This window comes from Mesorhizobium sp. M1295, from assembly GCF_040318135.1.
Lineage (GTDB): Bacteria > Pseudomonadota > Alphaproteobacteria > Rhizobiales > Rhizobiaceae > Mesorhizobium.
In genome coordinates this window covers 508,525-565,288 of record NZ_JAMYLU010000001.1, presented here as the reverse complement: position 1 = coordinate 565,288, position 56,764 = coordinate 508,525, and the positions used below count along the sequence as shown (strand labels likewise).

Annotated in this window: 53 protein-coding genes, 2 tRNA genes and 1 riboswitch (2 of these 56 running past the window's edge); of the genes, 30 read left to right on the top strand and 25 right to left on the bottom strand. The window is 62.1% G+C overall.

Annotation, left to right across the window (positions count from 1 at the left end):
• The 4 genes from NKH29_RS02680 to NKH29_RS02665 all read left to right on the top strand — a co-directional run.
• A protein-coding gene (locus NKH29_RS02680) for a DUF1345 domain-containing protein (protein ID WP_352482182.1) crosses the window boundary here: on the top strand, positions 1–264 show its end. It extends 414 nt beyond the left edge of the window; the window shows 264 of its 678 coding nt (coding positions 415–678); the start codon falls outside the window, past its left edge; its stop codon occupies positions 262–264.
• 101 nt (positions 265–365) lie between these two features.
• Positions 366–1,244, top strand: coding sequence for a cytochrome b/b6 domain-containing protein (locus tag NKH29_RS02675; RefSeq protein ID WP_352814563.1), 879 nt, complete (start codon positions 366–368; stop codon positions 1,242–1,244).
• A 1-nt stretch (position 1,245) separates the two neighbouring features.
• Positions 1,246–2,055: a molybdopterin-binding protein gene (locus NKH29_RS02670; RefSeq protein WP_352482180.1), complete on the top strand. Its 810-nt coding sequence runs from the start codon at positions 1,246–1,248 to the stop codon at positions 2,053–2,055.
• A 106-nt stretch (positions 2,056–2,161) separates the two neighbouring features.
• The gene (locus tag NKH29_RS02665; RefSeq protein ID WP_352998951.1) at positions 2,162–2,980 is read left to right on the top strand and encodes a transporter substrate-binding domain-containing protein; all 819 of its coding nucleotides are present in this window, start codon (positions 2,162–2,164) and stop codon (positions 2,978–2,980) included.
• 12 nt (positions 2,981–2,992) lie between these two features.
• Here the strand turns inward: NKH29_RS02665 and NKH29_RS02660 are convergent, their stop codons facing one another.
• Positions 2,993–3,991, bottom strand: coding sequence for a hypothetical protein (locus NKH29_RS02660; protein WP_352547341.1), 999 nt, complete (start codon positions 3,989–3,991; stop codon positions 2,993–2,995).
• 203 nt (positions 3,992–4,194) lie between these two features.
• A riboswitch (glycine riboswitch) is annotated at positions 4,195–4,281 on the top strand.
• A gap of 148 nt (positions 4,282–4,429) precedes the next feature.
• Here NKH29_RS02660 and gcvT point away from each other — a divergent pair.
• The 3 genes from gcvT to gcvP are packed head-to-tail and all read left to right on the top strand — an operon-like array spanning position 4,430 to position 8,731.
• Positions 4,430–5,530, top strand: a complete 1,101-nt coding sequence (gene gcvT, locus NKH29_RS02655; protein WP_023720130.1) for a glycine cleavage system aminomethyltransferase GcvT — start codon at positions 4,430–4,432, stop codon at positions 5,528–5,530.
• Between the two features lie 5 nt (positions 5,531–5,535).
• Positions 5,536–5,904: a glycine cleavage system protein GcvH gene (gene gcvH, locus NKH29_RS02650; protein ID WP_352482176.1), complete on the top strand. Its 369-nt coding sequence runs from the start codon at positions 5,536–5,538 to the stop codon at positions 5,902–5,904.
• A gap of 16 nt (positions 5,905–5,920) precedes the next feature.
• On the top strand, positions 5,921–8,731 hold the full coding sequence (gene gcvP, locus NKH29_RS02645) for an aminomethyl-transferring glycine dehydrogenase (RefSeq protein ID WP_352998949.1): 2,811 nt from the start codon (positions 5,921–5,923) through the stop codon (positions 8,729–8,731).
• A gap of 71 nt (positions 8,732–8,802) precedes the next feature.
• Here the strand turns inward: gcvP and NKH29_RS02640 are convergent, their stop codons facing one another.
• Positions 8,803–9,972: a GGDEF domain-containing protein gene (locus NKH29_RS02640; protein ID WP_352482174.1), complete on the bottom strand. Its 1,170-nt coding sequence runs from the start codon at positions 9,970–9,972 to the stop codon at positions 8,803–8,805.
• Between the two features lie 273 nt (positions 9,973–10,245).
• Here NKH29_RS02640 and parE point away from each other — a divergent pair, with 273 nt between their 5' ends.
• Positions 10,246–12,294: a DNA topoisomerase IV subunit B gene (gene parE / locus NKH29_RS02635; protein WP_352998947.1), complete on the top strand. Its 2,049-nt coding sequence runs from the start codon at positions 10,246–10,248 to the stop codon at positions 12,292–12,294.
• A gap of 175 nt (positions 12,295–12,469) precedes the next feature.
• On the opposite strand, the gene NKH29_RS02630 is transcribed toward parE, so the two are convergent.
• Complete coding sequence (locus tag NKH29_RS02630; RefSeq protein WP_352998945.1) at positions 12,470–13,591, bottom strand: DUF2336 domain-containing protein; 1,122 nt, start codon at positions 13,589–13,591, stop codon at positions 12,470–12,472.
• A 153-nt stretch (positions 13,592–13,744) separates the two neighbouring features.
• Here NKH29_RS02630 and NKH29_RS02625 point away from each other — a divergent pair, with 153 nt between their 5' ends.
• Positions 13,745–14,194, top strand: a complete 450-nt coding sequence (locus NKH29_RS02625; RefSeq protein ID WP_352482171.1) for a MaoC family dehydratase — start codon at positions 13,745–13,747, stop codon at positions 14,192–14,194.
• Positions 14,195–14,197: 3 nt separating this feature from the next.
• Positions 14,198–15,079, top strand: a complete 882-nt coding sequence (locus tag NKH29_RS02620; RefSeq protein ID WP_352790505.1) for an HpcH/HpaI aldolase/citrate lyase family protein — start codon at positions 14,198–14,200, stop codon at positions 15,077–15,079.
• A 21-nt stretch (positions 15,080–15,100) separates the two neighbouring features.
• Here the strand turns inward: NKH29_RS02620 and NKH29_RS02615 are convergent, their stop codons facing one another.
• Positions 15,101–15,685 carry a nitroreductase family protein gene (locus NKH29_RS02615; protein WP_352790507.1) on the bottom strand — a complete coding sequence of 195 codons (585 nt, stop codon included), beginning with the start codon at positions 15,683–15,685 and terminating at the stop codon, positions 15,101–15,103.
• A 157-nt stretch (positions 15,686–15,842) separates the two neighbouring features.
• Here NKH29_RS02615 and NKH29_RS02610 point away from each other — a divergent pair, with 157 nt between their 5' ends.
• On the top strand, positions 15,843–16,808 hold the full coding sequence (locus tag NKH29_RS02610; RefSeq protein WP_023720140.1) for an RgsD C-terminal domain-containing protein: 966 nt from the start codon (positions 15,843–15,845) through the stop codon (positions 16,806–16,808).
• 12 nt (positions 16,809–16,820) lie between these two features.
• Here the strand turns inward: NKH29_RS02610 and NKH29_RS02605 are convergent, their stop codons facing one another.
• The 5 genes from NKH29_RS02605 to NKH29_RS02585 all read right to left on the bottom strand — a co-directional run bounded on the left by NKH29_RS02605 (position 16,821) and on the right by NKH29_RS02585 (position 21,569).
• Positions 16,821–17,759: a lysophospholipid acyltransferase family protein gene (locus NKH29_RS02605; protein ID WP_352640623.1), complete on the bottom strand. Its 939-nt coding sequence runs from the start codon at positions 17,757–17,759 to the stop codon at positions 16,821–16,823.
• Positions 17,760–17,843: 84 nt separating this feature from the next.
• Positions 17,844–19,817, bottom strand: coding sequence for a threonine--tRNA ligase (gene thrS, locus NKH29_RS02600; RefSeq protein ID WP_023720142.1), 1,974 nt, complete (start codon positions 19,815–19,817; stop codon positions 17,844–17,846).
• A 168-nt stretch (positions 19,818–19,985) separates the two neighbouring features.
• Positions 19,986–20,801, bottom strand: coding sequence for a class D beta-lactamase (gene blaOXA / locus NKH29_RS02595; protein WP_352998942.1), 816 nt, complete (start codon positions 20,799–20,801; stop codon positions 19,986–19,988).
• A gap of 146 nt (positions 20,802–20,947) precedes the next feature.
• On the bottom strand, positions 20,948–21,322 hold the full coding sequence (gene yidD / locus NKH29_RS02590) for a membrane protein insertion efficiency factor YidD (protein ID WP_031194332.1): 375 nt from the start codon (positions 21,320–21,322) through the stop codon (positions 20,948–20,950).
• A gap of 79 nt (positions 21,323–21,401) precedes the next feature.
• Positions 21,402–21,569: a hypothetical protein gene (locus tag NKH29_RS02585; protein WP_198030511.1), complete on the bottom strand. Its 168-nt coding sequence runs from the start codon at positions 21,567–21,569 to the stop codon at positions 21,402–21,404.
• A 92-nt stretch (positions 21,570–21,661) separates the two neighbouring features.
• On the opposite strand from NKH29_RS02585, the gene NKH29_RS02580 reads away from it, so the two are divergent.
• Positions 21,662–22,576: a LysR substrate-binding domain-containing protein gene (locus NKH29_RS02580; protein WP_352998940.1), complete on the top strand. Its 915-nt coding sequence runs from the start codon at positions 21,662–21,664 to the stop codon at positions 22,574–22,576.
• Here NKH29_RS02580 and NKH29_RS02575 read toward each other — a convergent pair.
• Positions 22,573–23,019: an iron-sulfur cluster assembly scaffold protein gene (locus tag NKH29_RS02575; protein WP_352998938.1), complete on the bottom strand. Its 447-nt coding sequence runs from the start codon at positions 23,017–23,019 to the stop codon at positions 22,573–22,575. The genes NKH29_RS02580 and NKH29_RS02575 overlap by 4 nt on opposite strands.
• A 240-nt stretch (positions 23,020–23,259) precedes the next feature.
• Between NKH29_RS02575 and folE the strand changes: the two genes are divergently transcribed.
• From folE to NKH29_RS02560, 3 genes are all read left to right on the top strand, one after another.
• Positions 23,260–23,922: a GTP cyclohydrolase I FolE gene (folE, locus tag NKH29_RS02570; RefSeq protein WP_352998936.1), complete on the top strand. Its 663-nt coding sequence runs from the start codon at positions 23,260–23,262 to the stop codon at positions 23,920–23,922.
• A gap of 10 nt (positions 23,923–23,932) precedes the next feature.
• A complete protein-coding gene (hisI, locus tag NKH29_RS02565) occupies positions 23,933–24,403 on the top strand; it encodes a phosphoribosyl-AMP cyclohydrolase (protein ID WP_352998934.1) in 471 nt (156 codons plus the stop codon).
• 84 nt (positions 24,404–24,487) lie between these two features.
• The gene (locus NKH29_RS02560; RefSeq protein ID WP_352482159.1) at positions 24,488–25,459 is read left to right on the top strand and encodes a patatin family protein; all 972 of its coding nucleotides are present in this window, start codon (positions 24,488–24,490) and stop codon (positions 25,457–25,459) included.
• A gap of 20 nt (positions 25,460–25,479) precedes the next feature.
• On the opposite strand, the gene recJ is transcribed toward NKH29_RS02560, so the two are convergent.
• The 5 genes from recJ to NKH29_RS02535 all read right to left on the bottom strand — a co-directional run bounded on the left by recJ (position 25,480) and on the right by NKH29_RS02535 (position 31,507).
• On the bottom strand, positions 25,480–27,264 hold the full coding sequence (gene recJ, locus NKH29_RS02555) for a single-stranded-DNA-specific exonuclease RecJ (RefSeq protein WP_352998932.1): 1,785 nt from the start codon (positions 27,262–27,264) through the stop codon (positions 25,480–25,482).
• Between the two features lie 60 nt (positions 27,265–27,324).
• On the bottom strand, positions 27,325–28,308 hold the full coding sequence (glpX, locus tag NKH29_RS02550) for a class II fructose-bisphosphatase (RefSeq protein WP_352586956.1): 984 nt from the start codon (positions 28,306–28,308) through the stop codon (positions 27,325–27,327).
• Between the two features lie 199 nt (positions 28,309–28,507).
• Complete coding sequence (locus tag NKH29_RS02545; protein ID WP_352586954.1) at positions 28,508–29,821, bottom strand: homoserine dehydrogenase; 1,314 nt, start codon at positions 29,819–29,821, stop codon at positions 28,508–28,510.
• A gap of 41 nt (positions 29,822–29,862) precedes the next feature.
• Positions 29,863–31,080, bottom strand: a complete 1,218-nt coding sequence (locus tag NKH29_RS02540) for an LL-diaminopimelate aminotransferase (RefSeq protein WP_352998931.1) — start codon at positions 31,078–31,080, stop codon at positions 29,863–29,865.
• Positions 31,081–31,120: 40 nt separating this feature from the next.
• Positions 31,121–31,507 (bottom strand): hypothetical protein, encoded by a 387-nt coding sequence (locus NKH29_RS02535; protein ID WP_352998929.1) that lies wholly within the window; start codon positions 31,505–31,507, stop codon positions 31,121–31,123.
• 97 nt (positions 31,508–31,604) lie between these two features.
• Here NKH29_RS02535 and NKH29_RS02530 point away from each other — a divergent pair, with 97 nt between their 5' ends.
• From NKH29_RS02530 to NKH29_RS02520, 3 genes are all read left to right on the top strand, one after another.
• Complete coding sequence (locus NKH29_RS02530; RefSeq protein ID WP_352998927.1) at positions 31,605–33,440, top strand: PHA/PHB synthase family protein; 1,836 nt, start codon at positions 31,605–31,607, stop codon at positions 33,438–33,440.
• Positions 33,441–33,767: 327 nt separating this feature from the next.
• Entirely contained in the window at positions 33,768–34,898 is a 1,131-nt protein-coding gene (locus NKH29_RS02525; RefSeq protein ID WP_352998982.1) for a YcbK family protein, read from the top strand.
• Between the two features lie 173 nt (positions 34,899–35,071).
• Positions 35,072–35,146: transfer RNA gene (locus tag NKH29_RS02520), tRNA-Glu, on the top strand.
• Between the two features lie 121 nt (positions 35,147–35,267).
• Here the strand turns inward: NKH29_RS02520 and NKH29_RS02515 are convergent.
• Entirely contained in the window at positions 35,268–35,564 is a 297-nt protein-coding gene (locus NKH29_RS02515; protein ID WP_023678889.1) for a DUF982 domain-containing protein, read from the bottom strand.
• A 299-nt stretch (positions 35,565–35,863) separates the two neighbouring features.
• On the opposite strand from NKH29_RS02515, the gene map reads away from it, so the two are divergent.
• Positions 35,864–36,691 carry a type I methionyl aminopeptidase gene (gene map, locus NKH29_RS02510; protein WP_352998925.1) on the top strand — a complete coding sequence of 276 codons (828 nt, stop codon included), beginning with the start codon at positions 35,864–35,866 and terminating at the stop codon, positions 36,689–36,691.
• A 52-nt stretch (positions 36,692–36,743) separates the two neighbouring features.
• On the top strand, positions 36,744–37,490 hold the full coding sequence (radC, locus tag NKH29_RS02505; RefSeq protein WP_352998923.1) for a RadC family protein: 747 nt from the start codon (positions 36,744–36,746) through the stop codon (positions 37,488–37,490).
• Between the two features lie 86 nt (positions 37,491–37,576).
• On the opposite strand, the gene NKH29_RS02500 is transcribed toward radC, so the two are convergent.
• Positions 37,577–40,156, bottom strand: a complete 2,580-nt coding sequence (locus NKH29_RS02500) for a bifunctional diguanylate cyclase/phosphodiesterase (RefSeq protein ID WP_352482301.1) — start codon at positions 40,154–40,156, stop codon at positions 37,577–37,579.
• Between the two features lie 361 nt (positions 40,157–40,517).
• Positions 40,518–41,384: a class I SAM-dependent methyltransferase gene (locus NKH29_RS02495; protein ID WP_352482151.1), complete on the bottom strand. Its 867-nt coding sequence runs from the start codon at positions 41,382–41,384 to the stop codon at positions 40,518–40,520.
• 472 nt (positions 41,385–41,856) lie between these two features.
• On the opposite strand from NKH29_RS02495, the gene NKH29_RS02490 reads away from it, so the two are divergent.
• The 9 genes from NKH29_RS02490 to NKH29_RS02450 all read left to right on the top strand — a co-directional run bounded on the left by NKH29_RS02490 (position 41,857) and on the right by NKH29_RS02450 (position 49,603).
• Positions 41,857–42,213: an SPW repeat protein gene (locus NKH29_RS02490; RefSeq protein WP_051409696.1), complete on the top strand. Its 357-nt coding sequence runs from the start codon at positions 41,857–41,859 to the stop codon at positions 42,211–42,213.
• Between the two features lie 128 nt (positions 42,214–42,341).
• Positions 42,342–42,791: a DUF2231 domain-containing protein gene (locus NKH29_RS02485; protein ID WP_023720160.1), complete on the top strand. Its 450-nt coding sequence runs from the start codon at positions 42,342–42,344 to the stop codon at positions 42,789–42,791.
• Complete coding sequence (locus NKH29_RS02480; protein ID WP_352998980.1) at positions 42,791–44,137, top strand: PQQ-dependent sugar dehydrogenase; 1,347 nt, start codon at positions 42,791–42,793, stop codon at positions 44,135–44,137. Before NKH29_RS02485 ends, NKH29_RS02480 begins: the two co-directional genes overlap by 1 nt.
• Positions 44,138–44,456: 319 nt before the next feature.
• On the top strand, positions 44,457–45,272 hold the full coding sequence (gene coxB / locus NKH29_RS02475) for a cytochrome c oxidase subunit II (RefSeq protein WP_023720162.1): 816 nt from the start codon (positions 44,457–44,459) through the stop codon (positions 45,270–45,272).
• Between the two features lie 91 nt (positions 45,273–45,363).
• Complete coding sequence (gene ctaD, locus NKH29_RS02470; RefSeq protein ID WP_023720163.1) at positions 45,364–47,133, top strand: cytochrome c oxidase subunit I; 1,770 nt, start codon at positions 45,364–45,366, stop codon at positions 47,131–47,133.
• Positions 47,130–47,834, top strand: a complete 705-nt coding sequence (locus NKH29_RS02465) for a cytochrome c oxidase subunit 3 (RefSeq protein WP_352482148.1) — start codon at positions 47,130–47,132, stop codon at positions 47,832–47,834. The genes ctaD and NKH29_RS02465 overlap by 4 nt, the downstream gene beginning before the upstream one ends.
• Before the next feature lie 13 nt (positions 47,835–47,847).
• The gene (locus NKH29_RS02460) at positions 47,848–48,570 is read left to right on the top strand and encodes a heme-copper oxidase subunit III family protein (RefSeq protein ID WP_352482147.1); all 723 of its coding nucleotides are present in this window, start codon (positions 47,848–47,850) and stop codon (positions 48,568–48,570) included.
• A 10-nt stretch (positions 48,571–48,580) separates the two neighbouring features.
• The gene (locus NKH29_RS02455) at positions 48,581–48,985 is read left to right on the top strand and encodes a cytochrome C oxidase subunit IV family protein (RefSeq protein ID WP_023720165.1); all 405 of its coding nucleotides are present in this window, start codon (positions 48,581–48,583) and stop codon (positions 48,983–48,985) included.
• A 144-nt stretch (positions 48,986–49,129) separates the two neighbouring features.
• Positions 49,130–49,603 (top strand): aminoacyl-tRNA deacylase, encoded by a 474-nt coding sequence (locus NKH29_RS02450; RefSeq protein WP_023720166.1) that lies wholly within the window; start codon positions 49,130–49,132, stop codon positions 49,601–49,603.
• 57 nt (positions 49,604–49,660) lie between these two features.
• On the opposite strand, the gene NKH29_RS02445 is transcribed toward NKH29_RS02450, so the two are convergent.
• From NKH29_RS02445 to tig, 5 genes are all read right to left on the bottom strand, one after another.
• A complete protein-coding gene (locus NKH29_RS02445) occupies positions 49,661–50,473 on the bottom strand; it encodes a DUF2189 domain-containing protein (RefSeq protein ID WP_352482145.1) in 813 nt (270 codons plus the stop codon).
• Between the two features lie 317 nt (positions 50,474–50,790).
• Positions 50,791–51,723, bottom strand: coding sequence for a heme o synthase (gene cyoE, locus NKH29_RS02440; RefSeq protein WP_352998922.1), 933 nt, complete (start codon positions 51,721–51,723; stop codon positions 50,791–50,793).
• A gap of 147 nt (positions 51,724–51,870) precedes the next feature.
• Complete coding sequence (locus NKH29_RS02435; protein WP_502896297.1) at positions 51,871–52,224, bottom strand: c-type cytochrome; 354 nt, start codon at positions 52,222–52,224, stop codon at positions 51,871–51,873.
• A gap of 212 nt (positions 52,225–52,436) precedes the next feature.
• Positions 52,437–52,961 (bottom strand): hypothetical protein, encoded by a 525-nt coding sequence (locus NKH29_RS02430; RefSeq protein WP_352482143.1) that lies wholly within the window; start codon positions 52,959–52,961, stop codon positions 52,437–52,439.
• 160 nt (positions 52,962–53,121) lie between these two features.
• The gene (gene tig / locus NKH29_RS02425) at positions 53,122–54,597 is read right to left on the bottom strand and encodes a trigger factor (protein WP_352998978.1); all 1,476 of its coding nucleotides are present in this window, start codon (positions 54,595–54,597) and stop codon (positions 53,122–53,124) included.
• Between the two features lie 343 nt (positions 54,598–54,940).
• Between tig and NKH29_RS02420 the strand changes: the two genes are divergently transcribed.
• A tRNA-Leu gene (locus NKH29_RS02420) sits at positions 54,941–55,025 on the top strand.
• 148 nt (positions 55,026–55,173) lie between these two features.
• Here NKH29_RS02420 and NKH29_RS02415 read toward each other — a convergent pair.
• Both NKH29_RS02415 and NKH29_RS02410 read right to left on the bottom strand, forming a co-directional pair.
• Complete coding sequence (locus tag NKH29_RS02415; RefSeq protein ID WP_352998920.1) at positions 55,174–55,755, bottom strand: GDYXXLXY domain-containing protein; 582 nt, start codon at positions 55,753–55,755, stop codon at positions 55,174–55,176.
• Positions 55,752–56,764 carry the 3' portion of a DUF2157 domain-containing protein gene (locus tag NKH29_RS02410; RefSeq protein WP_352998918.1) on the bottom strand. The gene runs 100 nt beyond the window's last position, so only the last 1,013 of its 1,113 coding nucleotides appear in the window; its start codon lies beyond the right edge, outside the window; it ends in the stop codon at positions 55,752–55,754. Before NKH29_RS02410 ends, NKH29_RS02415 begins: the two co-directional genes overlap by 4 nt.

Here is a 56,764-nt window from a genome sequence, read left to right as displayed (position 1 = left end):
TTGGACGGCGATGCGATGGATGGCGACACCAAAAAGAAAATCCCGGTCGGCGGCCTCGACTTCCCGGGCGGCAAACGGCCGGAAGGCTCGGATTTCCTCTACTTCGCCACGGTGATCGGCATGACGGCGCAAACCGCCGACACCAACATCACGACCTCGCAAATGCGCCGTGTCGTGCTTGTGCATTCGATCCTGTCGTTCTTCTTCAACACGGTCATTGTGGCAGCCGCAGTCAACCTCGCGGTCAGCCTCGGCAGTCCGTAATAAATCCGTGATCGGGTGAAACATCGCTTAAGCTGACGACGTATTGGGAGGAGAAGAGATCTGACAGGCCGCGGCGAACACGCGGCCGGAGGGAACACCAGATGGAGTCGCTTGCCAGAAACCAAGCCGCCGGAGCAGATACCGCCGCGCCGAGCGATGCGACGCTGATCTATCGGCAGTCGCGCTGGACGCGGCTGACGCATTGGCTATGGGCGATCGCGCTGTTCTTCATGCTGCTTTCCGGTCTGCAAATATTTAACGCCCGCCCACAGCTCTACATCGGCAAGGAGTCGGGCTTTGGCTATAACAACACCATCTTCGCCATCGGCGCCGAGAACACGGTGACCGGCCCGCGCGGCTACACCGAGATCTTCGGCAAGCGCTTCGACACCACCGGCGTGCTCGGCTGGTCGGGTCCGGCCGGCCAGGAGACCTCCCGCGCCTTCCCGTCCTGGGCGACGATCCCTTCCTACTACGATCTCGGCACCGCGCGCGTCGTTCATTTCTTCTTCGCCTGGGTGCTGACCACCACGCTGCTGGTCTGGCTGGTCGCCAGTCTGATCAACGGCCATTTGCGGCGCGATCTTGCCCCGCGCCTCGATGATTTCAGGCGGCTGCCGCGAGACATTGTCGACCATGCCAGGTTCAGGTTCCACCACAGGCGCGAATACAACACCTTGCAGAAGATGGCCTATGGCGGCGTGCTGTTCGTGCTGCTGCCGCTGATGATCATCACCGGCCTGGCCATGTCGCCGAGCATGAACTCGGTGCTGCCATTCCTGAACGACCTGCTCGGCGGCCGGCAGACGGCGCGCACCATTCACTTCACGGTGATGCTGCTGCTCGTCGCCTTCTTCGTCATCCACATCCTGATGATCCTGGCCGCCGGCCCGATCAACGAGCTGCGTTCGATTATCACCGGCTGGTATCGAACCGACCCGCCGGCGAATGGCGACAAAGCACCCGAGAGGAGCGCCTGACATGGCGAAATTCGAGATCAGCCCCAAGCTACAGATAAGCCGAAGAAAGTTCCTGACCTCGGCCAGCCTCGGCCTTTCCGGCATCATGCTTTCGGGCTGCGACGCCTTCGACAGCCAGCTTGGCGTCGGCGACGGCCTGCGCAGCTTCCTCGAAAGCGCCAATGGGCTGACCTGGCGGGCGCAGCGGCTGCTTGCCGGCCGTGACGCGCTGGCGCCGGAGTTCACCGAGGCCGACATTCGCCAGCCGCAGCGGCCGAACGGCGTCACCGCGCCCGACGACGATTTCTACAAGGGCCTGCTCGCCAACGATTTCGCCGACTGGCGGCTGGAGGTTTCCGGCCTCGTCGAAAAACCGCTGTCGCTGAGCCGCGAGCAGCTGATGAACATGCCGAGCCGCACCCAGATCACCCGCCACGACTGCGTCGAGGGCTGGAGCTGCATTGCCAAATGGACCGGCACGCCACTGTCGCTGGTGCTCGACCAGGCGGTGGTCAAGCCGCAGGCGCGCTACGTCATGTTCCACTGCCTCGATACGATCGACCGCAGCCTTGCCGGCGATATCAAATATTACGGCTCGATCGACCTGATCGATGCCCGTCATCCGCAAACGATCCTTGCCTATGGGGTCAACGGCAAGCCGTTGCCGGTCGAGAACGGCGCGCCGCTACGCGTCCGCGTCGAGCGCCAGCTCGGCTACAAAATGCCGAAATATCTCACCAAGATCGAGCTGGTCGACGGCTTTGCCAATCTCGGCGGCGGCAGAGGCGGCTATTGGGAGGACAATGGCTACGACTGGTACGGCGGCATCTGACCGAAACCTGACCTAAGCCTCAGCTAACTGTCGTCGTCGCTGTCGTCGCCGTCGCTGCGCAGTGCCGGATTCAGGTCAGGATTGTCGTCAGGGGTAACAAGCTTTGATGATCGGCCCAACTATACTTGCCCTTTCTGCCTGGTTGGCTTTGTCGCTGCTGCCAGCCCGGGCGGACGACAGCCTCAAACGCATCATCGACCAGAAGACACTGACGGTCGGCGTGGCGCTCAACCCGCCATGGATCCTCAAGAAGGCCGACGGGAAGTTCGCCGGCTATGATGTCGACCTTACCAGTGCGCTGGCGTCTGATCTCGGCGTCGACCTGAAGCTGGTCGAGGTGCCCTGGAACGACCTCAAGACACGACTGCTCAAGGGTGATTTCGACTTGATCGCGGCGGGCTACGCCAGCACGCCGGAACGCGCACGCGAGGTGGTGTTCTCCAACCAGACCGGTACCGCCGATATCCGCATGGTTGCGACGATCGCCAGCCTTGGGAAAAGGCCGGGAAAGGCAGTAGCGGCGCCGGGATACAAGATCGCCGTGTTGTCCAATTCCACCGATGAAGCCGCCGCGAAGGAAGCTTTTCCCAAGGCGACCATCCTGTCTTTCAACAATACCTCAGATGTTTTCGCCGCGATCATCGGCGGCGACGCACAGGCGATGGTCGCCACATCGCCAACGCCGCAAATGGCCGCCAGGCTCTATGACGCGAAATTGAAAATGGTGGGCGGTCCGCTGTTGCGGACGCCGGAGGCGTTTGCCATGCGGCCGGACGATGTCCGCCTCATCCAATACGTCAACAACTGGATCGGCGCGCGTACCGCTGACGGCACCATAGGCGGCGTGCGCCGCTACTGGTTCGGCAGCTTCAAATGGATGTCGCGGTTCGACACCGGCGCCAAGCCGGAACCTGCCAAGCAATAGGTTGGCGACCTGTTATGCGACCTTGTCGATCAGCGGCTTGAGCGCCGGGTGGATTTCCGGCGAGGCGTGCTTGATCAGCGTCAGCAACGCACGCTCGTTCTCCTGCAGCGGCCGGTCGCCGATGTGTTCAGCTAGCCATTTCGCCTCGCCGGCATCGACCGTCTCGGCGCGGCGGGCCAGAGCCTCGGCTGCGTTGTTCCTCGATTCCCATTCGGCCTCGACGTCGCCCGGTGAACGATAGGCCTCCATAATGCCGGACAGGCCACCCGACACCATGCGGCTGAAGAAACCGCCGATCTCCGGATCGGCCTGCTCGAAAAAAGCATCCCGGCGCAGCGCCACATCGCGCACCGGCGCTTCGTAGCCGGCCGAACACATGACGAAATTGGCGATCGCCTTGACGAACAGATCGTTCCACGACGGATCATTGTCGCCCGCCACTGTCCGCTCGTTGATCTTGAACAGCACCTCGGCCTCGGCGCGGCTGATGGCGATGTTGCCATCGCCGCCATAGGCGTAAAGGATGCGGCGCAACAGCTCGACCTCAGCCTTGGCTATCGACCCAGGGATAAGCCTGCCGCCGGTCGTCAGCGGCCCCTTGCCATCCACGACCGCATGAGCGACCTGCTCCAGCGCATAGCCGGAAAGCGTGCTCGGCGATGATTTGGCAACTTCCAGCACGTGCACTAGCAGCTCGAGTTCGGTTCGGCTGTCAACCATGCCGTCGCGCGAAATCGCCCGGATCAGCCAGTCGGCATTGTCCTGGGAAACATAGCCGGCCGGCTGTTCCTGGTGGACGATGAAGTCGGTGACGGCCTCGACGAAAAACTCGAGCCATTCCGCGCATTTGTCCCTCGCCGTCGCGTCGAGCGCAAACAGCGCCTCGGCCTCGCCGCGCGTTACCACGCCGTCGCCGAACACTTCGCCGCGCAGCATGACCACGTCTTCCGCCGTGATCCGATTTTTCGAGGTCAGCCCGGCCACTGGCGCGCTCATGATCAATTCGCCCATTTTGTTCCCCGCCCGCCGCCGGCAATTGCCGGCCCTTATCCGGCATATCAGCAAGGTCTTGAGAAACCGGCAAGCGGCGTGGTTAGCGAAGGCTTGCCTGTAAAGAAGGCCCGCAGAAGACTGCCAGTAAAAATGTCGCTGGCAGGTGACAAGGTGTCGTCCACGGGCTATGGATGACGAGTCGAGGGCTCTTAACCGAGTCCTACCTGTTTGCGGGAGAGAGCAGCGAGAGCTGCCGCCGAAGGGGAAATCGCCCGAAATCTCTCAGGCAAAAGAACCGTAGACGGGAAAGACACTCTGGAAAGTCGGGGCTTGCCCCCGCGCCGAAGGTGTAAGCGCTGCCGACAGAGTTACGGGGCGCGAGTCTCTCAGGCTTCAGACAGAGGGGCACGGACTGGTCGCCATTCGCGACCGCTTGCGTGCGACTCTGGAGATGACATGACGGGCGACGACACCAAACACCTTCCCCTCGAAGATCTGCACATGGCAGCCGGTGCGCGCTTCGGCGCCTTCGCCGGCTGGTCGATGCCGCTGACCTATCCGGCCGGCGTGATGAAGGAGCATCTTCACAGCCGCGAGCATGCCGGCCTGTTCGACATCTCGCACATGAAGCTGTTCGAAATCAGCGGCCCGGGCGCAGCAGCGCTTCTGAACCGCGCCTGCCCGTTCGATGCCGGCGCGCTTCAGGTTTCCCAGTCCAAATACACGTTCTTCCTCAATGAGGCCGCCGGAATACTCGACGATCTGATCGTCACCAGGCTCGGCGTCGAGCGCTTCATGATGGTCGCCAATGCCGGCAACGCCGCCGCCGACGAAAAGCATCTGCGTGAACTTGCCGAGGATTTCGACGTGAAGGTGGACGCGCTCGACCGCGTCTTCCTGGCCATCCAGGGCCCCGAGGCATGGGCTGCCCTTTCCCGCGCCGGCATCGAGACCGGTTCGCTGGTGTTCATGCACGGCATCGAGCCGCGCGAAAACTGGTTCATGAGCCGGTCGGGCTATACCGGCGAAGACGGTTTCGAGATCGGCCTGCCGGAAGCGGACGCGCGAACCCTCGTCACCAGGTTGCTCGAGGACGAGCGAGTGATGTGGATCGGCCTTGCCGCCCGCGACAGCCTGCGGCTCGAAGCAGGACTGTGCCTGCACGGGCTGGACGTCACGCCGGAGATCGATCCGGCCAGCGCCGGGCTGATGTGGGCCATCCCCAAGGAGGTTCGCGCCTCTGGCGCGTTCATCGGCGCCGATGCATTGCGCGCCATCCTGGAGCGCGGCCCGGCGCAAAAACGCGTCGGCCTGAAGCCGGACGGCCGCCAGCCGGTGCGCGCCGGTGCTGCCCTTTTCGACGCCGACGGCAACCCTGCCGGCCATGTCACCTCAGGCGGCTTCGGCCCCTCGGCCGGTCATCCGGTGGCAATGGGCTACGTCCGGACGCCGCTTGCCAAGCCCGGCACAAGACTGTTCGCCGATGTCCGCGGGACGAAAATCCCGGTCGACATCCACCCCTTGCCCTTCACGCCCCATCGCTACCGCAAAGGATGATTTCAATGGCAAAGACCTATTTCACCGAAGATCACGAATGGCTTCGCGTCGAGGGCGGCATCGCCACCGTCGGCATCACCGATTACGCGCAGCAGCAGCTCGGTGACCTCGTCTTCGTCGAACTGCCTGAGCCAGGGAAAAAGCTGGCCAAGGGCGATACGGCCGTGGTGGTCGAATCGGTCAAGGCGGCATCGGACGTCTACGCACCGGTCGACGGCGAGATCACCGAAGCCAACACCGCGCTGTCGGCCGATCCTTCGCTCGTCAATTCGGCGGCAACCGGCGACGGCTGGCTGTGGAAGATGAAGCTGGCCAATGAGAGCCAGCTCGACGGCCTCCTCGATGAAGCCGCTTACAAAGCCCATATTGGTTGATAGCAGGACCAGCAAGATGACCGCAGCACCCTACCCCTTCTCGGCTCGCCATATCGGCCCGGGCCTCCAAGACGTCAGAGCCATGCTGGCCACGATCGGCGTTCCCTCGGTCGAGACGCTGATCAGCCAGGCAGTGCCGAAGTCGATCCGGCTCGACCGTCCATTGGCCTTGCCCGCCGCTGCAAGCGAAGCGGAAGCGCTGACCGAGCTCGCGGCGACGATGGCAAAGAACACGGTGCTGAAGAGCTTCATCGGTACCGGCTATCATGGCGTCCACGTGCCGCCGGTGATCCAGCGCAACCTATTCGAGAACCCGGCCTGGTATACGGCTTACACGCCTTACCAAGCCGAGATCAGCCAGGGCCGGCTGGAAATGCTGTTCAACTTCCAGACGCTGGTCACCGAGCTGACCGGCTTGCCGGTGGCGTCGGCCTCGCTGCTCGACGAGGCGACGGCGGTGGCCGAAGCGGTCGGCATTGCGCTGCGCCATCATCGCGACAAGCGCACCAAGGTGGCACTGGCCGGCACGCCGCACCCGCAGACGCTGGACGTCGTTCGCACCCGCGCCGAACCGCTCGGCATCGAGGTCGACGGCGAGGTGATCGACGACAACACCGCCGCCCTGCTGGTCTCCTGGCCCGATACATTCGGCGTCTATGGCAATCACAAGGCAGCGATCGACAAGGCCCGCGCTGCCGGCGCGCTGGTGGTCTTCATTGCCGATCCGTTGGGCCTGACGCTGACCGACGCGCCAGCCAGGCTTGGCGCCGACATCGCCGTCGGCCCGATGCAGCGTTTTGGCGTGCCGATGGGCTTTGGCGGGCCGCACGCCGCCTATTGCGCCGTGTCCGACAGGCTGACGCGGCTGATGCCCGGCCGGCTCGTTGGCCAGTCGACGGACAGCAAGGGCCGTCCCGGATATCGCCTGGCCTTGCAGACACGCGAGCAGCATATCCGCCGCGACAAGGCGACCTCCAACATCTGCACCGCACAGGCGCTGCTCGCCAACATGGCGACGGCCTATGCGATCTGGCATGGCCCTGCCGGGCTGCAGGCGATTGCCGGCCGCGTCCACACGGTGGCCAACCGCCTGGCTGCCGGCCTCAAGGCAGCAGGCGTTTCGGTGCTCGGCGGAAGCCGCTTCGACACGGTGACCGTGGAAGTGAAGGGCAGAGCCGCCGCACTTGCCGCCGCCGCCGAGAAGACCGGCCGGCTGCTGCGTGTCATCGACGCCGACCATGTCGGCATCAGCTTTGACGAGACCTCCACCGAGGCCGATCTGGAGGCGATCGCAGCACTTTTCGGCGCCAAGGCCGGCGTTGCCGCCGGCAGTTCCATGCCAGGAAAACCGCGCGGCAAGGAGTTCCTCACCCAGCCCGTCTTCCGCGAAAACCACTCGGAAACCGACATGATGCGCTTCTTGCGCCGGCTGTCCGACAAGGACCTGGCGCTCGACCGCGCCATGATCCCGCTCGGCTCCTGCACCATGAAGCTCAACGCCGCCGCCGAAATGATGCCGGTAAGCTGGCCCGATGTCGCCAACCTGCATCCCTTTGCCCCGGCGAGCCATTCGGTAGGCTATCGCGCCATGATCGACGAGTTGGAAGGCTGGCTGGCGGAGATCACCGGCTTCGACGCGGTGACCCTGCAGCCCAATGCCGGCAGCCAGGGCGAATATGCCGGGCTGCTCGCCATTCGCGGCTATCATTTGTCGCGTGGCGAAGGCCATCGCACCGTCTGCCTGATCCCGTCCTCGGCGCATGGCACCAATCCGGCAAGTGCGGCCATGGCCGGCATGAGTGTCGTCGTCGTGCGCTGCACCGAGGACGGCAATATCGACATGGAAGACTTGCAGGCCAAGGCGGCCGAGCATGCAAAAGACCTCGCGGCGCTGATGTTCACCTATCCTTCGACGCATGGTGTTTTCGAGGAAGGCGCGCGCGACCTCTGTGCGCTCGTCCACAGCCATGGCGGCCAGGTCTATTTCGACGGCGCCAATCTCAACGCTCTGGTCGGCCTCGCCCGTCCCGGCGATATCGGTGCCGATGTGTGCCACATGAACCTGCACAAGACCTTCTGCATTCCACATGGCGGCGGCGGCCCCGGCGTCGGCCCGATCGGCGTCAAGGCGCATCTGAAGCCATATCTGCCCGGCCACGTCACCGAAGGCTCGGCCCATGCCGTGGCGGCGGCACCGTTCGGCAGCGCCTCGATCCTGCCGATCACCTGGATGTATATCCGCATGATGGGCGCTTCCGGCCTGAAGCAGGCGACCGAGACGGCGATCATCTCCGCCAACTACGTGGCGACGCGGCTTGGCGAGCATTTCCCCCTGCTTTACAAGGGGCGCAACGGACGCGTTGCGCATGAATGCATCCTCGACACCCGCGTGCTCAAGGACAGCGCCGGCATCAGCGTCGACGATATCGCCAAGCGGCTGATCGACTATGGCTTCCACGCGCCGACCATGTCGTTCCCGGTGGCCGGCACGCTGATGGTCGAGCCGACCGAATCCGAGCCCAAGCGCGAGCTGGATCGTTTCTGCGAAGCCATGATCGCCATAGCCGGCGAGGCAGCCAAGGTGGCGAAGGGCGAATGGCCCTTGGCCGACAATCCTCTGGTCAATGCGCCACATACCGCCGCCGAGGCGTTGGCCGGCCAGTGGACCCATCCCTATTCGCGCCTGGAAGCGGCCTACCCCGCCGGCGATGCCGATACGGCGGCAAAATACTGGCCACCGGTGTCACGCATCGACAACGTCGCTGGCGACCGCAACCTGGTCTGCTCCTGCCCGCCGCTGTCGGAATATCTGGGTGCGGCGGAGTAGACCATGATCCCGAAGAGTGGAATCCGGTTTTCGGACAAGATCATGGTCTAACAAGAAGATAGAAGCCTCAATCAGGCAGAACGCAAGGCCGGCCCGTCGGCCTTGCTCGCCCTGTCCCGGGCGATGACGCGATTTCGCCCGGCGCGCTTTGCCGCATAGAGCGCGGCGTCGGCTTCGGCCAGCACATCATCGAGACCGGTGCCGCTCGTCCCACCAAAGCCGATGCCGCCGCTGACTGTGCTTCGCAACGGACCAAGCTGGGTGGCCACGACTTCCGTACCGAAGGCGACGCTGATCTTGCTCGCAATGTCATAGGCTTTTTCTTCCGTCATCCGCGACATGACGAGCACGAATTCCTCGCCGCCCAGCCGGAAGGCGTCGACGCCGGTTCTGGCGTATTTCCTGATGACGGCGGCAAAGCGGCGCAGGACCTGGTCGCCGACCGGATGACCGAATACGTCGTTCGTCCTTTTGAAATGGTCGAGGTCGAACATGGTGACGGACATGAACGGACCGAAGACCCGCTCGCCGTAGAGTGCCGTTAACGCCCGCCGGTTCATCAGCCCGGTCAATGGATCGGTCATCGTCTCGGCCTTCAATTCGATCTGCGCCTGCAAATGGTGCAGGGAGAGCGTTAATGCGCCAAGCCCGGTCATGCAGGCGACGGCTACGACGGAATTCACCCGCTCGGCCCAATTGTCCGGTGCTACGCCGAGCACCCACTGGCCCTTGACCAGCAGGACCGCGCCGCAAAGTCCGAACGACAGCGCACAGACGCCGCTCAGGAACGATACGACCAGCAATATCCGGCGATCATGACCACCCTCAATCCAGAACATCGCCCCGATAAGCGAGAGTAGCGCCGTTACCGTCGCATAGGTGACAATGAAGCCGACACCATCAAACCCGAGATACGTCGCGCCCGCGCAAACAGCCATCGCAGCCAAGGTTGGCAAGATGGCGCGCCTATAGTCGCGCATGCTGAGATATTGCATGGCCGACAGGCAGATAATCAGGAAGCCGAGGCTGAGAAGAGCAAGCACGATCTGGCAAAGCCAGGGGCTTGGATCTCTTGTGTAATGCCAAAACAAGACCACATGTGCGACGAGCACGAGAATGCCGCACGCCACCGTCAGCACAAAGCGTGCCTGTGGCGCGGTGAACCAGATCGCAAACATGGTGATGCTGAGGCACGTGCCCGACAGCGCCGCTGCGAGCAGGAGCGAACTGTAATCCAACATGCTTAAGCGACAGCCTCTTGAGGGTTTCGCTGCATTCTAGGTCAGCGACAGTCCGCGGATATCGTTTTTCAGCCAACCTTTCGGCGTAACCTTCGGACAAGGTTTACAAAGCGTCGATGCTCCAAGCTTCGACCCCATTTCCGCCGCTTGGTTGTCGAATGGTTTTGCAGTAAGAGGCTCTATCCTCGAACGTAACAGGAACCTCCGTCGCCTGCCCGCAAAAAGCGTGGCAGTATCGGGTGGTGATTCGCAGCATCGGAATCCAGGACCGGCATGGAAGACAATAACGATCTTTTCGGCAATTTGGGCAAGCAGCCGCAACCGGCTCGCGCCGCGCGCCCGGCCGACCCGCTGGTGCAGGCGGCGAAGCGGCCGGCGCCCCGCGATGCCAGCGAGAGCTATAGTGCCGCCGATATCGAGGTGCTGGAGGGGCTGGAGCCGGTGCGCCGCCGCCCGGGCATGTACATTGGCGGCACCGACGACAAGGCGATGCACCATCTGTTCGCCGAGGTCATCGACAATTCGATGGACGAGGCGGTCGCCGGCCATGCTACCTTCATCGATGTCGAGCTTTCCGCCGACGGATACCTGTCTGTAACCGACAACGGCCGCGGCATTCCGGTCGATCCGCACCCGAAGTTCAAGAAGCCGGCGCTCGAACTCATCATGACCACGCTGCATTCAGGCGGCAAGTTCGACAGCAAGGTCTACGAGACCTCGGGAGGCCTGCACGGTGTCGGCGTTTCCGTGGTCAACGCGCTGTCCGACCATCTCGAGGTCGAGGTTGCGATTGGGCGCAAGCTCTATCGCCAGCGCTTCTCGCGAGGCGTTCCGGTGACCGGCCTGGAGCAGCTCGGCGAGGTGCACAACCGGCGCGGCACGAAGATCCGCTTCCATCCAGACGAGCAGATTTTCGGCAAGGGTGCTGCGTTCGAGCCGGCGCGGCTCTACCGCATGGCGCGGTCAAAAGCCTATCTGTTCGGCGGTGTCGAAATCCGCTGGACCTGCGATCCCTCGCTGATCAAGGAAAAGGACACGACGCCGGCCAAGGCAGAATTCCATTTTCCGGGCGGCCTCAAGGACTATCTGAAAGCCTCGCTCGGCGACGAATTCCAGGTGACCCGTGAAATGTTCGCCGGCAAGAGTGAGAAGCAGGGCGGTCACGGCTCGCTCGAATGGGCGGTGACCTGGTTCGGCGGCGACGGTTTTATAAATTCCTATTGCAACACCATTCCGACAGCTGAAGGCGGCACGCACGAGGCCGGCTTCCGCAACGTTCTGACGCGCGGCTTGCGCGCTTATGCCGATCTGGTCGGCAACAAGCGCGCTTCGATCGTCACATCCGAGGATGTGATGATCTCGGCGGCGGGCATGCTGTCGGTGTTCATCCGCGAACCGGAATTCGTCGGCCAGACCAAGGACAGGCTGGCGACGATCGAGGCGATCCGCATCGTCGAAAGCGCCATCCGCGACCCGTTCGACCATTGGCTGGCCGACAATCCGCAGGAAGCTTCGAAACTGCTCGAATGGGTGATCGCGCGTGCCGACGAGCGGGTGCGCCGCCGCCAGGAAAAGGAAGTGTCGCGCAAGAGCGCCGTGCGCAAGCTGCGCCTGCCCGGCAAGCTCGCCGATTGCACGCAGAATGCAGCGGCCGGCGCCGAGCTCTTCATCGTCGAGGGCGATTCGGCCGGCGGTTCGGCAAAGCAGGCGCGCGACCGCGCCAGTCAGGCGGTGCTGCCGCTCCGCGGCAAGATCCTCAACGTCGCCAGCGCCGGTAACGACAAGCTGGCCGGCAACCAGCAGATATCCGACCTGATCCAGGCCTTGGGCTGCGGCACGCGCTCGAGATACCGCGACGAGGACCTGCGTTACGACCGGGTCATTATCATGACCGATGCCGACGTCGACGGCGCCCATATCGCCTCGCTGCTGATCACCTTTTTCTACCAGGAGATGCCAAGCCTGGTCCGCGGCGGCCATCTCTATCTGGCGGTGCCGCCGCTTTATTCGATCCGGCAAGGCGGCAAGGTCGCCTATGCCCGCAACGATGCGCACAAGGACGAACTCCTGCGCACCGAATTCACCGGGCGCGGCAAGGTCGAAATCGGCCGCTTCAAGGGGCTGGGCGAAATGATGGCCGCCCAGCTCAAGGAAACCACCATGGACCCGAAGAAGCGCACGCTGCTCAGGGTGGACGTCATCGACGCCGAGGCGGCGACCAAGGATGCGGTCGACGCACTTATGGGCACCAAGCCCGAGGCCCGCTTCCGCTTCATCCAGGAACGCGCGGAATTCGCCGAGACGGAAGTGCTGGATATCTGAGCGTCTTCTGCTAGGCGAGCCGCGGACGGCGGCTGTCACTGTGCGCAAGACTTTTCCGGATTTTTCGCGAAGGATGAGGCCTGGAACGGTTCCGTTTTCACGGAAACGCCGAACCGCTCAGTTTTTTATTCTGACGCAAGTCGGAAAACCGTTTCACACTTTTCCTGGAATTGCTTTAGGCAGCCGCGATCGCCAGCGCGTGCCCGCGTGCGTTCTCGCGCAGCGCGTCGAGATGGATCGATCTGACCAGCCCGGCGAGATCGCCTTCGGCGGACTGTCCGCCCAATTCCTTCAGCATCAGCCAACTGACTTCCTGGACGCCGGCGAGGCGTTTGCCATTGGCGACCTCACGCCAGACCTTCAGCGCGCGCAGGATGATGGCGTGGGTGGCAGCGGCAAGCCCGGCGCTGCGGAACAGTGCCTGCAACGCTATGTCATGCCCGCTGGCCAGCAGTGCCCTCACCCGTTGCTCGGGCTGCTGGCTGAGCGCGACCAGCGCCGAACCAAAGAAGTCGACCTTGCCGTGCGCGATGGTGCGGATGACGAAGCTTGCAGTCAGGTCGCCGCGCAGGCGCAGATGTTCGACAAGTGCGGTATGTTCCTCCGCCCGCGTGCCTTCGATCAGTGTCACCGAAGCCTTGACGCAAGCATCGCGCGTGATGCGCTCGGCCCTGGCGGCGCCCATCAGCGCCAGCACCAATGGCGACCCCTTGAGCATCTCCCCTAGCTTGACCAGCAGCATATGCCGGCAGTCGGCGGGCAGCCGGATGTCGGCGATCAGCGCCTCGCGCACCAGAGGCAGATGGCCGTGACGCTCGGCCATGCGGCGAAAGCTGACGGATGCGATGTCGGCGCCGCTATTGGCGAGCAGCGTGGTGCAGGCTTCCGGCTCACCGACCTCGGCGATCGCTGCCGCAACCGACATCGAGACGCGCGGCCGGTCGGCGATCACCTTCTGCGTCGCTTTCTGGCCGCCGGCAACCCGATCAATCAGGTCGGAATCGGTAAGCAGCGGCGAGCGCGCCAGTACCAAAGCGGCCACCTCGGGCTGGTCCGAAGCCAGCGCGCTGACGATCTGCGGCGGCGCATGATGGCTCATGGAAAGCGCGTCGGCGATCGCCAGCCGCACCTTTGACGATGCGTCATCGAGCAGCAACGTCAGCGCCGCCTCGGCAGCGCAGCGGTCCTCGAAAGGCAGGTCCGAATCGACATAGGCGCGAGCCAGCGCGCTTGCCGCCGCAGCACGCTCCGACACCTTTGCCGTGTGGATCCATTTCAGGAAATGCGAAACGACCATGTCGCCTGCTTACGCCCCTTTGCCAGAACGCTTCTGGCGCCTGTCGGGACCGTAGGCACAAATGGTTTACGAACGGTTCACCATGTTCGTTAACTGGCTTGCGAGCCCGGTATGCAACGCCTATCAACCCTTAAGCAGTGGAGGAGACAGACCATGGCCGGCCTTTACCTTGAGGAGTTCGTTGTCGGCCATGTGTTCAAGCACACGCTGCGCAAGACCGTGACCGAAAGCGACAACATGCTGTTTTCGGTGATGACGCTGAACCCGCAACCGCTGCACATCGATTTCGACTTCGCCGCCAAGAGCGAATGGGGCAAGCCCCTGGTCAATTCGCTGTTCACGCTTGGCCTGATGATCGGCATCTCGGTCAACGACATCACCGTCGGCACCACCATCGCTAATCTCGGCATGAAGGAGACGGTGTTTCCGCACCCCGTCTTCCATGGCGACACGATTCGCGTCGAGACCACGGTGGTTTCGGTGCGCGATTCCAGGTCGAAACAGGACCGCGGTATCGTCGAGTTCGAGCACCGCGCTTATAACCAGAACGACGTGCTGGTTGCCAGATGCACGAGGCAAGCCATGATGATGAAAAAGGCATAGCCGATGCGTTCCCTGCTCTTCGTTCCCGGCGATTCGGAAAAGAAGCTGGAGAAGGGCTTTGGCGCGGGCGCCGACGTGGTCATCGTCGATCTCGAGGATTCGATTGCCGCGCAGAACAAAGGTCTGGCGCGCGACACAGCGGCGCATTTCATCTCCGAGCACAGGCACCGAACCAGCTCCGCGATCTATGTGCGCGTCAACGATCTTTCGACCGGACTGACCGACGACGATCTGGCGGCGCTCGTGCCAGTGAAGCCCGACGGCATCATGCTGCCTAAGTCGAACAGCGGACTGGATGTCCAGCATCTCTCGGCCAAGCTCAGGGTGCACGAAGCTGAAAGCGGCCTGCCGGATGGCGCGATAAAAATCCTGCCGATCATCACAGAAACGGCCGCCGGCGTTCTGGCCGCCGTGACCTACGCCAAGGCAAGCGCGCGGCTTGTCGGCGTCACCTGGGGCGCGGAAGATCTGTCGGCGGCAATCGGCGCGCGCTCGACGCGCGACGCGAATGGCCGCTACACGGATGTATTCCGCTTCGCCCGCACCATGACCCTGCTTGCGGCGAATGCCGCGGAAGTCGCGGCGATCGACACCGTCTTTCCGGATTTTCGCGACATGGCCGGCTTCGAGGCCGAATGCGCCGAGGCCGAGAGCGACGGCTTCACCGGCAAGATGGCGATCCATCCGGCGCAGGTGCCGGTCATCAACGCCGCCTTCACGCCTTCGGCGCAAGCGGTGAAAAATTCGCTGGCGATCGTCGAGGCATTCAAGGCGGCGGGAAACCCCGGCGTCGTCGGCATCGACGGCAAGATGTACGACCGGCCGCATCTCAAGCTCGCCGAGCGGCTCCTGGCGCGAGCCAGGGCAGCGGGGCTTGACGCTTAGGGTCTGGTTCCGGGTCGAAAATTATCCCACCCACGGCCCCGAATAGTCGGCGTAGAGCTTTGCCGGATCGGGCCGTGGCCGCTCCGGCGCTGGCCCCTGATAGGAGCCGATATGGACAAAACCGACGACCCGCTCATGCGGCGCCAGACCGAGGATCGCCCTGCCCTCTGGCACGTCGGAATACCAGTTGCTGATCATGTTGGTACCGTAGCCCAGCGCATTGGCGGCAAGCAGCAGGTTCATCGCAGCCATGCCGCCGGACAAGAACATCTCCCATTGCGGGATCTTTGGATTTTCCCTGGGGATCGAGATCACGCCGATGACCAGAGGCGCCCGCGAAAAGCGTGCCAATTCCTGGTTGCGGCGGCCTTCCGGCAACGGCCCTTCGCGCTGTTCGGCAAGTGCTGCCAACTCCTTGCCGATCTCGACGCGAGCCTCGCCGCGATAGAGGATGAAACGCCAGGGCTCCAGCCGGCCATGATCCGGCACCCGCGAGGCGGCGGCGATCATGATCGCGATCTCCGCATCGCCCGGTGCCGGCTCTTTCAAATCCGGGATCGGCGCGGAATTTCGGGTCAGCAGAAAATCGATGATCGGCGACGCCATGGGCGCAAGTCTCCTGGAATTTGAGCTGAAGCGCGCCATCGGGATATCGGGCGGCTCGGGGCATTGGCGCGACGCGCCGGACAAAGAGCCCTCTAGCAGAAGCCGACCGGACTCTTAAGCCTTGAAATTGCCACCGCATTGGGCTTCAACGCAAGGCATGTTTGAGGGGACATTGCGTCTTTTCCTGATATGGCTCGCTGCCGCACTGTTGATGGTGCCGGTTTCGCTTGCCGCCGCCCAGAATGTAGACGGCCTCAGTGATCTGAAACTTCCCGGAATTTCGGGCTATGCGCCTCCGAAAAGCGAGACATCGCTGGCATTGGGCAGCAGCGGGGCGATCACGCTGTCGGCGCAATTGACCGACAAGGGTGCCGACATCACGCGCGGCATCGTCTGGCGCGTCTTCAAGCCCGAATCGGCCAGCGACGGCAAGCTGCCGATGGTCGCCTCCGCTCATGGCGGCACCGCCGTATTCCAGCTCGAGCCGGGTTCCTATCTGGTCCATGCCTCCTACGGGCGGGCCGGCGCCACCAAGCGCATCACCGTCGGCAAGGAAGCCAAGCGTGAGAGCCTCGTGCTCGATGCCGGCGGCCTCAAGCTTGATGCCGTGCTGTCGGGAGGGGTGCGCATACCGCCGAAGAAGCTGCGCTTCTCGATTTATGAGAGCCACGCCGCGGCCGATGGCGATCGCGCGCTGATCATACCCGATGTCGAGCCGAACAGCGTCGTGCGGCTCAATGCCGGCACCTACCACGTTGTTTCGACCTATGGCGCTGTGAACGCGGTCATCCGCTCCGACATCCGCGTCGAGGCCGGCAAGCTGACCGAAGCGACGGTCGAGCATCGTGCCGCCGAGATGACCATGAAGCTGGTGCGCGAGCCGGGCGGCGAGGCGATCGCCGACACCTCCTGGTCGCTGCTGAACGAGTCCGGCGACCCGATCAAGGAGACCGTCGGCGCCTTTGCCTCGATGGTGCTGGCCGAGGGCGACTACACCATCATCGCCAAAAACCGCGACCGCATCTACCAGAAGGATTTTACGGTGGTGGCCGGACACAATCAGGACATCGAAGTCCTGGCAACCGAAGCTTCGGCCATCGATTCCGAGGAAGGCGCCGACTAAGCCGCGCCCCCTCTAGGCTGCTTTGCGCATGCGTCGCGCCAGCAACGGCACGCGGCCAGTCGTCTCGGCCGGCGCCAGATCGAAGACGCCGCGCTGAAGGCGGTCGAGCAAGGCCTTGCGGTCTCGCAGCGGCTCCAGTTCGTCCCACCCCAGCACGTCGCCGACGCGCACGTCGATCGATTTGCCGGAGAGCCGCGCAAATTCACGGATGAGCAGCGATGTGCGCAGTGTCAGCGAGGCCTTGCCGACGAATTTCGCCACACGCCCGTCGCGTTCGGCCATGTTCATCGGTCCGCTGACCAGATGGAACAGCCGGCCGTTCTGGCCCGAAAAATGCAATGGGATGACCGACGCCTTTGCGTCCTGAACGAGACGGGCCGGAAACACCTTCCACGGCAGATCGCGTGCCCGGCCAAACCCCTTCGGCGCGGTGGCGACACCTCCCGCCGGAAAGACGACGATGGTGACGCCCTCCTTGAGCAGCCGCACCGCTTCATGGCGGACCGCCATGTTGTTCTTCAGCGCGTCCTTGGTCTCGGAAAAGTCGATCGGCAGCGAATAGGGCTCCATCTCGCGGATCTTGAGCAGATCCTTGTGGATCATGACGCGGAACGGTCGGCCGAGCTGCTCCGCCAGCGACAACACGGCAATACCGTCGCCGATGCCGAACGGATGGTTGGCAACAATCACCAGCGGCGTGTCGGGCAGGTTTGCCGGCGGCCATTGACCGGCGGTCCGCACCCGGACGTCGATCAGCTCCAGCATGCGGCCGAACACGCGCTCGCCGTTCGGCACCACTTGCCGGCGCCAGAAATCATAGAGTGCGGCGAAGCGATCACGTCCCGACAGGCCTTCGACCGAGTGGATGAACCAGCGCGTCAGCGCCGGCTGATGCGGACCGGCATAGGAGAGCTCGGGAAACGGTCTTTCGCGCATCTTCAGCTTGAGCATGGGGCTCGCTACACAATTGGCGTGACAAGCATATGAAAATGGCGGTGGAGCGATCCACCGCCATTTCGTTGCTAATTGGCCGGCTCAGGCCGCGCGGCGCTTGCGGTCGGGTGTCACCGCCTCGTCGGAAAGCAGTTTCACGGCGGCCGCGAGGCCAAGCGATTCCTGGTCGCGCGACCCGAGACGGCGGACATTGACCGTTTCTTCCTCAGCCTCACGCTTGCCGCAAACGACGATGACCGGCACCTTGGCAAGGCTGTGCTCGCGGACCTTGTAGTTGATCTTCTCGTTGCGCAGGTCGGTTTCGGCGATCAGCCCGGCCGCCTTCAGCTGCGCAACGACTTTTCGCGCGTAATCGTCGGCATCGGAAGTGATCGTCGCCACCACCACCTGCAGCGGCGCGAACCAGAGCGGGAAATGGCCGGAATAATTCTCGATCAGGATGCCGAGAAAACGCTCCATCGAACCGCAGATGGCGCGATGCACCATCACCGGCTGCTTCTTTTCCGAATCGGAGCCGATGTAGAAGGCGCCGAACCGTTCCGGCAGGTTGAAGTCGACCTGCGTGGTGCCGCATTGCCAGTCGCGGCCGATGGCGTCCTTCAGCACATATTCGAACTTCGGCCCGTAGAACGTGCCCTCGCCCGGATTTACGCCCGTCTTGATCCGGTTGCCCGACCGCGCCGCGATCTTGTCGAGCACGTCCTGCAGCACGCCCTCGGCGTGATCCCACATCGCGTCGGTGCCGACCCGTTTTTCGGGGCGGGTCGCCAGCTTGACCGTGATTTCGTCGAAGCCGAAATCGGCATAGGTCGACAGGATCAGGTCGTTGATCTTGATGCACTCGTCGGCGAGCTGTTCCTCGGTGCAGAAGATGTGGGCATCGTCCTGGGTAAAGCCGCGCACCCGCATCAGCCCGTGCAGTGCGCCGGACGGCTCATAGCGATGCACATTGCCGAATTCCGCAAGTTTTACCGGCAGATCGCGGTAGGACTTCAGCCCGTGTTTGAAGATTTGGACGTGGCCGGGGCAGTTCATCGGCTTCAGCGCAAACACCCGGTCGTCGTCGGTGTCGTCGCCGGCGACCGTCACCTTGAACATGTTGTCCCGGTACCAGCCCCAGTGGCCTGAGGTCTCCCACAGGCTCTTGTCGAGCACCTGCGGCGCGTTGACCTCCTGGTAGCCCTGCTCGTCCAGGCGGCGGCGCATGTAATTGACCAGGTTCTGGAACATCCTCCAGCCCTTGGCGTGCCAGAACACGACCCCGGGGCCCTCCTCCTGGAAATGGAACAGGTCCATCTCACGGCCGAGCTTCCTGTGGTCGCGCTTCTCGGCTTCCTCCAGCATCGTCTGATAGGCTTCGAGCTGCGCCTGGTCGGCCCAGGCCGTGCCGTAGATGCGCGTCAGCATCGGGTTGTTGCTATCGCCGCGCCAATAGGCGCCGGCGACCTTCATCAGCTTGAAGGCGTTGCCGATCTGGCCGGTCGAGGCCATGTGCGGACCGCGGCAAAGGTCGAACCAGTCGCCCTGCGCATAGATCTTGAGATCCTGATCCTCGGCGATGGCGTCGATCAGCTCGAGCTTGTAGCGCTCGCCCTTGTCGGCAAAGATCCTTTTCGCCTTTTCACGCGACCACACCTCTTTGGTGAACGGCTTGTTGCGCGCAATGATCTCGCGCATCTTCTTCTCGATCACCGGGAAATCGTCGGGCGTGAACGGCTCGTTGCGGGCGAAGTCGTAGTAGAATCCGTTCTCGATCACCGGCCCGATGGTCACCTGCGTTCCCGGCCAAAGTTCCTGCACGGCTTCGGCCAGCACGTGCGCGGCATCATGGCGGATGAGCTCCAGCGCACGCGGATCCTCGCGGGTGATGATTTCGAGCTTGCCTGATTTGCCGATCGGGTCGGAAAGGTCGCGCAACGTGCCGTCGATGCTGTAGGCAACGGCCTTCTTGGCCAGCGACTTCGAGATCGATTCCGCCAGGCCGGCGCCGGTCATCGCCGCGTCGTAGTCGCGGACGGAGCCATCGGGAAATGTCAGGGAAACGGAATTCAGCATTAAATTCTCCTATCCAGTCCCGCAAACGAGCGCGGGTGGTAAAATGCACGTCGCCCAAAACTGCGTAGCGATTTTGGGGTTGCGACTTACATCAAGTAAGAGCCGGATGCGTCCGGCGGCGAGCGGTCTTTTATGGGCAGTTTTCGGCGCCGTAAAGCCGGATTTAGGTCACCCGAGGAGATTCGGCAGCTCTTTCAGGAACATCGCCCGCGTCTTGAGCCCCTTCGGCGTGTCGGAACGTTTCGTATCGACTACGAGGCGGGCAAAGACGATCTTGCGAGCATCCTTCTGCGCCCAGCCAACAAACCAGCCAAGCGAGCGCTTGTCGGCATCGTCGCCAAGCCTGGTCGTCCCGGTCTTGCCCTGCACCGTCCAGCGGCCCGCCCGGAAGGTCGGGACAATCGCATTGGTCATCGCATGGGCCTTGTCCGAGACCGGCAGATTCCGCGCCAGCAGCTTGCGCAGGAAATCGACCTGCTCGACCGGCGATATCTCGAGCGAAGAATTCACCCAGGAATGGGTGAGGCCGTCATTCTTGCCGGAATTGCCGGAGACGTCGGTGTTGCCATAGTCCAATCTGGACACATAGCCGGCAAACTGTTTGCTGCCGAGCCGGCGCGTGATCTCGCGTGAGAACCAAAGGACCGAATCCCTTTCCCAGATCGTCGGGTCGACGGTCTTGCGGTCCCGTTTCGGCGCGTTGAACTCCGCTTTGTACTCCCAATTCGGTGTATGCTCGTCGCTCAGGATTCCGGCGTCATAGCCGATCAGCGCCAGCGGAACCTTGAATGTCGAGGCGGGACTGACGCGCTGGTCGCAAACCCCTTGCCGGTACAGCGTCTCGCCGCTCGCGGCGTCGACGATCAGCGTGCATTCGACGTCCCCGAGAGGCGCCGATTGCGCACGGATCGGAAAACCCAACAGCCACGCCAGGACATAGAGAACCACGGCGAAAACGAAGGGAAGACGATCTATCCGGCGCATTTGGTAATCTCTCCTGAAGGGTGTCAGGAGCGGCTTAGCGAGGCGTCTTGTCTCGATTTTGTCTTAAATGCGCTATGTCCGCGCAAGCTGCGGTTAACCCTACCAGATCGTAAACAGCGGTGCGGTTGTGTAACGAACAGTTGCGGTCAACTGTCTAGGTCGCCACGTTTTTTCCCGATCCGCCAGTACCGCCACGGCGCAAACCAGACATAGCGCTCAGCCAGGGTTTCGGGCACGCGGTCGATGCCATGCGTCCCTAACGGCCCGCAGCGCAGCACGCGAAAGAACCCCATCCAGCCGCCGGCCCAAAGTCCATGCCGGGCGATCGCTTCGTGCGCGTATTCGGAACAGGTCGGCAGATGTCGGCAGGAATTGCCCACAAAGCCGGACAGCGTCAGCTGGTAGAGCCGGACGAGCGACGTGCCGAAGACGCGGCCCGGCGTCTTGCGCCACGGGCCGGGCCAGTTGCGTCCTTGTCGAATCGGCCTGGCGCCGTGCGCATGCCGATGTTGGCCGACCACCACAGTCTCCGCGTCGCGTTTCCCTTCAGGATAGATGTGCGCATCGGGCCGGGAACGCAATGCCGTTCCGGCAATCCCGTCACTGCCTCGAACGGCGAACCGGGTACCGGTCGGGCGTCGGCTTCCGACATGCGGCGACGCTGGTCGGCGGCCTCCCCTCGCACCAGTCGCCATGCGGTTTCTCGTCATGCCATTGAAATGTCGCGATCCGCACGACATCGCCCAGGATGTTGAGAAACTGGATCATGGCAGCACTCCTTTGAGCACCGATTAGAGCGCCGCTGGCCTTGCTCTTCAAACGAGTATAACGTCGACGTCAGATAACTCTGAGTTATGCGAATGAAGCGCGGACGCCTCCCCCTGACGGCTCTTAGAAGCTTCGAAGCAGCCGGTCGTCACCTGAGCTTCAGCCGTGCGGCCGAGGAGCTTTATGTTTCGCAGGCAGCGATCAGCCGCCAGATCCGCGAGCTCGAAACATTCCTGCGCCAACCTTTGTTCTTCCGCCATCATCGCCGCGTCGAATTGACCGACACCGGCCGGCGGCTGCTCGAGCAGTTGGTCAGAAGTTTCGGGGGCATCGACAGGCTGCTTTCGGAATTGACGGCGGCCCCGACGCAGTCCGTGGTCCGTGTCAGCGTCGAGCCGTCGCTTGCATCCGTATGGCTGGTGCCGCGGCTCAACCGATTTCGCGAGTTGCGACCCGATATCGACGTTTCCCTTGAGGTCGACCCGAGGTTGATAGAGTTCCGCAGCGATCAGCCTGAACTTGCTCTACGCTTCAGTGCACACGCCACTTCATGGCCACGCAGCGAAGCCGAACAGCTTGCCTCGGTCGTCGATTCACCGGTTCTGTCGCCGGCGCTTCTTGCGTCCGGGCCAGCTCTGGAAAAACCGATCGACCTTGGTCGCTATACATTGCTGCACGAAGAAAACCGTCAGGCTTGGACGCGCTGGTTCGAAGCGGCCGGCGTGACCCCTGAAGCCGTGCCTGCGCGTGGACCGATGCTGGCGGATGCCTCGCTTTCGAAACAGGCAGCCTTGCTTGGACATGGTGTCGCACTGGGCGATCTTTTGCAGATCGGCGAAGAACTTGCGTCCGGCGCGCTGGTCAAGCCTTTCGACATCGACGTTGCGTCCGGCGCCTATTGGCTGGTGGCCAGAAGACTGAATGACCTTTCCGAGCCTGCCAGGGCTTTTGCCGACTGGGTCCGGGCGGAATTCGCCGAAAGCCGGCGTTTTCTTGCCGAGGTTTAGGCCGCCTGTTCCGCCCGCTTCTTCTCGATCTGGCCGATCGCATCGACCACCGCGTCGAAGGTCAGCATGGTCGAGGCGTGGCGCGCCTTGTAGTCGCGCACCGGTTCCAGGTATTTCAGGTCGGCGAAGCGGCCTTCGGGCGGCGGGCCATTTTCCTTCAGCATCTTCAGCATCGTCTCGCGCACGCTGCGCAGTTCTTCGGCGCTGGCGCCGACGATATGCTGCGCCATGATCGAAGACGACGCCTGACCAAGCGCACAGGCCTTCACGTCATGCGCGAAATCGCTGACGACGCCGTCATCCATCTTCAGATCGACGGTCACTGTCGAGCCGCACAGCTTGGAATGTGCTCGTGCGGTTGCGTCGGGCCGGTCGAGCCGGCCGATCCGTGCGATGTTTCCGGCAAAACCCAGAATTTTCGCATTGTAGACGTCGTCGATCATATTTTTCCAATCCGTCGCCACCCAGCGAACAGCGATTGCCGCTCTGGCGTCTTCCTTTCGCCCGGCACGAACATATATAATGGTCGTAGTCGGGTATCGACAAGGCGACCGCAAGTCTCGTCCTGCCCAAATCTGTTCACGCCACTTACGGGCTGGAAACCGGGCGAGTTTCTAACACCCGAAAGGTCGTGGTCCGTTCAACTCGTTCCTCCTGAGAGAGGAACTACGGGAGACGCCTTTATGGACGCCGTTATCAAGAAACTCATGCCGCAGTCGGCCTATATGGAAAAGCCGGTCACCGACCGGCCGAGTGAGGCCGAAGTCGAAGCCGCGGTGCGCACCTTGTTGCGCTGGACCGGCGACAATCCTGACCGCGAGGGCCTGATCGACACGCCGAAGCGCGTCACCAAGGCGTTCCGCGAAATGTTCAACGGCTACGATATGTGCCCGGCCGAGGAGCTTGGCCGCACGTTCGAGGAAGTCGCCGGCTATGACGATCTCGTCATAGTCAAGGACATCACGTTCCACTCGCATTGCGAGCATCACATGGTGCCGATCATCGGCAAGGCGCATGTCGGCTATCTGCCTGACGGCAAGGTTGTCGGCCTGTCCAAGATCGCCCGCGTCGTCGACATCTTTGCCCACCGCCTGCAGACCCAGGAAGCGATGACCGCGCAGATTGCCGGCGTCATCCAGGACGTGCTCAATCCGCGCGGCGTCGCCGTCATGCTCGAGGCCCAGCATATGTGCATGGCCATGCGCGGCATCCGCAAACAGGGCTCCACCACGCTGACCTCGACCTTCACCGGCGTCTTCAAGGATACACCTGAAGAGCAGGTCCGCTTCGTCACCATGGTGCGCGGCGGCGGAACTGATCAGACCCGCGCCGCCTTCGCTAAATAGGGACCGGCGAATGTCGGCATTGGAATTTCCGAAAGCTCCATCTGACAAGAAGGCACTCGAGGAAGGCATCGTCCTTTCACCGCGCTTCGATGCCGGCGGCCTCGTCACTGTCGTCGTCACCGATGCCGAAGACGGCATGCTGCTGATGGTCGCGCATATGAATGCCGAGGCGCTGGCGCTGACACTCGAGACCGGCATCGCGCACTACTGGTCGCGTTCGCGCGACACGCTGTGGAAGAAGGGCGAAACCTCGAGCAATGTCCAGCAGGTCGTCGAGATGCTCACGGATTGTGACCAGGACGCGATATGGTTGCGCGTCAAAGTGCTGGGTCACGAAGCAACTTGTCACACCGGCCGACGTTCATGCTTTTATCGGACGGTGGGGCTGAGCGATGGCAAAGGGACGCTTGCCAACGACGGCAGCAAGCCGTTGTTCGATGCGGAAAAAACGTATCGAAAGCCCAAAACACCATCAGTATGAACCATTCGCAGCACTTCAGCCACGTATATTCATGATTTCGATACGGCCCGCCTGTAGGATGACCGTGGGACAAGGGAGATTGTGATGCTCGACTGGGCGTCATTGCGCAACAGACCTGACGTTCGGGAGGCCAATGGCCTCTCCTCGGCCGCAGGCGCATCCGAAACCAAATCTCCAGGTAAAACAGGGATCTCGCTGGCATTGGGCGGCGGCTGCGCGCGCGGCTGGGCGCATATCGGCGTGCTGCGCGCGCTTGACGAAGCCGGCATCGAAGTGTCGATGATCGCCGGCACCTCGATCGGCGCGCTGGTCGGCGGCTGCTATGTTGCCGGCAAACTTGACGAGCTGGAAGAATTCGCGCGCAGCCTGACCAGGCGGCGCATTTTTGGCCTTCTCGACCTCAATCTACGCGGCAGCGGCCTGTTCGGTGGCATGAAGCTCGACGCACGGCTGCGCGAGCACATAGCCGGCATCCGCTTCGAGGACCTACCAAAACCGTTCGTCTGCGTCGCTGCCGAAATCCGCACCGGCCATGAAATCTGGCTGTCGAGCGGCTCGTTGAGTACCGCCATGCGCGCCTCCTACGCGCTGCCCGGCGTGTTCGAGCCGGTCGCCTGCAATGGGCGCGTGCTGGTCGACGGCGCACTGGTCAATCCGGTGCCGGTCTCGGTCTGCCGTGCCTACGAGCAGCCGCTCGTGGTTGCGGTGAACCTTCACTACGATCTGTTCGGCCGCGCCGCGGTGATCAAGCACAGCGCAGGCGAGCTGATCGTCGAGAGAGACGCGCCAAGGGGTGGCCACGCCGATCCCGAACGTCAGTCGCGCGAGACGCGGCTCGGCATCACCGGCGTCATGGTCGAAGCCTTCAACATCATCCAGGACCGCATTTCGCGCGCCAGGCTGGCCGGCGACCCGCCGGACATGTCGCTGCAGCCGAAGCTCAGCCATATCGGCCTGACCGAATTCCACCGCGCCGACGAAGCGATCCGTATCGGCTACCAGGCAACGATGGCGCAAATCGGCGAACTGACCCGGCTGCAGACCGTCCTCGCTTAGGCCGAGCGGTCAGCGAGCTCTCAGGCAAGCGCCGCGTCGACGATACGAAACTGCACCGTGCGGTTGCCGTTCCAGTGATTGCCCGACAATGAGCCGGCGACGTGCACCGGTTTGCCCCTGTTCTTGAACAGGAATTCGCCAAGCGCAGTATCGACGGCGCGAAAGGCGATCGCCTGGATGCGGCCGCCGCTTTCCGACTGCAGGTCGGCGCGGATATGGTTGGTGCCGACCGCCCGCGCATCAACCAGCCGGTGACGCGGCAGCGCGAACACCGGCGCGACATGCCCGGCGCCGAACGGCCCTGCCCGCTCAAGCGCATCGAGCAGCGCAAGCGTCGCGCCCTCGGCGGCAAGCGCGCCGTCGATCGCCAGGCTCTCCTCGCCTTGCAGCCGGAACACATCCACCGCAGCGCGCTCTTCGAAAAAAGCCCGGAGCGCGCCGAGCTTCGCCCGCTCGACGGTGATGCCTGCCGCCATTCCGTGGCCGCCGCCCTTGACGATCAGCCCGGCATCGGCAGCCTCGCGCACCAGCCGGCCGAGGTCGAAGCCCGACACCGAACGGCCTGACCCCGTACCGACGCCATTGGCGTTGAAGGCGATGGCAAAAGCCGGCCGTCTTGCATGGTCCTTGAGCCGCGAGGCAAGCAGGCCGACAATGCCCGGATGCCAGTTGCTGCTGGCTGTGACCACGATGGCCGGACCATTGCCGCCGGCAAGCTCGGCGTCGGCCTCTGAGCGCGCCGCGGCCAGCATCTCCTGCTCCATCGACTGCCGCTCCTGGTTGAGCCGGTCGAGCGTCTCGGCGATGGTGCGGGCCTCGACCGGGTCGTCGGTTGCAAGCAGGCGGCTGCCAAGTGCTGCGTCGCCGATGCGCCCGCCGGCGTTGATGCGCGGACCGATCAGAAAGGCCAGATGGAAAGTGCTGATCGGCTCGCCGATACGCGAGACCCGCGCCAGTGCCGCCAGCCCTTCGTTCCTCTGCTGCCGCGCCACCTGTAGCCCCTTGACCACGAAGGCCCGGTTGATGCCGGTGAGCGGCACCACGTCGCAGACGGTGCCCAGCGCCACCAGATCGAGCAGGCCAAGCAGGTCCGGCGCTGCGGCGTCCGGCAGCCGGCTGCGCAGGATCTTCGCCGTCTGTACCAGGCACAGGAAGACGACGCCGGCGGCGCAAAGATGGCCTTGCCCGGAAAGATCGTCCTCGCGATTAGGATTGACGACCGCAGCCGGCGCCGGCAATGGCCCGCCGACCTGATGGTGATCGAGCACCACGATGTCGGCGCCGGCGGCCTTCGCCGCGTCGATGGAAGCGGCACTGTTGGTGCCGCAATCGACGGTGACGATCAGCGTCGCGCCGCGCGAGACGAGTTCGCGCATCGCTTCCGGATTGGGGCCGTAACCCTCGAAGATGCGGTCCGGTATGTAGATCTCCGACGGCACCGAGAAATGTGCGAGAAAGCGCTTGAGCAGCGCCGATGAGGCGGCGCCGTCGACATCGTAGTCGCCAAAGATCGCCACCTTTTCCCTGGCCATCACCGCCTGGGCGATGCGAGAGGCCGCCTTGTCCATGTCGGTCAGCGATGCCGGGTCGGGCAGCAGGTTGCGGATGGTCGGATCCAGGAACCGCTCGGTCTGCTCGGCGGTGACGCCGCGCCCGGCCAGCACGCGTGCCACGATGTCGGGCACGCCATAGCCTTGCGCGATGGCGAGCGCAGCCATGTCCTGACGCTCGGTCAGCCGGTGTTCCCAGGAAACGCCGGTGGCCGACTGCCTGACATCTAGGAAAAAGCGTCTTTCCCCCGTCACGTGACGCGCCGTCTGCAATTTGTCATTGCGCACAATATGCAACGGCTAACTGAGTCGAAATCAAAACTTTTCCAGATCCTGGTGCCTGGCCTTGATTTCGCGCACGGTTCGCGACGACGAGCGCAGCACGATCGTGTGCGTGGTAATGAAATTGCGGCCGAACTTGACGCCGGCCAGCATATTGCCGTCGGTGACGCCGGTCGCGGCAAACAGCACGTCGCCGCGTGCCATGTCTTGCGTGTGGTAGATCCGTTTCGGGTTGGAGATCCCCATGTTCGCCGCGCGCGCCAGCTTTTCCGGCGTGTCAAGGATCAGCCTGCCCTGCATCTGGCCGCCGGTGCAGCGCAAGGCCGCCGCCGCCAGCACGCCCTCCGGCGCACCGCCGGTGCCGAGATAGATGTCGATGCCGGTTTCGTCCGGGTCGGTGGTGTGGATGACGCCGGCGACATCACCGTCGCCGATCAGCCGGATCGCGGCGCCTGTCGCCCGCACGGCTTCGATCAACGCGCCATGGCGCGGCCGGTCGAGGATGCAGGCGGTGATCTCTGCCACCGGAACGCCCTTGGCCCTGGCCAGGCTGGCAATATTTTCGGCCGGCGAGGCATCGATGTCGATGATGCCATCGGCATAGCCCGGGCCGATGGCGATCTTGTCCATATAGACGTCCGGCGCGAACAGAAGGCTGCCTTTTTCGGCAATGGCGATGACGGCCAACGCATTGGGCAGGTTCTTGGCGCAGATCGTCGTGCCTTCGAGCGGATCGAGCGCGATGTCGACAGCCGGGCCTTTGCCTGTACCGACCTCCTCGCCGATATAGAGCATCGGCGCCTCGTCGCGCTCGCCCTCGCCGATCACCACCGTGCCGTTGATGGCGAGACGATTAAGCTCCTGGCGCATGGCGTCGACCGCGACCTGATCGGCGGCTTTCTCGTCGCCGCGTCCGCGCAATCTGGCGGCCGCGACCGCGGCGCGTTCGGTGACGCGCACCAATTCCATGGTCAGTATCCGGTCGAGGCCGGCGACAATGTTCTGGGCCACATTCATCGATGGATAATCCTCGTTGGCACTTTGTTTTTATGCATGTCGTTGTCCCAAAACCGCCGCACACTTTTGGGCGACATGCATTAGCCTCCCGCCAGAGACGCGCTTCTTGTGTCAAAGCCTCGTGACAACAGCAAGACCTGCGCTGGACCTTTTTGAAAGCGCAGCAATATCAATCGATTAAAGGGAAAACTTGAGACTGCTATCCGGCCCGCTCGATGCGGATGACTTGCGGCTTGTCGGTCAGAAGGCTGTCCCTGGTGATGCCGTCGACGGCCTTGCGCACCGCCGCCTCGGTCGTCTCGTGGGTGACCAGGATGACTGTCTTCTGTGCCTCGGTTTCCGGCCCTGCGGCATGTTGCACGATCGATTCCAGCGAAATGTCGTTGTCGGCCATGCGTTTGGCGATCGCGGCGAAAACGCCGAGGCGGTCGTGCACGGTCAGCCGGATGAAATAACCGCCGGCATGGCTGCGCATCTGCGCCTTTTTGTAGGGCTTCAATTCCTTCGCCGGCCGGCCGAAGACCGGGCCATGCTGGAAGCCAGGCCGGCTCTTGGCAATGTCGGCAATGTCGCCGATCACCGCCGAAGCGGTGGCGTTGCCGCCGGCACCGGGGCCGGAAAGCAGCAATTCGCCGAGGATGTCGGTTTCGATCGCGACCGCATTGGTGACACCGTGCACCTGCGCGATGACCGAGGCCGTCGGCACCATGGTCGGGTGAACGCGCTGCTCGATACCGCTTTCGGTGCGTTGGGCGACGCCAAGCAGCTTGATCCGGTAGCCGAGATCGCCGGCCGCGCGGATATCGGCCTGGCTGATGTTGGAGATGCCCTCCATGTAGATGTCATTGGCCGCAATCCTCGTGCCGAAGGCAAGGCTGGTCAGGATCGACAGCTTGTGCGCGGTGTCGTGGCCCTCGATGTCGAAGGTCGGGTCGGCTTCGGCATAGCCCAGCCGCTGGGCGTCCTTCAGGCAGGCATCAAAGGACAGGCCCTCGGCTTCCATGCGCGTCAAAATATAATTGCAGGTGCCGTTGAGGATGCCGAAGACGCGGGTCACCGAATTGCCGGCCATCGCCTCGCGCATCGTCTTGATGACCGGAATGCCGCCGGCCACCGCCGCTTCGTAGTTGAGCAGCACACCCCTCTTTTCCGCGATCTCGGCCAACGACACGCCGTGCTTGGCAAGCAGTGCCTTGTTGGCGGTGACGACATGGCGGCCGGCCTCGAGCGCTGCCTTCACCGAGGACCGTGCCGCGCCCTCGTCGCCGCCGATCAGCTCGACGAATACATCGATCTCGGCGGTCTGCGCCATCTTGACGGCGTCGTCGAACCACTGTGCTGTGCCAAGATCAACGCCGCGGTCGCGTTTGGGATCGCGGGCCGAAACCGCCGACACGACGATGTCGCGTCCGCACTGCCGCGTCAGTTCCGCCGCTTTGTCGCGCAGCACGCGAGCCACCGACGCACCGACGGTGCCGAGGCCGGCAATTCCAACACGCAACGCTTCAGCCATGTCCGGCGACGCCCCATTCGGTCGATTGATGTGTAGAAAACTCAGCGATGCGCGGCGAGCGGTACGACGTTATTCGGCTGCTTGGCGCTGGATGCGAGGAAGCGTTTGATGTTGCGCGCTGCCTGACGGATCCGGTGCTCGTTTTCGACCAGCGCGATGCGCACGTGATCGTCGCCATGCTCGCCGAAGCCGACGCCCGGCGCCACCGCGACGTCGGCGTGCTCGATCAGGAGCTTGGAGAATTCAAGCGAGCCGAGGTGCTTGAACGGCTCCGGGATCGGCGCCCAGGCGAACATCGACGCCGCCGGTGCGGGAATGGTCCAGCCGGCACGGCTGAAGGCGTCGACCATGACATCGCGGCGTTTGCGGTAGACCTCGCGCACTTCGGCGATATCGGCACCGTCGCCGTTGAGTGCATGCGCGGCCGCCACCTGGATCGGTGTGAAGGCGCCGTAGTCGAGATAGGATTTCACCCGCGTCAGCGCCGAGATCAGCCTTTCATTGCCGACCGCAAAACCCATGCGCCAGCCCGGCATCGAAAAGGTCTTCGACATCGAGGTGAACTCGACCGCGACGTCGATCGCGCCCGGCACCTGCAGCACCGAAGGCGGCGGATTGCCGTCGAAATAAATCTCCGAATAGGCAAGGTCCGACAGGATGATGATGTCGTTCTTCCTGGCGAAAGCCACCACCTCCTTGTAGAAATCGAGCGAGGCGACCAGTGCCGTCGGGTTGGACGGATAATTGAGGATCAGCGCCAGCGGCTTCGGGATCGAATGGCGGATGCCGCGCTCCAGCGCCGGGATGAAACCGTCGTCCGGTTCGACCTGCAGCGAGCGGATGACGCCGCCCGACATGATGAAGCCGAAGGCGTGGATCGGATAGGTCGGATTGGGGCACAGGATCACATCGCCGGGGGCGGTGATCGCCTGCGCCATATTGGCAAAGCCCTCCTTTGACCCGAGCGTCGCCACCACCTGGCTGTCCGGGTCGAGCTTCACGCCGAAACGGCGGGCATAATAATTGGCCTGGGCACGGCGCAGGCCCGGAATGCCGCGCGACGACGAATAGCGGTGCGTGCGCGGATCACGCACTACCTCGCAGAGTTTGTCGACGATGGCCTTGGGCGTCGGCAGGTCCGGATTGCCCATGCCAAGGTCGATGATGTCGGCGCCACGCGAGCGGGCACTGGCCTTCAGCCGGTTGACCTGTTCGAAGACATAGGGCGGAAGCCGGCGGACCTTGTGAAATTCTTCCATGGCAGTTCCAGACAGTTAGGTTGCGGTCGCGCGTATAAGCTTATTTGCAACTAGGGTCGAGAGCGGGGTCGCATTTGCCTTCGATCTGCTTCAGCGCCTCGGCGCCGTGTTTTTTTGCCAGCTGGTCCAGCGCTGCCTGGTCCGCGACCTTGACGCCGCCGCCCTTCGCGGACTGGCCCTGCTCCTCGGCCTTCAGCTGGGCGAGCTTGGCGTTCTTTTCCTCGTCGGTGAATTGCTCGGCCGCCACCTGCGGCGGGATGTTCAGGTTTGGATACGAACCGGTGTCCTTCGCGCCGGCGACGCCAGTGGCGGGCGCTGCACCTTCTATGTTGCTGCTCGTGCAACCGGCCATCGCCAGCAGGACGACTGCCATGCGGCAAAAACGACCAGTGCCGGAAAAAACGTTCTTGCCAATATTAATCGTCATATTGTTTTCCTGGCGGCCGGGTTAGAGCACGTTGGACCCTGTCAGATATCCCATGGTAATATGTCAACAAAACGCTTCGGGAGGAACCCCGCGAACCATGTGCAAAACACCCGATTCGGGCAAAGCGGAAGATGACCAACCTTCGACGGTCGAGCAATATCTGGTTAAGGACCCGGAACGCTTTGCTCTGAACATGGCCCGCATGATCGAGCAGGCCGGCAAGGCCGCCTCGGCATGGGCCGAGCCGCGGGAAAAGGGCGAGGTGCGCGATCATGTCGCCGAGCCGGTCGTCGACATGGTGAAGACGTTCTCCAAACTCACCGAATACTGGCTCTCCGACCCGCAGCGCGCGCTGGAGGCGCAGACACGATTGTTTTCCGGCTATATGACCGTCTGGGCCAATGCCGTTCAGCGCATCGGCGCCGGTGCCGAGGAGACCGAGGATGCGGTCAAGCCCGAGCGCGGCGACAAGCGTTTCCAGGACCCGGAATGGGGCCGCAACGCCTTTTTCGATTTCCTCAAACAGGCGTATCTCGTCACCTCGCGCTGGGCGGCCGAACTGGTCGAGCACGCCGACGGTCTGGACGAGCACACCCGCCACAAGGCCAGCTTTTATGTCAGGCAGGTGTCCAACGCCATCTCGCCGTCGAATTTCATCCTGACCAATCCGGAATTGTTTCGCGAGACCGTCGCCTCGAACGGCGAAAACCTGGTGCGCGGCATGAAAATGCTGGCCGAGGACATTGCCGCAGGCAAGGGTGACCTGAAGCTGCGGCAGGCGGATTATTCACCCTTCGAGATCGGCAAGAATCTCGCCACCACGCCCGGCAAGGTGGTCGGCCGCAGCGACGTCGCCGAAATCCTGCAATACGAGCCGGCGACCGAGACCGTGCTCAAGCGGCCGCTGCTGATCTGCCCGCCATGGATCAACAAATACTACATCCTCGACCTCAACCCGCAAAAATCCTTCATCCGCTGGGCGGTCGAGCAAGGCCACACGGTCTTCGTCATCTCCTGGATCAATCCGGACGAGCGGCACGGCGCCAAGAGCTGGGAGGCCTATATCAGGGAGGGCCTGCAATACGGCCTCGACACGATTGAAAAGGCCACCGGCGAAAAGGACGTCAATGCCATCGGATATTGCGTCGGCGGCACGCTGTTGGCGGCAGCGCTGGCCTTGATGGCGCAGGAAGGCGACCACCGCATCAAATCGGCGACCTTCTTCACCACGCAGGTCGATTTCACCTATGCCGGCGACTTGAAAGTGTTCGTCGACGAGGAGCAAGTCGCGGCCGTTGAAAAGGCAATGAGCGAAAAAGGCTATCTCGACGGCACCAAGATGGCGACTGCTTTCAACATGCTGCGCTCGGGCGACCTGATCTGGCCCTATGTCGTCAACAATTACATGCGCGGCAAGGATCCCCTGCCCTTCGACCTGCTCTACTGGAACGCCGATTCGACCCGCATGGGCGCTGCCAACCATTCCTTCTACCTGCGCAATTGCTATCTCGAGAACAGGCTTTCGCAAGGCATGATGGAGTTGGCGGGCCGCACGGTTTCGCTGAAGGATGTCACCATCCCGGTCTACAACCTCGCCTCGAAGGAGGATCACATCGCGCCGGCTCTGTCGGTGTTCCTCGGCTCGAAATATTTCGGCGGCGAGGTCGACTACGTCGTGGCCGGCTCCGGCCACATCGCCGGCGTCGTCAATCCGCCAGCGGCGCAGAAATACCACTACTGGACCGGCGGCAAGCCGGCTGGGGACTTCGACCAGTGGTTCGCCGGGGCCACTGACCATCCCGGCTCCTGGTGGCCGCACTGGCAGCGCTGGATCGAAGCCAGGGACAATACCCGCGTACCGGCCCGCAAACCGGGCGAGCATATGCAAGTTCTAGGCGAAGCCCCCGGCACCTATGTCAAGGTGCGTGTGTAACCATCTGTAATGTGTGGTGAGTTGACGCGCCGCCAAAAGCGGGCGAAATGGTGTCGTCAACCCTGAGCAGCCTTGATTCATCCTCTAGCCGCCAAATTACTTTGAGGCTTGCAGATTTGACACAGGTCTCGTTTCCGGTTCGGGGAACAAGGGTCATTTCGACGAGACGTTTCGACGCCGCGCCAATGACGAACCGGTCGGATATCGAGGGGGAATTTTGTTTTGAGATCAGCAGGATCGCGCCTCGCGAAGGGAGAAAGCCGCGCCATTGTGGCGGCGCTTTTCTCGGTGCTTCTGGCGTCCTGCACCTCTGCCGGCGACCCGACCATGTCGGTCGGCATGCCAGGCTATAATGCCTCGGCCACCGAAATCAGCACGGCCGCCGGTGCGCCCCAGGCCAGCACGGCCGCCTCATCGTCGCAGATGACAACCGCACAAATGACGATGAATGCAGAGGGCGACGCCAACCTTCCCGAGCAGGTCGCCTATGTGCCAATGGCCAAGCCAGGGGCCAAGTCCGATGCCGGCTTCCCGATCGCCGTTCCCACGGCGGCCGAGACGATCGCGGGACATTCGCCGCAACCGCTGCAACCAAACGCCGAGGCGGCTGAACAGGCCAACGCTGTTGCGCAGAACAGTGCCGCCGCCGATGCCGGCGCATCGAAGCCCAATGCCAAGGCCGCCGCGCCGGCGATGAACAACCCGGTCTATGTGACCGCCGGCGAGATGCCGCAGCCACAGGCCTATGCACCGAAGAAAAACTTCCTGGCCTCGCTGTTCAGCGCTACGCCTGCTTCGGCGGCATCGCCGGCCAACAGCAGATCGGGCGGGCAGCCAGCGGTCTTGCAGGCCAAGGCGACGCCCGCGGCAAAGCCCACCGTCACCCTGGCCTCGGCCAATCCGGCTGAAAAGCCGGTGCAGTTGGCATCGGCCGGCGATACTAGCCACTTCACGGCCGATGCGCTGCCCGGCGTGCGCCAGACGGCACTGTTCGAGATCAAGCGCAAATCCGGCCTCGACGATGAGAGCGACGTCGACCTCAACGAGGACGAAGGTTCGGGTGGCGCCTACCAGGTCGCCTCCGCCGCCGGCCTCGCCCGGCTGGCACCCAACGGTCTCCTGAAACAGAACGAAAGCGTCGATGTCGCCTGCTTGAAGCCGTCGCTGGTTCGCGTGCTGAAGACGATCGAAGGCCACTACGGGCGCAAGATGACGGTCACCTCCGGCTATCGCGATCCGGCCCGCAACCGCCGCGCCAACGGTGCCAAGAACTCGCTGCACATGTACTGCGCCGCCGCTGACATCCAGGTCCCCGGCGTCTCGAAATGGGAGCTGGCGAGCTACATCCGCACCATGCCGGGCCGCGGTGGCGTCGGCACCTACTGCCACACCGAATCCGTCCACGTCGATGTCGGCCCCGAGCGCGACTGGAACTGGCGTTGCCGCAGGCGCGGCTAGGGCGAGGTTCTTCGGGCACTGCGAAGTCCCCTCGGCGACGTTGCATCATGCCGCAAAACCAGCTTGGCTGTCGGAAAGACGCGGTTTGGAGCCAAAGGAAAAAAGTTGTCGCAGCCGGCAGCAGACGGGTTGCCGGTTTGTCGCGACGCAACTATAAGCGCTCACATCTGAACGCGCCCATCGTCTAGCGGTCAGGACACCGCCCTTTCACGGCGGTAACAGGGGTTCGATTCCCCTTGGGCGTACCAGAGACCTCAAGTACTTAGCACATGCCATCGCTAACGCGCTGCGTGACCTTGCCGGACCACCACTCTGATGAGGATGTCGGCAAAGGCTGCCAGACAACTTGAAGATTATGTCGACGGCTCCCTACGCCCGCAGTCCCCTCGCCTCGCCGCCGCGCTTGCGCGGAACCATCATGTCCCTGGCCAGCAGGCCGCTCACCCGGCAAAAGGCCATGAAGGCCCGCCATGCGTCTTCGGTCTCGACGATGTCCACCGTGGCGCCGAAACAGGCGTTGAACGCGGCCTGGTAGGTTGGCCCCTTCCGGCGGACCGGCCACGTTTGCAGGAAATCGAGCGCCTGCTCGACACTGTAGATTTCCTCGACCGGCTGGCCGGGCACAGGCGCGATCCGCACCGGCACCTCGAATTGCAGTCTGTCCATTCGATCTCTCCCGAACCGACGCCCCCGCCGCAACGCCGTTCGTCGCAAAAAGTTGCCGTGACGGCTAATGCTTGGGCCGACTTCTCGCCTGGAAATGTGTCGTCACTGCGGTAGCCAAATGAACCCGGCGGAAGCACGGGCCGCTGCAGGCAAGGAGAATGCCCCTGGGCGTGAATATCGCCGGTCTTCGGCCTCCGTAGGCAGTTCGTCCTTGAACCTTGCGCTTTCCAGTGCCAAATCTGGGGGAATTTCTCTCGCGGGGCTCAGCCAGGCCTCGCATCCCTGCAAGACGGATAAAAATGGTCACCTATCTCGACGCCGCCACGGCACCGCTCAGAAACACCGGCCAGATCCGTCTTTACGACGAGGAAGGCTTTATCGGCATGCGCAAGGCTTGCGATCTCACCGCGCGCTGCCTCGACGAACTGGTACCGATTGTGGCGCCCGGCGTCACCACCGAAGCGATCGATCGCTTCGTCTTCGAGTTCGGGATGGACCATGGCGCGCTTCCGGCGACGCTCAACTACCGTGGCTACACGAAATCATCCTGCACCTCGATCAACCACGTCGTCTGTCACGGCATACCCGACAGCAAGCCGTTGAAGGATGGCGACATCGTCAATATCGACGTCACCTATATCCTCGACGGCTGGCATGGCGACTCCTCGCGCATGTATCCGGTGGGTACGATCAAGCGTGCCGCGGAGCGGCTGCTGGAAGTCACGTATGAGTGCCTGATGCGCGGCATCGCGGCAATCAAGCCGGGCGCCCGAACCGGCGCCATCGGCGCCGCCATCCAGACCTATGCCGAAGCCGAGCGTTGCTCGGTGGTGCGCGATTTCTGCGGCCACGGGGTTGGCCGGCTGTTTCACGACGCGCCGAATATCCTGCATTACGGCAGCGCCAGCGAAGGCGTCGAGATGCGGCCGGGCATGATCTTCACCGTCGAGCCGATGATCAATCTCGGCCGGCCGCATGTGAAAGTGCTGTCGGACGGCTGGACCGCGGTGACGCGCGACCGTTCGCTGTCGGCGCAGTACGAGCACACGATCGGCGTCACCGAAACCGGCTGCGAGATCTTCACGCTGTCGCCAAAAAACCTCGACCGCCCCGGCCTGCGGGCCTAGTGTCTGGCAGATCGGGCGTTACCGTGCCCGGCAAATGCTGGGTGGGGCAGCCATGAACGGCGACGACGACGAGCGGACCTTCTTTCCCGAAAGGCCGGTGCGATCGCCCGCGAAGGCGGTGGCCGCCGACAAGCCGCATTATCTCGGCCATCGCGACCGCTTGCGCGAGCGCTTCGCCGCCGGTCCCAACACCCTCCCCGACTACGAACTGCTCGAGCTTTTGTTGTTTCGGCTGATCCCGCGCGCCGACACCAAGCCGGTCGCCAAGGCATTGCTGGCGCGCTTCGGCACGTTGGCCGAAGTGCTCGGCGCGCCTGTCGAGCGGCTGCAGGAGGTGAAGGGCATCGGCCCGGCGGTGGCGCTCGACCTGAAGGTGGTTGCTGCAACGGCGCAGCGCATGGCGCGCGGCGAGATCGCCGGCCGCGAGCTTTTGTCAACCTGGACGCAGGTTCTCGAATACTGCCGGTCGGTCATGGCCTTCGAGGAGCGCGAGCAGTTCCGCATCCTGTTCCTCGACAAGAAGAACGCGCTGATCGCCGACGAAGTGCAGCAGGTCGGCACCGTTGACCACACGCCGGTCTATCCGCGCGAGGTGGTCAGGCGCGCCTTGGAGCTCTCGGCGACGGCGATTATTCTGGCTCACAACCATCCATCGGGCGATCCGACGCCGTCGCGCGCCGACATCGAGATGACCAAGCTGATCATCGAGACGGCCAAACCGCTTGGCATTGCCGTTCACGATCACATCATCATCGGCAGGAAAGGCCACTCCAGCATGAAGGGCCTGCTGCTTATTTGAGGCTTATTGTTACCGGCCTGGCCTGCCACGCGCATATTGATGCGACGCTCAACGCCGATCGCGCCGGTAAATGCGGGGACTGGCGCTCAGCTGGCTGTGCGCAGCCGCCGGGATCGAACAAAGGCCTTTAGTCCGTCGGAATCGAGCGCGTAGCCGAAGGCATAACCCTGCAACATGTCGCAGCCCAGGCCTTTGAGTATCCGTGCGTGCTGCATCGTCTCGACACCTTCCGCCACGACCTCGATACCCAAGGACTTGCCGATGTCAATGATTGACGAGACAACCTGCCTTCTTTGCGGCGATTTGACGATTGGGGTGACCAGCTGCCGATCTATCTTTAGCCGGCGAGGCTGCAACTTGAGCAAACTGACTATCGAAGCGTAACCAGTACCAAAATCGTCTATTTCGATGTCAATCCCGAGTTCTTTTATCTGCTCGATATTCCAGGTGACAAGGTCGTCGTTCTCGTCCAGGAAAATTGACTCAACAAGCTCGAATGAAACTGTCCCTTTTTCGATATTTTGTTCTCGCAAGCTCTTGATGAGCTCCTCATCTTGAAGGCGTCGCGCCGAAACATTGACCGATACCCGCGGAATGTGGAGTCCCGCAGCGGACCATTCTTTGAAGTCCAAAAGCGACTGCTTCAATATGGCTTGGTCGATGATCGAGACCACATTCAGTTCTTCCGCAATTCTCAGGAAGACATCGGGCGCCAAAATACCCTTTTCTGGATGTCTCCACCTCGCCAGCGCCTCAACCCCCACGATTTCGAGCGTCTTTGCGTCAAATTGGGGCTGGTAGAAGGGGATGAACTCGTTGCGCTCGAGGCCGCCGAGAATTTCGTCGGCAATCCGCTTTGTATCGACGATTTCGCTTTGCATCGCGTCGGTGAAGAATTCGTATCGATTGCGCCCACGCCTCTTTGCTCGGTAAAGCGCGATATCGGCGTTTACCAGCAGGTGTTTGGCTTCGATATTTTTTCCGTTGTCGACTGCGATTCCCACGCTGACACCAAAACGGCATCGATGGCCCTGGTAGTAGACCGGTTCGCGCATCTGGCTGATGACGCGGTCAGCGAGCAGCGCCAGTTGCTTGGTATCGTCGCGCACCACGCACAGAACGATGAATTCGTCTCCCCCGATGCGGGCGACGAATCCCTCGTCGCCGACCTTCGATCTGAGGACTGTTGACGCGTGAACCAACATTGCGTCACCGGCGGCGTGGCCCAGCGTATCATTGATGTGCTTGAACCGATCCAGATCGATGTGAAGCAGTGCCGCATGCCCGCCTGAGCGCCTGGCGTTTGCCGCGTAATCTTCCAGTACCTGGTCGAGGTAACGCCGGTTGGGCAAGCCGGTCAACGAGTCATGAAGCGCGATGTGCTCTATGCGCGCTTTGGCCGACTCGAGTTCTGCATTTTTCGACTCGGACAGCTGTTTTGCTCGAACCAGATCCTGGTTCAGCAGGACATCGGCTGTAACGTCCCATTCCGCGCCTATCATTTTTGGAGTGTTGTTTGCGACCCGGTAAACGATCGCCTTGGACCGGACATGACGGACCTCGCCATCCGGACGCACAATCCGGTACTCCGACAAATAGGGTCGTCCGCTGGCCACCGCGCTGTCGAAATCTGCGTTGGCGGTAGCCAAATCATCTGGGTGGATTGCACCCGCCCAGTCTATGTAGCCCCGGTGCTCCCCGGTTGATTTGCCATATATTTCATTTACGCGATCATCCCACGTAAGCTCGTTGGTCGCGAGATCGTGTTCCCAAACCCCAATAGCCGAGGCTTCCAGAGCGAGTTCCAGGCGTCGTGACAATCGACGCAATTCCGCATAATTGCGCTGTCTTTCGCCGATCAGGCGACCTGTGACCAGGAAGGGGAACACAACCAAGGCCCCGGCCGTCGCCATGATCGCGCGCAATAACCATGCGTTACTTGGCGTCGAAGGCCAGCCATTTTTGGGAATGGCCGCGATCTGCCACGAACCGGACGGGAGCAAAACGTCGGCCGTCACCGGATCGCTTTTGCCGATCCGCTCATTGCCGTAGAATTGGTCTCCATTTTGGCCGAGAGCGTCCCTGCCGATCAGCGCTATGTCAATCCCGAGATCGTCGTCAAGCAGCCCGCTCGCCCGATAGAGACGCTGCACGTCGACAACGGCGGAAATGATGCCCCAGAACCTTTCCGTATTGCCCGCGCTCCGCACGAAAACCGGAAAGCGACCGATAAAGCCTTGTCCTCCCTGCTTCAGATCGACGGGACCGGCAAGCACCAGCTTGCGTTCGTCTCGCGCCCTTAGCGCAGCCGCACGCTGCCGCTCGTTCTTGCGGTAATCGAGGCCCATCGCCTGCTCGTTACCCTCCATCGGGTACATCAGGGAAACGACCAGATCGGGCGCGCCGGCAATATTGTTCAATTGCGAGTTCGCGCCAAACAGATTACTCGCCAGCGAAGCGAAGCGTTGCTGTCCCATATAGGGCTCGGTTACGACCGCAGCGACCAGTCCATGCACGAGTTGAAGGTTTCCGTTGATATTGCCTTCGAGCTTGGCGCGGATGAGGTTGACCTTGGTCAGCACGTCCGCACGGACGGCCTGGTCCGAGACGATCTTGTTCTGGTGCTCCGCGAACGCTGCGCTGATAAGGATGACGACAAACGCGATCGCCGCCGGAATATTTGCCGACGAAAAGACGGCCTCCTTAATGCCGCCGAACCTAGCGCGGAAAAAAGCCAATAGGCGATTCCTCAATTGCCATTTCAGGTTCTCGGGTCGACCCGATGAGGAATATTAGCGTTCAATGTTTAATTTGACCTTCACACTCCTGAAAAATTTCGCATTTTCCGATGGCTGACGCCGGCTGTTATGTCGACATCGACACCACCGCCCGCGCGATGTTGAAGGCAGGCTGCATGAAGCGGACCAACATGAAACGAGATCAGCCTTGCTCGGAAGACCGCAGACACGAGCGCCATTGCACACCTCGATGCTCCGACCCGAGTACGTCAAGAGCGTTGACCTTGGGCTAGTGGCCCTCAATCGACTTGTGAGACACAAGATATGGTATCTTGCCGACGCTCCGCTTCGTCGCGCCAATGGAATAGGCCATCGGTATCTTGGGAGAGTTCTCTGGCAGGCCGTACATATCCTTGCCGGCCCGCACTGCAAATGAAAAGTGCTGCCACGAAACCGTGTCATGCTCATTGAGAAAATCGAGCGTCAGACCAGCTGAAATCAGCGCGTTCACCACGTCACTGATCGGATGGATCCACTCATAATAGCGAGGATGCTTCAAGATACGATTGTCGCCGGTGTAGGTCAGTTCCTCGTTCCAGGCGAGCGGCCGAGCTATCGGCGTTCGCCAGTCGTGCTTCAACTCCAGGGCCGCGGCCTTTCGATCGCACTGAAACATCAATGGATGGCCCTCGGCCATGTAGAGCCGGCCGCCGGGTCGCAGGAGACTGGCAACCACCCGCGCCCAGCGGAACACGTCGTCCAGCCAGTTTACCGAACCCCAGGTAACGTAAGCGATGTCAAAGGTCCGGCCGAGCGCTTCGACGGCCTCGAACAGGGGCGCTTCCACGAAACGTACGTCGGTGCCTGCCTTCGCAGCGAAATCCCGCGCCGCCGCGATCGCTGTCGGTGAAAAGTCGAGGCCGGTCACGCTGCCTGCGCCGAGATTCTTCAGGCTGATCGTGTCAAGCCCGATGTGACACTGCAGGTGGACGATATCCTTGCCGGCAATATCGCCGACCTCGCGCGTTTCCAATTCATAGAGATTGGATCCGCCTGCCAGCACATTCTCGATGTGGTAGCTGCCCGTTGTGTCGGTCGAGTGCAGTTCGGCCCGATCATCCCAATTAAGGCGGTTCGCCCCCAGAAACGGTTCCAATTTCCCCCCAACCCTGACTGACGCATGGTAAACAAGTCGTTAAAACACCTTTGCAGCGAAAGTATCGCGCGTCAATCCGGACCGGTCGTCTCTTAAACAAGCTTCGGCGGCAATCAAGACGAGCAAGAGCGTCTCGTCTCAAGAACTGCGATCCACGACCAATGTTTTCACCGGATCGAGAAAAGAATGAGCCTGTCCGCGCCGCTGGCACGTCGCCGCTGACCAAGCCCACTGCGGCTTTGGATCGCTCGATCACCATCAAGTGATCCAGGCGTGCCGGTGCCGAATGGAACATAAAGCCCGGAATTCAGTTAGATAGCCGGATTTGGCTGGAGTACCGCCAGATGCGGAAACTCCGGCCGGGCAAGGGCACTGCCGTAACACGGAGTGAGCGGCTTCGGGCGCATCTCGCCGGACTCAGGCACCACCTTGCCGAACTCGGGAGCCACAAACGCTCCCAATGGAGGATGCCATGAACCAGTGGACAAACGCCAGGCTCTGTGACGTAGCCAACCTGATCCTTGGGGCAATTCTGTTCTTCTCTCCCTGGATCTTCGCCTTTGCGGCAGGCCCGCAGACGCAGAACGCCCTCGGCAGCGGAATCTTGATTGTCGTGCTTTCGATTGCCGCCCTCGCGGCATTTGCCGTGTGGGAAGAGTGGGTGAACCTTGTCGTCGGACTGTGGGTTCTCGTATCGCCCTGGGTGCTTGGATTCCAGGCGACCACGGCGATGACCGTGCATGTCGTGATCGGCATTCTGGTCGCCGTCCTGGCCGCGATCGAGCTCTGGATGATGTACCAGAACCCTCCGACCCAGTCCGCCGCCTAGCAGGCGCAGCCAGCCAGCGCCCTTTTTTGGGCCTGACGGATCGATGTGTCGTCTGCCGGCCTCTCGGCAACAGCTGCCGGAGGCCGTATTGGGGGTTGTTGGACGAGAACTGAGAAGGATTGCGCATTATGGTCGGTGACAATCCGCGTTCGACGGCCAGGATTGCGGGACATCCCATTCATCCGATGCTAGTGCCGTTTCCGATCGCCTGCTTCGTCGGCACCCTGCTGACGGATCTGGCCTATTGGCGAACGGCGGAGATGATGTGGGCGGACTTCTCCGCTTGGCTGGTTACCGTCGGAGTGATCATGGGCTGCCTTGCAGCGATCGTGGGGTTGATCGATTTTCTGGCTAATCCGCTGATAAGGGCACAGCCCCCTGCCTGGCCGCACGTGCTCGGTAATCTGCTGGCGCTGGTGTTGTCCGTGATCAACATGCTCGTGCACACCCGCGATGCATGGACCTCCATCGTTCCCACCGGCTTGATCCTCTCGGCGGTTGTCGTGCTCATCCTCATCTTCACTGGTTGGCTGGGCTGGTCCATGGTGTACCGGCATCACGTCGGAGTGGCGGATTGATGCGCGTAGCAAGCTCCATCAGACAGGCCGGGCGCATCGCGGCGTCCATCCTTACTTGCACTGCGGTGATCACCCTCGCAGCGTGCAGCGGCAACGACCCGGATCCCGGCAGTCAGATAGGGCCGAATCCAAACCTGCCCGAGCCGATCCAATATTTCTTCCCGCCCATGCATCTCGCTTCCGTGGTCGGGTGGAAGAACGACGAAAGGCCGACCGCTGCGCAGGGGCTCCAGATCCAGGCTTTTGCCAACGGCTTGCAGCATCCGCGCTCGCTTTATGTGCTGCCCAATGGCGACGTCCTGGTGATCGAGTCCAAGGCGCCGGGCGGCGAACCGATCAAACGGCCCAAGGATTTGGTGATGGGCTGGATCGAATCGTGGGTCACCTCGGGCGGCGACAGCGGCCCAAGCAACCGCATCACCTTGCTGCGCGACGCCGACGGAGATGGCAAGCCCGAGCTGACCAGCGTCTTCCTCGACCACCTGAGCTCGCCCTTCGGCGTGGCGCTGGTGGGAAGCGATCTCTACGTCGCCAACACTGATTCCATTGTTCGCTATCCCTACACCACCGGCGACACCAAGATCACCGCGCCCGGAACGCCGCTCACCGCCCTGCCCGGCGGCCCGATCGACCACCATTGGACGAAGAGCCTGGTGGCAAGCCCGGACGGCTCGCTGCTCTATGTCGGCATCGGCTCGAACAGCAACGTGGCCGAGAACGGCATCGAGGCGGAGAAGGACCGCGCCGCGATCTGGCAGGTGGACAGGGCTACCGGCAGGTCGCGCATTTTCGCCAGCGGTTTGCGCAATCCGAACGGCCTGAGCTGGGAGCCGCAGACCGGGGCGCTCTGGGCCGTGATCAATGAGCGCGACGAGCTCGGCCCCAATCTCGTGCCGGATTATCTGACGTCGGTAAAGGACGGCGGCTTCTACGGGTGGCCATACAGCTATTACGGCCAGCATCTCGATCCCCGAGTCATGCCCCAGCGTCCGGACCTGGTCGCTAAAGCGATCGTTCCGGATTATGCGCTGAGCTCCCACGTCGCCCCTCTGGGATTGGCCTTCTACACGGCAACCTCCCTTCCCGACGCATATCGCGGCGGCGCCTTCGTTGGCGAGCACGGGAGCTGGAACCGCACGCGCTTCAATGGCTACAAGGTGGTGTTCGTACCATTCAGCGGCGGCCATCCGAGTGGCGCCGCACAGGACGTGGTGACTGACTTCCTGGACAAGGACAACAAGGCGCGCGGCCGGCCTGTCGGCCTGGCCGTCGACAAAACCGGGGCCCTGCTCATCGCCGACGACGTCGGCAACACAGTTTGGCGGGTGACATCTGCCGGCCAATAAAGGGGCTCCACTCCCTTCGTCGAGCTGTCGGTCGAGCAGGGGATCGAACCCTGCGCGCGACGATCCCGACGATCGCCGTTCCGGTGATTCTGCCGGGCACATTCGGCATGCTCACCATTGCCGTTTACTCGACGCTGACGATGTTTGCCGCGCGCTACCGCTGATCACCGCCGAACCGAAGGACCGCCAGCACCGAGAAATGGTATTTTTGCCCTTCCCACAGCCGGCTCTAGAATTTTCATCGCAAATCAAGTTATGATGCACTTGGTATTTCCCGGGACGGCTTTGCGCCGCTTGGAATACCGGGAGGAACCGGGACATGGCCGTTGCGCTTGTACTCGTTCTGATAGTCGTGGGCTCGGTGTTGTTCCACTTCCTGAGCCCATGGTGGTGGACGCCGATTGCCTCGAACTGGGACTATATCGACAACACCATCATCATAACTTTCTGGATCACCGGCGTCGTCTTCGCCGCCGTGGTTCTTTTCATGGCCTATTGCGTCTTCCGCTTCCGCCATCGGGAAGGCAATCAGGCGGCATATGAACCTGAGAACAGGCGGCTCGAATCCTGGCTGACGGTCGTCACTGCCGTCGGTGTCACGGCTTTGCTGGTTCCCGGCCTGTTCGTCTGGAGCCGCTTCGTCAACGTCCCAAGCGACGCAACCGAGGTCGAAGTCGTCGGCCAGCAATGGCAATGGAGTTTCCGCCTGCCCGGCAAGGACGGCAAGCTCGGCACATCCGACACTCGCGACGTCAACGCTGAAAATCCGCTCGGCGTCATCGCCGCTGATGCCAACGGCCAGGACGACGTCGTGGTCGAAGCGGCCGACCTGCATCTGCCGGTTGGCAAACCGGTCAAGATGCTGCTCCGCTCGATCGATGTGCTGCACGATTTCTACGTGCCGGAATTCCGCGCCAAGATGGACATGATCCCGGGCTCAGTCACCTATTTCTGGTTCACTCCGACCAAGACCGGAACCTTCCAGGTCCTGTGTGCCGAACTCTGCGGCCAAGGGCATCCGATGATGCATGGCGTGGTCATGGTCGATACGCAGGAAGATTATCTGGCGTGGCTTGGCCAGCAGCAGACTTTTGCGCAGCTGTCCGCGCCCCAACAGATGGGCTCGGCAGAGTAGACGCCGGAACGACGGCGCGCCGTCGGCATTGAAAAGATTGCGGCAGGCCCGAACTGTCGGGCATGGCCGAAAAGGGCACGGAGGTGTTCCTATGGTCGATATCACACCTGCAGATGCGGTACCGCCGGCCGAAGTCGCGGAAATGGAACTTTACCATCCGCACAGCTGGTGGACGAAATACGTTTTCTCGCAGGATGCCAAGGTCATCGCCATCCAGTATTCGGCGACGGCGACGGCGATCGGCATGGTGGCGCTGGTGTTGTCCTGGCTGATGCGGCTGCAGCTCGGCTTCCCCGGCACGTTCGACTTCATCACACCGGAAGCCTACTACCAGTTCATCACCATGCATGGCATGATCATGGTGATCTACCTGCTCACCGCACTCTTCCTGGGCGGCTTCGGCAACTATCTGATCCCGCTGATGGTTGGCGCTCGCGACATGGTCTTTCCCTATGTCAACATGCTGAGCTACTGGATCTATCTCCTGGCCGTGCTGGTCCTCGTGTCGAGCTTCTTTGCCCCCGGCGGACCGACAGGTGCCGGCTGGACGCTCTATCCGCCGCAGGCGATCATGACCGGTACGCCAGGCGGCCAGGACTGGGGCATCATCCTGATGCTCGTCTCGCTGATCCTGTTCATCATCGGCTTCACCATGGGCGGCTTGAACTATGTCGTGACGGTGCTACAGGGCCGCACGCGCGGCATGACACTGATGCGCCTTCCGCTCACCGTCTGGGGTATTTTCACCGCCACCGTCATGGCGCTGCTCGCCTTCCCGGCACTGTTCGTCGCCTGCGTGATGATGCTGCTCGACCGGGCGCTCGGCACCAGCTTCTTCATGCCGGCGATCGTCGAGATGGGCGAACAATTGCAGCATGGCGGCGGCAGCCCGATCCTGTTCCAGCATCTGTTCTGGTTCTTCGGCCACCCCGAGGTCTACATCGTGGCGCTTCCGGCCTTCGGCATCGTCTCCGACCTGATCAGCACCCATGCGCGCAAGAACATCTTCGGCTACCGCATGATGGTCTGGGCCATCGTCGGCATTGGCGCACTGAGCTTCGTGGTCTGGGCGCACCACATGTATGTCAGCGGCATGCATCCCTATTTCGGCTTTTTCTTCGCCACCACGACATTGATCATCGCGGTTCCAACAGCCATCAAGGTCTACAACTGGGTGCTGACGCTGTGGCGTGGCGACATCCACCTCACCATACCGATGCTTTTTGCCCTGGCCTTCATCGTCACCTTCGTCAATGGCGGGTTGACTGGGCTATTCCTCGGCAATGTCGTCGTCGACGTTCCGCTGTCGGACACGATGTTCGTCGTCGCCCATTTCCATATGGTCATGGGGGTCGCCCCGATCATCGTAATCTTCGGCGCGATCTATCACTGGTATCCGAAGGTCACCGGTCGGATGCTGAACGAGACGCTGGGCCGGTTCCATTTCTGGGTCACCTTCCTTGGCGCCTATCTGATCTTCTTTCCCATGCACTATCTCGGCTTGATGGGCGTGCCGCGGCGCTACAACGAATTGACCGATATGACGGTGATGACGGAATCGGCCCACCACCTCAACTCGTTTATCAGCATCATGGCTTTTATCGTCGGTTTTGCCCAGATTGTGTTTCTGTTCAATCTCATCTGGAGCATCCGCCATGGCCGTGAGGCTGGTGGCAATCCGTGGCGGGCAACGACGCTCGAGTGGCAGACGGCCGAAACACCGCCGGGCCATGGCAATTTCGGCAAGGATCTGCCGATCGTCTATCGCTGGGCCTATGACTACAGCGTACCGGGCGCCAAGGAGGACTTCATACCGCAAAACGTTCCGGGCTCCTTCGGACCTTCCAGGGAGCCGGCATGAGCGTCATTCTGGTTTTCCTGCTCGTGATCGCCGGCATTGCTGGGTGGTGGCTCTCGCATCAGCGGCTAATGACGAGGCCGTGGCTCGAGCAAGGTTTGGTCGGGGATTTTGTCGCCCTGGACCGATCGGCGCTGCCGACCGCAAAGATCGGTCTCGGCGTCTTCCTTGCCGTCGTCGGCTGCCTGTTCGCGCTGTTCACCAGTGCTTACTTCATGCGCATGGCGCTGTCGGATTGGCAGCCGCTGCCCATCCCGCCTCTGCTCTGGCTTAATACCGGCGTACTGGTCTTGAGCAGCATTGCCATGCAGTGCGCTTCGCTCGCGGCGCGCAAGGGTCAAGTGGACATGGTCAGGCTCGGTCTCGCCACCGCTGGACTCACGGCGCTCGCCTTCCTGGTTGGACAGCTTATGGCATGGCGGGAACTGAGCGCGGATGGCTATTTTCTGGCGTCCAATCCGGCCAACAGCTTCTTCTACCTGCTAACGGGAATGCATGGGCTGCATATACTGGGAGGGCTGGTCGGCCTGGGCAGAACGACCGTCGGTGCCTGGAACGGTGCGCGGCCGCAGCGGCTTCGCCTGAGCGTCGAGCTGTGCGCCATGTACTGGCATTTCCTGCTTTTCGTCTGGCTCGCCATCTTCGCTCTTCTGGCCGGCTGGGCTTCGACTTTAATCGACATTTGCCGAGGGTTGCTGACCTAGGAGGAACGGGCGGATGGCTGAGACGACACTGACCCACATCGGCCGAACGGGGCCGCGGCCCGCAGGCTGGCAAGGCATCGCCGCCGACTGGTCCTCGGATCAGCGGGCGTTCAAAAACGTGTCTTGGGGCAAGGCCATGATGTGGATCTTCCTGCTCAGCGACACGTTCATCTTCGGCTGCTTCCTGCTCTCCTACATGACCGACCGTATCTCCACACGCGTGCCGTGGCCCAATCCGAGCGAGGTCTTTGCCCTGCGCATCGGCGGCTCCGACATTCCATTGATCCTTATCGCCATCATGACCTTCGTCCTGATCTCGAGCAGCGGAACGATGGCCATGGCGGTGAATTTCGGCTACCGCCGCGACCGCCGCAAGACGGCAGTCCTGATGCTTTTGACCGCGGCACTCGGCGCGACCTTCGTCGGCATGCAAGCCTTCGAATGGACCAAGCTGATCACCGAGGGCGTGCGGCCTTGGGGCAATCCGTGGGGCGCTGCACAGTTCGGCGCATCCTTTTTCATGATCACCGGCTTCCACGGCACACATGTGTCGATCGGGGTGATTTTCCTGATCATCGTGGCGCGAAAGGTCTGGCGCGGGGACTACGACGTCGGACGGCCCGGCTTCTTCACCAGCCGGAGGGGCCGCTACGAAAACGTCGAAATCATGGGGCTCTACTGGCATTTCGTCGACCTGGTCTGGGTGTTCATTTTCGCATTTTTCTATCTTTGGTGAGAGGCAGGACATGGCTGAAGCAACCGCAAATGGCCTTGGACAACACACGCTCGACAGCGCCCGTACGCATGATGCGACGGCGACCAGCGTTACCCCTACGGAGGTTCATCAGGAGCACCCGATCAAGCTCTACCTGGTGGTCTGGGCGTGGCTGTTCATCCTCAGCACCTGCTCCTATCTGGTCGACTATTTCGGGCTCCACGGCTATCTCAGATGGTCGCTGATCCTGATCTTCATGATCCTCAAGGCAGGGCTGATCGTCGCCATCTTCATGCACATGGCCTGGGAACGGCTGGCGCTGACATATGCAATCATCCTGCCGCCGGTGCTGGTGCTGGTATTCGTGACGCTGATGGTCTTCGAAGCGGACTACACCCTTCTCACCCGAATGGCGTTTTTCGGGGCCGGGCCCTGACATGCAATCCGGATCCAGGCCGTCCTGTTCTGGAGCCTTCGCCTTGAAACAATCTACGGCTGGACCATTTCTGTTGGTATCGGAAACGACAGGCGATGCCGGCGTTTCCACATGCGTCGCGAACACCAGCAAGGGGCGCCCAAGATGACCATCGCAAACAGACTGAAGGACTTCATCGATAAGAAAGGCATTTCCTACGACACCGTCGAGCATCACCGCACGGCGACAAGCAGACAATCCGCCATTGCGGCACATGTGCCTGGCAGCATAATGGCCAAATCGGTGGTCGTTCACCACGACCGTGGCTACGCGCTGGCCGTGGTTCCAAGCACGCACAGGATAGAACTCGCGACATTGCAGGATGTTATGGACAAGCCTCTTGGACTTGCCTCCGAAGACGAGGTGGTCTCGTTGTTCGGCGATTGCGATGTCGGCGCTGTGCCGCCGATCGGCGCTGCCTATGATGTGCCGGTGGTCCTCGATGAAAGCCTCGGCGACGCTCCCGAAATCTATTTCGAGGGCGGTGACCATAGGACGCTGGTGCATGTGAGCGGCAAGGATTTCCGCGACCTGACAAAAGACGCGCGCCAGGCCCGTTTCAGCCACCCCGCCTATTGAAAGCTCTGCCCCACCCTCCCCGCACCGGCGCTCGGTGCGGAGGACAGGTTTTTCAGCTCACGGTCTGGTAGCCGGCGGCGATTCGACAACTTTCCGATAGACATGCCAGGTGGCATGACCAAGGATCGGCAGCACGACCGCCAACCCGGCGAACACTGGCAGCGAGCCGATGATCAAGGCGACGGCGACAATAAGGCCCCACACTGCCATCACGATCGGGTTGGCCAGGACAACGCGCACCGAGGTGTGGATGGCTTCGTAGGCGCCGACATCGCGGTCGAGCAACAACGGGAATGCGACGACCGTGGTGCACAACACAACCGCGGCGAACACAAAGCCGATGGCGTGACCCAGGATGATGAGTGTCCAGCCGCGTCCCGTGGCGAATATATCACTGATGAAGCTGGACAGCGATTGCGGCGGCGCCGGGCCGAACACGGTCTGGTAAAATATCTGGGCCGTCAAAAGCCAGGCGATGAATATCGCAAGCAGCATGATGCCGACCGCCGCAATAGCCGGCAGCGCCGGAGAACTTCTGACCTCAAAGGCGTGCCTCCACGAGGCATCGAGCCCGGCTTCCCGTCGCCGGCTGATCTCATAGAGGCCGATCGCCGCGAACGGACCAATTAGCGCAAAGCCGGACACAAGCGGAAACAACAATGGCAGCGTGTTGTTGCCTGATGTCCAGACGGCAAGCACGACCCCCGCAAGCGGGTAGATCAGGCAGAGAAAAACGATGTGCGACGGCTTGACCATGAAATCATCGACGCCACGCCTGAGCGCATCAAAAAGATCGGAGACACCGATTTTTCGAATTCTGGTGTGTTCCAGCGTCTCGTTGGCGCCTGCTATCACGTGAAAACTTGCCATGACCATTCCTCCAGACCGGGTCCGGTAAGGTCGCGTTTTACGGTGCTGCCGTTCTGCGTGATTGGCCACGCAAACCGCGACCTGCACCATGATCAATATACTCTCATGCGGGGGACTTGTCGCGCTTTGTACGAAGGCCCCCGGGGGTAAGAGGTCCCGGGTAGCCCGACTAGCTCTGGACACCTTTCTTCGATATGCTCTTCTAGACGAAGGTGAAGGTCATGGATGGAAGGACAGTTCTCATACTCGGCCTTGGCATCGTTATTCTGCTGTTGCTGGGATTTTGTGCTCTGCCAACGTGATGTTTTTAGCCGGGCTCAATAGCCGGCTGACGCGACCACTCGCATTACAATGGTGTCGGCAAGCAGCGCCGCGAAGATCGCGAAAAGATAGACAATCGAATACGCAAACAACGCCTTTGCCGGCTTCATCTCCTTGTCGGCGACGAGGACCTTCCAGGCGTGCCAAATGAACCCTGCGCCCAACGCTGCTGAAGCAGTGCCGTAGTATCCGCTGGCGAAGCCGAAGGCCCAAGGAAGCACGCCGATTGGCGCCAAGACCAGCGAATAGGCGAAGATTTGTTTTCTGGTCGAGTGCTGGCCGGCCACATTCGGCATCATCGGGATGCCCGCCGCGGCATAGTCGCCGACCTTGAAAAGGGCCAGCGCCCAGAAATGAGGCGGCGTCCAGAGGAAAATGATCAGAAACAGAATGACACTTTCGATGCCGATTGCGCCGGTTGCAGCCGCCCACCCGATCACCGGAGGAAGGGCGCCTGCCGCGCCGCCTATGACGATATTCTGTGGCGTCGAGCGTTTCAGCCACATCGTGTAGATAACGACATAGAAAAAGATGGTGAACGCCAACAGCGATGCGGCAAGCCATCCCACCAGCACGCCGAGCGTCATGACCGACAGTGCGGAAAGCACCAAGCCGAAGCCGAGAGCTTCGCCAGGCGTGACGCGGCCTGACGGAATTGGTCGCTTGGACGTGCGAGACATCAAGGCGTCTATGTCTGCGTCGTACCACATATTGAGCGCGCCGGCCGCCCCTGCTCCAACCGCAATTGCGCCGATGGCGATTACGGCGATAACTGGATTCATTACGCCGGGCGCCATCATCAGGCCGACGAAGGCGGTAAACACGGCAAGCGCCATGACCCGTGGTTTCAAAAGCGCAAGCAAATCACCCGCCGTCGCCTCCGAGAGGCGGATGCCGGTATCCTTGAGACGGCTTTCTTCAGTCGACATTCAGACGACCACCGATGGGAACGGCAGCCTAGCCGGCCAATGTCTTTTTTGCAACAAGCCGCCCTCCCCACCGACACTGCCGGCAGATTGCGGCCGAGGCTATGCCTCGACCTGTTTGCGATACCAAGATCCGGCGGAAGAGCCGCGTTATTTGGAGAATTGCTTCAGATAGGCAATGACATTGACGATGTCCTCGTCTTTCTTGAGGCCGGGAAACGCCATCTTCGTTCCTTTGACCATCGCCTTGGGATCGCGAAGGTAGCTCGTCAGCGTGGCCTCATCCCATTTGACGCCGGACTTGCCGGCCTCGGTCATCGCCTTGGAATAGCTGAACCCCGGATGCGTGCCGGCCGTTCGGCCGATGACGCCGTTCAACGACGGACCGACCTTGTTCTGATCCTTGTCCGCGACGTGGCAGACCTTGCATTTGGCGAAGACCTTCTCACCCGCCGCGGCATCCTGAGCCCACGAGGGGCCGGCGATGACGGTCGCGACCGACATGATGATAAAAAACACAATGGCACGCATGGCATTTCCTCCCTGATCGCCAATTTGCCCTGGCTGACCTGCACAGGCCGACATCTAGTCCGCTGGCATGCGCTCTTGAATGGCAGAACGGATATCCACTGCCTGGAGTTGCGGCACCTACATACCACGGAACCCGGCCGGCAGGTAGAGTTCGGCCATGCAAAGGTTTCATGCGGACAATCTGCTCAAGGCAATTTGGTGTTGCAGGTGGTGGCGATCCGGCCGACCGCCTCTTCAACTCCGGCGAGGTCAAACTCGGCTTTGCCGCGCCCCGACAGCAGCCCGAACCGCCAGGACAGCAGCAGCCGGTCCGCGGAAATCAGTCGCCTGATGCCGTCGGCACCGTCGCGCACCAGCATCCTGCTGCGCGGGCCGACCGACCAGCTTTCGTTGAGCTTGCCGGATTGGTCGACAGTCACCGACATGGCGATGGTTCGGCTGGCGGAAACAGTATCGCTCAGCTGCAGCCATTCGCTCCAACGCGGTTCGCCGGCGGTCCGGCAGGCAATCGTCAATACCGGGCTGTAGCTCAATGCGCCGCCGCCGGTGATGAGCTTGTTGGTAGCGTAAAGCGAGGCGGTGACAAGACCGTCGCTGGTCTTGTCGAACCGCCAGTTGTCGAGAACCGTGTCAGCCTGGGCGATGCCGTAGACCGACGCAAGCAGGAACGCCGCCGCGACCACGCTTCCGATACCGAAGAACTGTCTCAACGATGCCTCCAACAACCGCTGCGATCCGCAACCCAGCGCAGATAATCATCAAAGCTTCGTATCGCCACCTCGACCGCCAGATGCGTGAAATCCGTTGCGCCCGCGCCACAACGAAAAAGGCCGCCTCGAGAAGGCGGCCTTTTGGAATTCAGCAGGGACGTTATTCAGCCTCCTTGGCGGCCTTCTTCTTCGGCGCAGCCTTCTTCTTGGGCTCTTCAGCGTCGTCGTCGGCCTTCTTGGTGTCGGCTTTTTTCGCAGCCGCCTTCTTCGCCGGCTTGGCCTTGGTCGTCTCCGTATCCTCGTCGTCGGCCAGCAGCTCTTCCTTGCTGACCTTGACGTCGGTGACCGAGATCTGGCCAAGCAGATGGTCGACCACCTTCTCTTCGAACATCGGCGCGCGCAACGTATTCAGCGCCTCGGGATTGTTGCGATAGAATTCGAAGGCTTCCTGCTGCTGGTTGGCCGGATAGCGACGCACCTGCTCGAACAGGCCGCGCTGCAATTCCTCGTCCGTCACCGTGACGCCGGCCTTCTCGCCGATTTCGGCGAGAACCAGGCCGAGACGCACGCGGCGCTCGGCAAGCCGCATATATTCGGCACGCGCTTCCTCTTCCGTCGTCTCTTCGTCCGCAAAGGTGCGCCCGGCGGCTTCGAGATCGCGGTTGACCTGGTTCCAGATGTTGTTGAATTCGGCCTCGACGAGCTTGGACGGCGCCTCGAACGAGTAGGCGGCGTCGAGTTGGTCGAGCAACTGGCGCTTGACCTTCTGGCGCGTCATCGAGCCGAACTGATTTTCGATCTGACCGCGCACCACCTCGCGCAGGCGCTCCAGCGACTCCAGGCCGAGGTTTTTGGCCATCTCGTCGTTGATCTCAAGTTCGCCGGGCTTCGACACTTCCTTGACGGTCACGTCGAAAGTGGCTTCCTTGCCGGCCAGATGCGCCGCCTGGTAGTTTTCCGGGAAGGTAACCGTGACCTGCTTCTCGTCGCCGGCCTTGCTGCCGACCAGCTGGTCCTCGAAGCCAGGGATGAATTCCTTCGAGCCGAGCACCAGCGGCTGATCGGTGCCGGCGCCGCCGCCGAAGGCTTCGCCGTCGATCTTGCCGACATAATCGAGGGTCACGCGGTCGCCCTCGGCGGCCTTGCCGGTCTTCGGCTCATAAGTGCGCGCCGACTCGGCGACACGCTTGACCTGTTCATCGATCTCCTCATCAGGCACTTCGAATACCTGACGCGTCACCTTGATGTCGGAGAAATCCTTGATCTCGATCGGCGGAATGACCTCATAGTTCAGGCGGAACTCGAAATCTGCGCCGCCGGCCAGGATCTTCTCGGCTTCCTTCTCGTCCTCGGTCATGATCACTTCGGGCTGCATGGCAGCCTTTTCGCCGCGCCCGGTGATGATCGAACGGGTCGAGTCGTTGAGGATCTCGTTGACCACTTCGGCCATGAACGATTTGCCATAGACTTTGCGCAGATGCTGCACCGGCACCTTGCCGGGGCGGAAGCCGTTGATGCGGACCTTGTTCCTGGCGTCGGAAAGCCGCGCCATCAGCTTGGCTTCCATGTCACCGGCCGGCACGGTGATCTTGATCTCGCGCTTGAGACCGGAGTTGAGCGTTTCGGTGACCTGCATCATAAAACCTTTGTTTCCACCAATGAGGCCGTCAAACGGCCCCTGCCGTTCACAGCCTGCCGGTATGATCTTGCCGGGAATGGCTTTTGGTGCGGGACTTGGCGATTTGTCCGCCCAACGCGGCACAAATCCTCCAGAAATACGCTCCAAAATGTGAATAAGTCTTTGTTTTTCCTACTTCTTATCACATTCTGCAGAAGCGGATCGTCGCGTCCCGTCACATTCGACACGCCTTTTGTCACAGGCGACGCTGATTTTCAACCATCTTTGCATTCCGGCCAATGATGCCGATGTGGGCTCTGACATTGACAGAATGATGGCTACATGGGATTGGCCGGGCAATGCGGATGTGGCGGAATTGGTAGACGCCCTGGATTTAGGTTCCAGTGCCGAAAGGCGTGGGGGTTCGAGTCCCTTCATCCGCACCACCCTTCGCTCTTCGAGCTTCGGGTGGCAGGCCGCTCGAAGCTCGTTAGACGAAGGAGTGCCCTCCGAAGCCTTGGCGGAGGAGGACAGGCGCCACTATGGCGCACCATTTCGATCCCCCGAGCGCCGACACCTAGATTCTTCCACGCTTCAGTAGAGCGGCTCCTCGAACAGCGTCTTGTCGCCGTCCACCAGCGCCTTGATCTGCGCCGTGCCGTTGGCCGCGATCGCGACGCGGATGCCGAACGGCCGCACCCGCATGTCGTTCTGGATCGCCATCCCCGCGCCTTCCGGCAAATAGAAGCGCTCGATGCCGTAATCCGGCGCGATCGTCGTGGCTGCGCTGAGATCCGAGCCCTCGGAGACGTGTCCGACGATATCGGCTTCACCGGATGCTGCCGGCACCGGCGCTTGCCCGAACCAAGCCGCGGTCGGACCCCAATAGCCGTCGGCGCCCGGCTTCAGCCTGACCACGATCGGCGTGTCGTCACTCGCCAGCTTGCCGGCTGGAATGTTGCCGATCAGCTTCACCGGTATGCGCGAAATGTCGTAGCCGAGCAGAATGTAGTCACCACGCAAGAGATCGCGCGGATCGATCGGCTCAACCCTGAGCAGGACTTGCTTGCCGTCGCGCAGGATCGCCGCGCGTCCGGCGATGATCCAACTCAGAAAGCCGATCTGGACGAGCGCCAGGACCAGCGCCGAGATGATCAGTCTTTTGCCGGTCATCATGCTGCTGCACCTGTCATATCCGGAGCGTTCATGCGCTTTTCTATGCGGATGATAATGAAAGCAAGAACGGCGAGAAGCACCGCCGCCGCAAGGAAGAAGCCTGCCGTGTCGAGCATTGATTGCAGCATCACCACATAGATGATGGCGAGTTCGAAGGCGAAGCCCGCATAGGCAACCCAGCGCAGTCCTCGGCTCTCGCGGCCGCCCAGCACGATCGCCGCGACGATGCCGGCCAGCGCAACAGCCGAGGCAATGGCGAAGCCGCTGCTGTAGCTGCTTTCATCCGCCAGTTCGAACTGGATCATCGCCAGTCCGGTGAGAAAGCCGATCAGCGCGTGCAGGGGCAGCCTGCCACCCAGTTGCAAGATCCTGTCGACCGGCCCGGCAGCAAAGATCGCAGCGATAAAAAGCAGCACCGACGCGACAACGAGCGGGATAGCGACTTGCAGCGTGTCGTACCGCGTCACCAGGAGCACGAGATAGAACAGCACCGACAGGATGATCAGGTGGCGCGCCGCCTGGCTGCGCGTCCAGAACGAAACGGCAAACAGCACCAGCGCCATGACGACGAAGAGATGCGGGAATTCCGCGCGATACTCGAAGCCTTTCAGGAACAGCCAGGCATCGGCGATGCCGACGGCAGCGACGGTCAGCGGGTTCGAGCGCAGCGCCACCGCCGCCAGCGCCGTGCCGGCGCCCCAGGTGACCATGGCGGAGGCCTCGTCGCCAGACAAATGGTACATCTGGCCGATCAGCGCGATCGATCCGCCGAACGCTGCTGCCGCGACGATCCACAGCGCTTCGCCGATCGCCGCATGGTCACGCATTTTCAGCACCGCGCCGCCGACATAGCCGGCAAGGATAACGGCAAAGAGTGCTGCGACCCGTACCAGCCGCGGGATGACTTCCCAGTTGGCGGCGATGAAGATCAGGATGGCCGCGCCGAACAACAGTGCCGCCATCATCGCCAGGATCGAGCCGAAGCTCAGCGATTTGCGTTCGTTGGCCT

Bases quoted from the DNA above. Each gene is read 5' to 3' on its own strand.
- NKH29_RS02525 (WP_352998982.1), top strand. From the start codon at position 33,768: ATGTCGGTCGGCATGCCAGGCTATAATGCCTCGGCCACCGAAATCAGC.
- glpX (WP_352586956.1), bottom strand. From the start codon at position 28,308: ATGAATGTGGCCCAGAACATTGTCGCCGGCCTCGACCGGATACTGACC.
- NKH29_RS02640 (WP_352482174.1), bottom strand. From the start codon at position 9,972: ATGTTGGATTACAGTTCGCTCCTGCTCGCAGCGGCGCTGTCGGGCACG.
- NKH29_RS02540 (WP_352998931.1), bottom strand. From the start codon at position 31,080: ATGGAAGAATTTCACAAGGTCCGCCGGCTTCCGCCCTATGTCTTCGAA.
- folE (WP_352998936.1), top strand. From the start codon at position 23,260: ATGGACGCCGTTATCAAGAAACTCATGCCGCAGTCGGCCTATATGGAA.
- NKH29_RS02545 (WP_352586954.1), bottom strand. From the start codon at position 29,821: ATGGCTGAAGCGTTGCGTGTTGGAATTGCCGGCCTCGGCACCGTCGGT.
- NKH29_RS02560 (WP_352482159.1), top strand. From the start codon at position 24,488: ATGCTCGACTGGGCGTCATTGCGCAACAGACCTGACGTTCGGGAGGCC.
- NKH29_RS02485 (WP_023720160.1), top strand. From the start codon at position 42,342: ATGGTCGGTGACAATCCGCGTTCGACGGCCAGGATTGCGGGACATCCC.
- cyoE (WP_352998922.1), bottom strand. From the start codon at position 51,723: ATGTCGACTGAAGAAAGCCGTCTCAAGGATACCGGCATCCGCCTCTCG.
- NKH29_RS02490 (WP_051409696.1), top strand. From the start codon at position 41,857: ATGAACCAGTGGACAAACGCCAGGCTCTGTGACGTAGCCAACCTGATC.
- NKH29_RS02665 (WP_352998951.1), top strand. From the start codon at position 2,162: ATGATCGGCCCAACTATACTTGCCCTTTCTGCCTGGTTGGCTTTGTCG.
- NKH29_RS02455 (WP_023720165.1), top strand. From the start codon at position 48,581: ATGGCTGAAGCAACCGCAAATGGCCTTGGACAACACACGCTCGACAGC.
- NKH29_RS02480 (WP_352998980.1), top strand. From the start codon at position 42,791: ATGCGCGTAGCAAGCTCCATCAGACAGGCCGGGCGCATCGCGGCGTCC.
- NKH29_RS02605 (WP_352640623.1), bottom strand. From the start codon at position 17,759: ATGCTCAAGCTGAAGATGCGCGAAAGACCGTTTCCCGAGCTCTCCTAT.
- blaOXA (WP_352998942.1), bottom strand. From the start codon at position 20,801: ATGCGCCGGATAGATCGTCTTCCCTTCGTTTTCGCCGTGGTTCTCTAT.
- ctaD (WP_023720163.1), top strand. From the start codon at position 45,364: ATGGTCGATATCACACCTGCAGATGCGGTACCGCCGGCCGAAGTCGCG.
- NKH29_RS02530 (WP_352998927.1), top strand. From the start codon at position 31,605: ATGTGCAAAACACCCGATTCGGGCAAAGCGGAAGATGACCAACCTTCG.
- NKH29_RS02625 (WP_352482171.1), top strand. From the start codon at position 13,745: ATGGCCGGCCTTTACCTTGAGGAGTTCGTTGTCGGCCATGTGTTCAAG.
- gcvT (WP_023720130.1), top strand. From the start codon at position 4,430: ATGACGGGCGACGACACCAAACACCTTCCCCTCGAAGATCTGCACATG.
- map (WP_352998925.1), top strand. From the start codon at position 35,864: ATGGTCACCTATCTCGACGCCGCCACGGCACCGCTCAGAAACACCGGC.
- coxB (WP_023720162.1), top strand. From the start codon at position 44,457: ATGGCCGTTGCGCTTGTACTCGTTCTGATAGTCGTGGGCTCGGTGTTG.
- NKH29_RS02435 (WP_502896297.1), bottom strand. From the start codon at position 52,224: ATGTCGGTCGCGACCGTCATCGCCGGCCCCTCGTGGGCTCAGGATGCC.
- NKH29_RS02460 (WP_352482147.1), top strand. From the start codon at position 47,848: ATGGCTGAGACGACACTGACCCACATCGGCCGAACGGGGCCGCGGCCC.
- parE (WP_352998947.1), top strand. From the start codon at position 10,246: ATGGAAGACAATAACGATCTTTTCGGCAATTTGGGCAAGCAGCCGCAA.
- NKH29_RS02575 (WP_352998938.1), bottom strand. From the start codon at position 23,019: ATGATCGACGACGTCTACAATGCGAAAATTCTGGGTTTTGCCGGAAAC.
- tig (WP_352998978.1), bottom strand. From the start codon at position 54,597: ATGCAGGTCACCGAAACGCTCAACTCCGGTCTCAAGCGCGAGATCAAG.
- hisI (WP_352998934.1), top strand. From the start codon at position 23,933: ATGTCGGCATTGGAATTTCCGAAAGCTCCATCTGACAAGAAGGCACTC.
- radC (WP_352998923.1), top strand. From the start codon at position 36,744: ATGAACGGCGACGACGACGAGCGGACCTTCTTTCCCGAAAGGCCGGTG.
- NKH29_RS02445 (WP_352482145.1), bottom strand. From the start codon at position 50,473: ATGGCAAGTTTTCACGTGATAGCAGGCGCCAACGAGACGCTGGAACAC.
- NKH29_RS02450 (WP_023720166.1), top strand. From the start codon at position 49,130: ATGACCATCGCAAACAGACTGAAGGACTTCATCGATAAGAAAGGCATT.
- NKH29_RS02670 (WP_352482180.1), top strand. From the start codon at position 1,246: ATGGCGAAATTCGAGATCAGCCCCAAGCTACAGATAAGCCGAAGAAAG.
- gcvH (WP_352482176.1), top strand. From the start codon at position 5,536: ATGGCAAAGACCTATTTCACCGAAGATCACGAATGGCTTCGCGTCGAG.
- NKH29_RS02630 (WP_352998945.1), bottom strand. From the start codon at position 13,591: ATGGTCGTTTCGCATTTCCTGAAATGGATCCACACGGCAAAGGTGTCG.
- NKH29_RS02675 (WP_352814563.1), top strand. From the start codon at position 366: ATGGAGTCGCTTGCCAGAAACCAAGCCGCCGGAGCAGATACCGCCGCG.
- NKH29_RS02465 (WP_352482148.1), top strand. From the start codon at position 47,130: ATGAGCGTCATTCTGGTTTTCCTGCTCGTGATCGCCGGCATTGCTGGG.
- NKH29_RS02610 (WP_023720140.1), top strand. From the start codon at position 15,843: ATGTTTGAGGGGACATTGCGTCTTTTCCTGATATGGCTCGCTGCCGCA.
- NKH29_RS02515 (WP_023678889.1), bottom strand. From the start codon at position 35,564: ATGGACAGACTGCAATTCGAGGTGCCGGTGCGGATCGCGCCTGTGCCC.
- NKH29_RS02615 (WP_352790507.1), bottom strand. From the start codon at position 15,685: ATGGCGTCGCCGATCATCGATTTTCTGCTGACCCGAAATTCCGCGCCG.
- NKH29_RS02620 (WP_352790505.1), top strand. From the start codon at position 14,198: ATGCGTTCCCTGCTCTTCGTTCCCGGCGATTCGGAAAAGAAGCTGGAG.
- thrS (WP_023720142.1), bottom strand. From the start codon at position 19,817: ATGCTGAATTCCGTTTCCCTGACATTTCCCGATGGCTCCGTCCGCGAC.
- NKH29_RS02660 (WP_352547341.1), bottom strand. From the start codon at position 3,991: ATGGGCGAATTGATCATGAGCGCGCCAGTGGCCGGGCTGACCTCGAAA.
- NKH29_RS02580 (WP_352998940.1), top strand. From the start codon at position 21,662: ATGAAGCGCGGACGCCTCCCCCTGACGGCTCTTAGAAGCTTCGAAGCA.
- NKH29_RS02585 (WP_198030511.1), bottom strand. From the start codon at position 21,569: ATGATCCAGTTTCTCAACATCCTGGGCGATGTCGTGCGGATCGCGACA.
- NKH29_RS02415 (WP_352998920.1), bottom strand. From the start codon at position 55,755: ATGATGACCGGCAAAAGACTGATCATCTCGGCGCTGGTCCTGGCGCTC.
- NKH29_RS02535 (WP_352998929.1), bottom strand. From the start codon at position 31,507: ATGACGATTAATATTGGCAAGAACGTTTTTTCCGGCACTGGTCGTTTT.
- gcvP (WP_352998949.1), top strand. From the start codon at position 5,921: ATGACCGCAGCACCCTACCCCTTCTCGGCTCGCCATATCGGCCCGGGC.